47 protein-coding genes (1 of these 47 only partly in view) are annotated in these 57671 nt (G+C 71.1%); 30 read left to right on the top strand and 17 right to left on the bottom strand.

Features of this window, described 5'->3' with window-relative positions; translation table 11 throughout:
- From AB0K52_RS14905 to AB0K52_RS14890, 4 genes are all read left to right on the top strand, one after another.
- A protein-coding gene (locus AB0K52_RS14905; RefSeq protein WP_363531612.1) for a glycosyltransferase crosses the window boundary here: on the top strand, positions 1-1945 show its 3' portion. Its footprint begins 488 nt before the window's first position; 1945 of the gene's 2433 nt are visible here — the last part of the coding sequence; its start codon lies off the left edge, out of view; the stop codon is at positions 1943-1945.
- A gap of 67 nt (positions 1946-2012) precedes the next feature.
- Positions 2013-3554, top strand: a complete 1542-nt coding sequence (locus AB0K52_RS14900; RefSeq protein WP_363531609.1) for an asparagine synthase-related protein — start codon at positions 2013-2015, stop codon at positions 3552-3554.
- A gap of 42 nt (positions 3555-3596) precedes the next feature.
- A complete protein-coding gene (locus tag AB0K52_RS14895; RefSeq protein WP_363531607.1) occupies positions 3597-4067 on the top strand; it encodes a hypothetical protein in 471 nt (156 codons plus the stop codon).
- Between the two features lie 175 nt (positions 4068-4242).
- On the top strand, positions 4243-5193 hold the full coding sequence (locus tag AB0K52_RS14890; protein ID WP_363531604.1) for a glycosyltransferase: 951 nt from the start codon (positions 4243-4245) through the stop codon (positions 5191-5193).
- Between the two features lie 8 nt (positions 5194-5201).
- On the opposite strand, the gene AB0K52_RS14885 is transcribed toward AB0K52_RS14890, so the two are convergent.
- Entirely contained in the window at positions 5202-6749 is a 1548-nt protein-coding gene (locus AB0K52_RS14885; RefSeq protein WP_363531602.1) for a glycosyltransferase, read from the bottom strand.
- A 287-nt stretch (positions 6750-7036) separates the two neighbouring features.
- On the opposite strand from AB0K52_RS14885, the gene AB0K52_RS14880 reads away from it, so the two are divergent.
- Complete coding sequence (locus AB0K52_RS14880; RefSeq protein WP_363531599.1) at positions 7037-10222, top strand: glycosyltransferase; 3186 nt, start codon at positions 7037-7039, stop codon at positions 10220-10222.
- Between the two features lie 5 nt (positions 10223-10227).
- Complete coding sequence (locus AB0K52_RS14875) at positions 10228-11532, top strand: glycosyltransferase (protein WP_363532098.1); 1305 nt, start codon at positions 10228-10230, stop codon at positions 11530-11532.
- 70 nt (positions 11533-11602) lie between these two features.
- Here the strand turns inward: AB0K52_RS14875 and glnII are convergent, their stop codons facing one another.
- Positions 11603-12616: a glutamine synthetase gene (gene glnII, locus AB0K52_RS14870; protein WP_208498888.1), complete on the bottom strand. Its 1014-nt coding sequence runs from the start codon at positions 12614-12616 to the stop codon at positions 11603-11605.
- Positions 12617-12898: 282 nt separating this feature from the next.
- Here glnII and AB0K52_RS14865 point away from each other — a divergent pair, with 282 nt between their 5' ends.
- The 5 genes from AB0K52_RS14865 (at position 12899) to AB0K52_RS14845 (ending at position 15971) form a co-directional block, all read left to right on the top strand.
- Entirely contained in the window at positions 12899-13906 is a 1008-nt protein-coding gene (locus tag AB0K52_RS14865; RefSeq protein ID WP_363531596.1) for a hypothetical protein, read from the top strand.
- A 206-nt stretch (positions 13907-14112) separates the two neighbouring features.
- Complete coding sequence (locus tag AB0K52_RS14860; protein ID WP_363531593.1) at positions 14113-14487, top strand: hypothetical protein; 375 nt, start codon at positions 14113-14115, stop codon at positions 14485-14487.
- Between the two features lie 84 nt (positions 14488-14571).
- Complete coding sequence (locus tag AB0K52_RS14855) at positions 14572-14949, top strand: hypothetical protein (protein ID WP_208498885.1); 378 nt, start codon at positions 14572-14574, stop codon at positions 14947-14949.
- Between the two features lie 60 nt (positions 14950-15009).
- Complete coding sequence (locus AB0K52_RS14850; RefSeq protein ID WP_363531590.1) at positions 15010-15420, top strand: hypothetical protein; 411 nt, start codon at positions 15010-15012, stop codon at positions 15418-15420.
- Positions 15421-15467: 47 nt separating this feature from the next.
- Complete coding sequence (locus AB0K52_RS14845) at positions 15468-15971, top strand: hypothetical protein (RefSeq protein ID WP_363531587.1); 504 nt, start codon at positions 15468-15470, stop codon at positions 15969-15971.
- Positions 15972-16066: 95 nt separating this feature from the next.
- Here AB0K52_RS14845 and AB0K52_RS14840 read toward each other — a convergent pair whose 3' ends face one another.
- Positions 16067-18319, bottom strand: coding sequence for a glycoside hydrolase N-terminal domain-containing protein (locus AB0K52_RS14840; protein WP_363531584.1), 2253 nt, complete (start codon positions 18317-18319; stop codon positions 16067-16069).
- Between the two features lie 165 nt (positions 18320-18484).
- Between AB0K52_RS14840 and AB0K52_RS14835 the strand changes: the two genes are divergently transcribed.
- The 4 genes from AB0K52_RS14835 (at position 18485) to AB0K52_RS14820 (ending at position 22845) form a co-directional block, all read left to right on the top strand.
- Positions 18485-18859: a hypothetical protein gene (locus tag AB0K52_RS14835; RefSeq protein ID WP_363531581.1), complete on the top strand. Its 375-nt coding sequence runs from the start codon at positions 18485-18487 to the stop codon at positions 18857-18859.
- 386 nt (positions 18860-19245) lie between these two features.
- Positions 19246-19944: a hypothetical protein gene (locus AB0K52_RS14830; RefSeq protein ID WP_363531578.1), complete on the top strand. Its 699-nt coding sequence runs from the start codon at positions 19246-19248 to the stop codon at positions 19942-19944.
- A 247-nt stretch (positions 19945-20191) separates the two neighbouring features.
- Positions 20192-21085, top strand: coding sequence for a hypothetical protein (locus AB0K52_RS14825; RefSeq protein ID WP_363531575.1), 894 nt, complete (start codon positions 20192-20194; stop codon positions 21083-21085).
- Positions 21086-21474: 389 nt separating this feature from the next.
- A complete protein-coding gene (locus AB0K52_RS14820) occupies positions 21475-22845 on the top strand; it encodes an NCS2 family permease (RefSeq protein WP_363531572.1) in 1371 nt (456 codons plus the stop codon).
- 52 nt (positions 22846-22897) lie between these two features.
- On the opposite strand, the gene AB0K52_RS14815 is transcribed toward AB0K52_RS14820, so the two are convergent.
- From AB0K52_RS14815 to AB0K52_RS14805, 3 genes are read right to left on the bottom strand one after another with little or no spacing between them, the layout of a single operon-like run.
- Complete coding sequence (locus AB0K52_RS14815) at positions 22898-24082, bottom strand: ABC transporter permease (RefSeq protein ID WP_363531569.1); 1185 nt, start codon at positions 24080-24082, stop codon at positions 22898-22900.
- The gene (locus AB0K52_RS14810) at positions 24079-24948 is read right to left on the bottom strand and encodes an ATP-binding cassette domain-containing protein (protein ID WP_363531566.1); all 870 of its coding nucleotides are present in this window, start codon (positions 24946-24948) and stop codon (positions 24079-24081) included. Before AB0K52_RS14810 ends, AB0K52_RS14815 begins: the two co-directional genes overlap by 4 nt.
- A gap of 9 nt (positions 24949-24957) precedes the next feature.
- Positions 24958-26244 (bottom strand): MFS transporter, encoded by a 1287-nt coding sequence (locus tag AB0K52_RS14805; protein WP_363531563.1) that lies wholly within the window; start codon positions 26242-26244, stop codon positions 24958-24960.
- Positions 26245-26418: 174 nt separating this feature from the next.
- On the opposite strand from AB0K52_RS14805, the gene AB0K52_RS14800 reads away from it, so the two are divergent.
- The 5 genes from AB0K52_RS14800 to AB0K52_RS14780 all read left to right on the top strand — a co-directional run bounded on the left by AB0K52_RS14800 (position 26419) and on the right by AB0K52_RS14780 (position 34855).
- Positions 26419-30108, top strand: coding sequence for a nitrate reductase subunit alpha (locus AB0K52_RS14800; protein ID WP_363531560.1), 3690 nt, complete (start codon positions 26419-26421; stop codon positions 30106-30108).
- The gene (gene narH, locus AB0K52_RS14795; RefSeq protein ID WP_363531557.1) at positions 30108-31853 is read left to right on the top strand and encodes a nitrate reductase subunit beta; all 1746 of its coding nucleotides are present in this window, start codon (positions 30108-30110) and stop codon (positions 31851-31853) included. The genes AB0K52_RS14800 and narH overlap by 1 nt, the downstream gene beginning before the upstream one ends.
- A complete protein-coding gene (gene narJ, locus AB0K52_RS14790; protein WP_363531554.1) occupies positions 31850-32473 on the top strand; it encodes a nitrate reductase molybdenum cofactor assembly chaperone in 624 nt (207 codons plus the stop codon). Before narH ends, narJ begins: the two co-directional genes overlap by 4 nt.
- Positions 32470-33213, top strand: a complete 744-nt coding sequence (gene narI / locus AB0K52_RS14785; RefSeq protein ID WP_363531551.1) for a respiratory nitrate reductase subunit gamma — start codon at positions 32470-32472, stop codon at positions 33211-33213. The genes narJ and narI overlap by 4 nt, the downstream gene beginning before the upstream one ends.
- A gap of 988 nt (positions 33214-34201) precedes the next feature.
- On the top strand, positions 34202-34855 hold the full coding sequence (locus AB0K52_RS14780) for a hypothetical protein (protein WP_363531548.1): 654 nt from the start codon (positions 34202-34204) through the stop codon (positions 34853-34855).
- Between the two features lie 21 nt (positions 34856-34876).
- On the opposite strand, the gene AB0K52_RS14775 is transcribed toward AB0K52_RS14780, so the two are convergent.
- Positions 34877-35686, bottom strand: coding sequence for a nucleotidyltransferase domain-containing protein (locus AB0K52_RS14775; protein WP_363531545.1), 810 nt, complete (start codon positions 35684-35686; stop codon positions 34877-34879).
- A 170-nt stretch (positions 35687-35856) separates the two neighbouring features.
- Between AB0K52_RS14775 and AB0K52_RS14770 the strand changes: the two genes are divergently transcribed.
- Positions 35857-37104 carry an FAD-dependent oxidoreductase gene (locus AB0K52_RS14770; protein WP_363531543.1) on the top strand — a complete coding sequence of 416 codons (1248 nt, stop codon included), beginning with the start codon at positions 35857-35859 and terminating at the stop codon, positions 37102-37104.
- 191 nt (positions 37105-37295) lie between these two features.
- A complete protein-coding gene (locus tag AB0K52_RS14765; protein WP_363531540.1) occupies positions 37296-37688 on the top strand; it encodes an Hsp20/alpha crystallin family protein in 393 nt (130 codons plus the stop codon).
- A gap of 51 nt (positions 37689-37739) precedes the next feature.
- Here the strand turns inward: AB0K52_RS14765 and mgrA are convergent, their stop codons facing one another.
- The 4 genes from mgrA to AB0K52_RS14745 all read right to left on the bottom strand — a co-directional run bounded on the left by mgrA (position 37740) and on the right by AB0K52_RS14745 (position 41647).
- Positions 37740-38735: an L-glyceraldehyde 3-phosphate reductase gene (gene mgrA / locus AB0K52_RS14760; protein WP_363531537.1), complete on the bottom strand. Its 996-nt coding sequence runs from the start codon at positions 38733-38735 to the stop codon at positions 37740-37742.
- A gap of 116 nt (positions 38736-38851) precedes the next feature.
- Positions 38852-39538, bottom strand: a complete 687-nt coding sequence (locus AB0K52_RS14755) for a response regulator transcription factor (RefSeq protein WP_208499429.1) — start codon at positions 39536-39538, stop codon at positions 38852-38854.
- A 32-nt stretch (positions 39539-39570) separates the two neighbouring features.
- Complete coding sequence (locus AB0K52_RS14750; protein WP_363531533.1) at positions 39571-40797, bottom strand: ATP-binding protein; 1227 nt, start codon at positions 40795-40797, stop codon at positions 39571-39573.
- A 100-nt stretch (positions 40798-40897) separates the two neighbouring features.
- Complete coding sequence (locus tag AB0K52_RS14745) at positions 40898-41647, bottom strand: phosphoglyceromutase (RefSeq protein ID WP_363531530.1); 750 nt, start codon at positions 41645-41647, stop codon at positions 40898-40900.
- A 321-nt stretch (positions 41648-41968) separates the two neighbouring features.
- Between AB0K52_RS14745 and AB0K52_RS14740 the strand changes: the two genes are divergently transcribed.
- Positions 41969-42388 (top strand): hypothetical protein, encoded by a 420-nt coding sequence (locus tag AB0K52_RS14740; protein ID WP_363531527.1) that lies wholly within the window; start codon positions 41969-41971, stop codon positions 42386-42388.
- Here AB0K52_RS14740 and AB0K52_RS14735 read toward each other — a convergent pair.
- The 3 genes from AB0K52_RS14735 to mshA all read right to left on the bottom strand — a co-directional run bounded on the left by AB0K52_RS14735 (position 42300) and on the right by mshA (position 45082).
- On the bottom strand, positions 42300-43220 hold the full coding sequence (locus AB0K52_RS14735; RefSeq protein ID WP_363531524.1) for a hypothetical protein: 921 nt from the start codon (positions 43218-43220) through the stop codon (positions 42300-42302). The two genes, AB0K52_RS14740 and AB0K52_RS14735, sit on opposite strands and share 89 nt — an antisense overlap.
- A 153-nt stretch (positions 43221-43373) precedes the next feature.
- Positions 43374-43850: a YbjN domain-containing protein gene (locus AB0K52_RS14730; RefSeq protein ID WP_363531521.1), complete on the bottom strand. Its 477-nt coding sequence runs from the start codon at positions 43848-43850 to the stop codon at positions 43374-43376.
- Positions 43847-45082, bottom strand: a complete 1236-nt coding sequence (gene mshA / locus AB0K52_RS14725) for a D-inositol-3-phosphate glycosyltransferase (protein WP_363531518.1) — start codon at positions 45080-45082, stop codon at positions 43847-43849. Before mshA ends, AB0K52_RS14730 begins: the two co-directional genes overlap by 4 nt.
- Positions 45083-45460: 378 nt before the next feature.
- Between mshA and AB0K52_RS14720 the strand changes: the two genes are divergently transcribed.
- The 5 genes from AB0K52_RS14720 to AB0K52_RS14700 all read left to right on the top strand — a co-directional run bounded on the left by AB0K52_RS14720 (position 45461) and on the right by AB0K52_RS14700 (position 52041).
- Positions 45461-46129, top strand: a complete 669-nt coding sequence (locus AB0K52_RS14720; RefSeq protein WP_363531516.1) for a TetR/AcrR family transcriptional regulator — start codon at positions 45461-45463, stop codon at positions 46127-46129.
- A 106-nt stretch (positions 46130-46235) separates the two neighbouring features.
- The gene (gene tmk, locus AB0K52_RS14715) at positions 46236-48410 is read left to right on the top strand and encodes a dTMP kinase (RefSeq protein WP_363531513.1); all 2175 of its coding nucleotides are present in this window, start codon (positions 46236-46238) and stop codon (positions 48408-48410) included.
- A gap of 2 nt (positions 48411-48412) precedes the next feature.
- Positions 48413-49555 carry a DNA polymerase III subunit delta' gene (locus AB0K52_RS14710; RefSeq protein WP_363532095.1) on the top strand — a complete coding sequence of 381 codons (1143 nt, stop codon included), beginning with the start codon at positions 48413-48415 and terminating at the stop codon, positions 49553-49555.
- A 352-nt stretch (positions 49556-49907) separates the two neighbouring features.
- Entirely contained in the window at positions 49908-51419 is a 1512-nt protein-coding gene (locus tag AB0K52_RS14705; RefSeq protein ID WP_363531510.1) for an alkaline phosphatase D family protein, read from the top strand.
- Positions 51420-51480: 61 nt separating this feature from the next.
- Complete coding sequence (locus AB0K52_RS14700) at positions 51481-52041, top strand: hypothetical protein (protein ID WP_363531507.1); 561 nt, start codon at positions 51481-51483, stop codon at positions 52039-52041.
- Between the two features lie 76 nt (positions 52042-52117).
- Here the strand turns inward: AB0K52_RS14700 and AB0K52_RS14695 are convergent, their stop codons facing one another.
- Positions 52118-52702, bottom strand: a complete 585-nt coding sequence (locus AB0K52_RS14695) for a hypothetical protein (protein WP_363531504.1) — start codon at positions 52700-52702, stop codon at positions 52118-52120.
- A gap of 159 nt (positions 52703-52861) precedes the next feature.
- On the opposite strand from AB0K52_RS14695, the gene AB0K52_RS14690 reads away from it, so the two are divergent.
- Entirely contained in the window at positions 52862-53527 is a 666-nt protein-coding gene (locus tag AB0K52_RS14690) for a hypothetical protein (RefSeq protein WP_363531501.1), read from the top strand.
- Between the two features lie 114 nt (positions 53528-53641).
- Here the strand turns inward: AB0K52_RS14690 and folE are convergent, their stop codons facing one another.
- The gene (gene folE / locus AB0K52_RS14685) at positions 53642-54283 is read right to left on the bottom strand and encodes a GTP cyclohydrolase I FolE (RefSeq protein ID WP_363531498.1); all 642 of its coding nucleotides are present in this window, start codon (positions 54281-54283) and stop codon (positions 53642-53644) included.
- A gap of 117 nt (positions 54284-54400) precedes the next feature.
- Entirely contained in the window at positions 54401-56380 is a 1980-nt protein-coding gene (ftsH, locus tag AB0K52_RS14680) for an ATP-dependent zinc metalloprotease FtsH (RefSeq protein ID WP_363531495.1), read from the bottom strand.
- 276 nt (positions 56381-56656) lie between these two features.
- On the opposite strand from ftsH, the gene hpt reads away from it, so the two are divergent.
- The gene (gene hpt / locus AB0K52_RS14675) at positions 56657-57292 is read left to right on the top strand and encodes a hypoxanthine phosphoribosyltransferase (RefSeq protein ID WP_363531492.1); all 636 of its coding nucleotides are present in this window, start codon (positions 56657-56659) and stop codon (positions 57290-57292) included.
- Positions 57293-57671: the final 379 nt, after the last annotated feature.

The following is a 57671-nucleotide window of genomic DNA, read 5'->3' as shown; positions in this document are numbered from 1 at the left end:
CGGAGTCGTCCCGGCGCCGCTGCCGGACCTCGCCCCCGGCAGCGCCGAAACGGTGTTCGACAGCCTGCACGTCAAGGAGGCGCCCGCGCCTGTGCCGGCGCCCGAGTTGGTCTCGGTCATCGTCACCAACTACCAGCGGGGCCTCCCGTTGCTCGCCGCCGTGCAGTCCGTGCTCGAGCAGACCTGGGCGAACCTCGAAGTCCTCGTCGTCGACGACGCCTCGGGGCCTGCGTACGGGGAGATCCTCGACAAGGTCGCGGCCCTGGACGAGCGCGTGCGGGTGATCAGGCTCGCCGAGAACGGCGGCACCTACCGGGCCCGCAACGCCGGGCTGGCCGCGGCACGCGGCGCGTTCGTCGCCGTGCAGGACTCGGACGACTGGTGGCACCCCCGCCACCTCGAACTGCACCTGCGGCCGTTCACGACCGACCCGGAACTCGTCGGCACGATCTCGCGCAGCATCATGCTCACCGAGGACCTGCGGGTCACCCGCCTGCGCCGCGCGCCGGTGCTGCCGTGCGCCAGCTCGCTGCTGTTCCGGCGCGAAGCGGTCCTCGAGCGGATCGGCTACTGGGACGACGTCCGCAAGGCCGCCGACAACGAGTACCTCGGCCGCATCAAGGCCGCGTTCGGCAGGCGCTCGGTGCGGCAGATGGCCGAGGTGCTGACCCTGGTGCGTACCGGGACCGAGTCGCTGTCCTCCAGCGACTTCGGCTCGGGCTGGCGCCACCCCGCCCGGTCCGCGTACCGCTCCGGCTACCAGCTGTGGCACCAGCGCATCAGCGAAGGGAGCGCCGACCCGCACGTGGGACTCGGGCGGCGCGCCCCCGTGTTTCAGCCCTACCGGTTCCGCGTCTCGAGCTCCGCGCAGCGGTACGACGTGGTGTACGCGGGGGACTGGGTCTCCTTCGGAGGGCCGCAGAAGTCGATGATCAACGAGATCCACGCGGCCCGCCGGGCCGGACTGCGCGTCGGGATCATGAACTTCACGCCGTTCCGCTTCGTCCGCGCCGTCGACCGCGACCTCACCCCGCACATCCAGCAGCTCGTCAACGACGGCCTGGTCGACCACGTGACCGCCACCGACGACGCCGAAGTGCGGCTGCTCGTCCTGCGGTACCCGCCCATCCTCCAGTTCCCGCCCGGCGGCCCCTTCTCCCTGAAGGTCGACCGGCTGGTGATCCTCGCCAACCAGGCGCCGTCCGAACGCGACGGCAGCGACCGCCGCTACCTGCCGGCGGCCTGCGAGCAGCACGCCTACGAGCTGTTCGGGGTGTGGCCCGAATGGGCGCCGCAGGGGCCGCAGGTGCGGCACGCGATCGAGCCGCTGCTCACCGAGCGTTCCGTCCTGCACCCCTTCGACGTCCCCGGCATCATCGACACCGACGAATGGTGCCTGCCGCGCACCCACTTCCGCGGCCCGGTGGCGGTGATCGGCCGCCACTCGCGCGACAACGAGATGAAATGGCCCGACGACCCCGCGGTGCTCCTGCAGGCGTACCCCGCCTCCCCCGAGTTCGACGTCCGGATCATGGGCGGCGCGGAGGTCCCCGCCCAGGTGCTCAAGCGCCGCCGCCCGCCGCGGAACTGGCTCGTCTACCGCTACGACGAGGTCGGCATCCGGGAGTTCCTGCACCAGATCGACTTCTACGTCTACTTCGCGCACCCGCAGTTGGTGGAGGCCTTCGGCCGCAGCATCCTGGAGGCCATGGCCGCCGGCTGCGTGACCGTCCTGCCCCCGCACTTCGAAGAGGTCTTCGGCGAAGGCGCCGTGTACTGTGAACCGCACGACGTCGCGGCCCTGGTCACCAGGCTCCGCTCCGACCCGGACGAGTACTTCGCGCTGAGCGCCGGCGCCCAGCGCCACGTCCGCCGGAACTTCAGCTACGAGTCGTACCTCCACAGGCTCGCACAGCTGGGAGTCGCCGCTCAGGGTCGGCGATGAACGAACGGCCGGTGCTCTCCGCGCGCCGCCCGGCGCTGTCGAGAGGGCACAGAAAGGCATTCCCGCCATGTCCACCCCTTGGATCCGCCGACGGCCGGTCCGCGACCTGATGCCCCCCTTCCCGAACGCCTCCGCGCACTCGGCCACGCCCGCGGTGCCCGAGGCCGAAGTCCCGTCGGCCGGCGACGCCGCCGAGCTGCTGTACGCCCGCGGCTTCCTGCTCGCACCGCACGAGCACGAGGCGCCCGTCTTGCATTGGCGGCAAGTCCGGATCGACGGACTGTGGCTCTCCTACGACCCCCGCTGCGCATTCGCGGTGGCCCGGTCCGGGCGCTCCTGGGTGGCGCTGCTCGGCCGGGCGATCGACCTCGGGACCTGGGATGAGGACCTGTCCACGATCGCGGCGGGACTGCTGCGCGCCAAGGCGGCCGGGCGGGAGGTCCTCTTCGACGGGATCGACCGGCTCAGCGGCCGGTTCGCGGTCTTCTACGAGCACCGCGGCGAGACCTACGTGCAATCCGACGCGGCGGCCATGCGGTCGGTCTTCTACGGCCGCCGGGACGGGCGCACGTACGCCGCCTCGCACGCGCACCTCGTGGCCGACCGGGTCGGCACCGCTCCGTCGGCGTTCCCCGACCCGCAGGCGATCCGCCAGGAGCACAACGCGTACGCCCTCCCCGGGCGCATCACGCCCTTCGCGCGGGTCTTCGCGCTGACGCCGAACACTGAACTCGAATTCGCGGCCGCCGAGCCCCGCCGGTGCTTCCCGCGCGAGGACCCCGAGCCCCGCACTGTCGCCGAGGCCGTCGACGACGTGCTCCCGCTGCTGCAGCGCCAGGTCGAACTGCTCGCCGCGCGCGACCCGCTCGTGGTCTCCCTCACCGGCGGCCTCGACAGCCGGACCACCCTCGCCCTGACCCGGCCGGTCGCGGACCGGGTCGACTACTTCACCTATGACGCCGACAGCGGCGAAGGCGAGTCCAAGCGGGCGATGCGGGCCGACGCGGCCGCCGCCCGCGAGATCACCGCGGCGCTCGGCCTGCGCCACCACAGCATCATGCCGCTGTTCGACGCGCCCCCCGCACCGCTGGCCGCGGTCATGGACCGCAACTCGAAGCGCGTCAGCGCACCCGAGCTGTACGCCACCCACCGGCAGTACGAAGGCGGCTGCCGGGGCCTCCACATCAGGTCGAACCTGTACGAGATCGCGCGCGCGTTCTACCGCGGGAAGCGCGAGCAGCCCGACGTGCTCACCGCCGAGGACATGGCCCGACTCCTGACCGGCCGCGAGTCCACGCCGGACGCGTTCACCGCCGCGTTCGCGGAGTTCATCGACGCTGTGGACTTCGACCGCGCCCAGCGGCGGTACGACCCGCTCGACCTCTACTACTGGGAGCACCGCTGCGGGGTGTGGCTGGCCGCACACCACATCGAATCCGATGTTGCGTTCGACACATTCACCGTCTTCAACTCGCGGCGGATCCTCGGGCCGCTGCTCGCGATCCCGTTGGAGGACCGGATCTCCGGAGCCGCCTTCGTCCAGATCATCCGCCGCACCTGGCCCGAGCTTTTGAAATTCCCGGTCAACGGCGCGATCATCGAAGCCTGACGCCGCGCCCCACCCGCACGACACACAGAAGGAACCATCTCGATGCTCGACCTCGCCCGCCGCCTCCGCCGGTCGCCCAAGCGCACCCAGGCCGCCGCGGCACTCGCCGCCGCACTCGTCGCGGGCGCGGTGGCCGCCGCGCTGCTCGAGGCCCACGGTCCAGCGCTCGCGGCCGTGGTCCTCCTGCTCGCCGGGACGGCGCTGTCGCTGATGCGCGAGAACGCGCGGCTGCACCGGAAACTGGACGAGCAGCAGCGGGAACTGCGGGACCAGCACCGCGACGCGATGCGGTATGCGGCCAAGGCCGACAAGCGGCTGCGCACCCTCGACGCCCGCCTCAGCCTGGTCACCCGCAACTTCGACAGCCGCCTGCGCGAGGCGTCCGCCGACACCGAGGCGGCCACCCGCCGCGTCCTCGGCGCGATCGAGACCGAGCGCTTCGCCGCGGCAGAACGGCACCACGAGATCGCGACCGCCCTCGGCAAGGGCGTCGACGGCGCCGACCGGGCCTGACCCTCGCCCGCGACCTGCACCGACCGCATCCGGTCGATACGATGTGGACCCCTCTAGTTCCAAATCCCCTTGAGAAGAGTCCATCGTGGGCATCCGCACCCTCTTTTCGCGACCGCGGGGCGCCGCCGGTCGCGGCAGCGTCCGTTCTGGTGGTTCGAGCGCGTTCCTGCACGTCGTGGGCACCCGGTTGGAGATCGGGGTGTTCAACGAGCAATGGCTCGAATACCGTTGGCAGCTGTTCGAGACGCTGGCGCTTGCGTCCGTGGACTCCCAGTCCGAGAAGGACTTCGTGTGGGTGCTCGGCATCGACCGGGACATGCCGCAGTCGTTCCGGAAGCGTCTCGACGAGCTGGTCTCGACCCGCCCGTATTTGCGGCTGCTCGAACTCGAACTGCTCGACGACTTCGAGCCGGAGTTCAAGCGGTGGTGCATCGAGGAGGCGAAGGCGAACGGCCGCCCGCCGGTCCTGACCACCAGGATCGACGACGACGACGCCGTGCACCGGGACCTGTTCGGCGAGATCCAGCGGGCCGCCCGGGAGCTGCTGGCGGACCGGGGCGCGCTGCCCGCCGCGATCACCGCGACCACCGGCTACCAGTGGGTGCCCGCGACCGGCCAGGGCTTCCGCGCCTACCACTACAGCCACTCGATCGGCACGTCCCTGCTCGAGTCGTTCGACGCGTTCACCTCCGTCTACGGCAAGAACCACCGGCGTGTCCCCGACTGGGTCGTCGAACGGGACGGCTCGGTCCAGCACATCGGCGGCGACACCCGCTGGTGGCTGTACGCGACCACGGCCACGTCGCTCGAGCTGCTGCGCACCGGGAAGAGCCTGCGTGACGGCACCACCGCGAACCCCGGCGCGCACGAGATCGACCGCAGGACCCTGCGGGCCTTCGGCATCGCCGAGGCCGGACGGCTGCGCGAGGTCCGGGAGCCGGTGATGGCCGAACAGCACGTCGACCTCGTCGAGCAGGGCAAGAGCGTCGACCGCGGCATCAAGCGCGTGCGCAACGAGATGCGCAAGCGGCGGCAGGCCGGCGAACCCGCCGACCCTGAGCTGCAGGCGAAGCGCAGCGAACTGCACGAGCGGCGCAAGGAGCTCGCCCGGGCCTGGGTCGCCTAGCCGCCGCCTCAGCCGCGGAGGCGGCGCAGCCTGCCGAGCACGCGGCGCGGCAGCGACCGCCGCACGGGCGCAGCTCCTTCGAGGCGGGCCAAGGCGGCCTTGAGCTCCTCGATCTCGCGGCGGTGCGCGTCGGCCTTCGACTCGTCGTTGAGGAACCAGAGGCCCGGTTCGGCGGAGCCGATGCCCCACACGGCCTCCAGGACCGCGTCGAGGTCCTCGCCGGGTTCGCGCAGCCGCTCGGCCCGGGCCAGCGCGGCGGTCCGGTCAAGCCGCACCCGCAACGGGCCCACGCGGCTCGGGACGGCGGTCTCGAGCCGGCCCAGGCGGTGCTCGTCGGCGTGCGCGACCAGGCGCTCGAGGCCGTCGCGGCGGGGCACCGCGCCCGGGGCGATCGAGAGCTGGAACGGCACGGGCGCGACCGCTTCGGGCACCTTCTCCAGGAACCGCACGCGGGCGTCGCCGCGGAAGGTCTCGCGGATGAGCCGCAGGTTCAGCAGCGGGTCCTCCAGCGGCGCGACCCGGTCGGCGCCGAGCGAGCCCCACGGCCCGGTCAGCACCACCTCGACGTCGGCCAGCGTGCCGGCCAGCACCGCGTTCACCGTGGCCCGCACCGGTTCCAGGCGCGCCCCGTCGGCGTCGACCAGGACCCTGACGTAGGGCACCTCCCACGCCCGGCCGGCGTCGGTGCGCAGGTGCCGCAGCGAAGGGATGCGGTTGGCCGCGAAAGGCCGGCGGTACCGCTTGCCGTCCTCCCGTCGCGACTTCATCTGCGACAGCCCCAGGTGCCAGGCCAGCGCCTCCGCGTCGGCCGCGAACAGCGCGCCGCGCTGCGCCATGCGGTAGCCCAGGTCGGTGTCGCTGCCCAGTGGCATCGTCGCGTCCGTGCCGCCGCAGTCGTCGTACATCGCGCGCGTGAAGGAGATGGTCGCCCCGTTGGCGATCGTGAACGCCCGCACCGGGTCCTCGACGAGCCCGCCGGACTCCTTCACGAGCGCGACCTCCCACTCGTCGCCCACCTGGCGGTCCGCGAACAGCGCCGCGGCCTCCCCGCCCGCGACCGCGTCGCGCACCCGCCCGGGCTCGAGCGGGTCGGCCGCGAGGTCGACGTCGACGAACGCGAGCTTGCCGATCACCGCAAAGTAGTCGCCGGCCTCGTGCCAACGCGCGTGCGCCTCCACATGGCGCGCATCGGCCACCACGTCCGAGTCCAGCCGCACGACGACCTCCCCGGTGGACGCGGCTATCCCCGCGTCCACGGCGGCGGCGATGCCCCACCGGCCCGGCCGGTTCGGCACGATCCTCGTCGCAGCGGGCAGCACCTCCGGCAGCCGCAGGGGCGGCTCGGAGCCGTCGTCGACGACGACCACTTCGAGCAGGTCCGCCGGGTACGTCTGGGCCGCGAGCGAGGCGAGCACGAGATCGAGCTTGTCCTGGCCGCCGAAGGCGGGGACGACGACGGAGACCCGCTTCACCGGGTTCCATTCGCCGAGGCGGGCGGGGGCGAGGGAGCCGCTGTCGTTCCGGGCGACGCGCAGCGGCGGGGTCGGTTTCTCCATGGTGAACCGAGCTTACTTCCCGTTCTGGCCGTTCCGTGTGCGCGAGGGTACGCCCGCGCGAACCCGCGGCAGTCGCTTGCTGACCTCGGCTATGGTCTTCTGCGGGGGCGATGCGCGGCACCCCCGGTGCCACCGCGACCGCCCCCGGCGCGTGTAGACGTTTGCGACAATGAACACGGTCGCCGACGATCCGCCGGCCGGGCCTCAGACCCCGCCTCCGCGCCCCCAGCGCCGCCGCCGACCGCCACCAGACCCAACGGTGGGACCGTCCCCCCTGCATAGGAACGATGACCACGAACTCCCGCACCCGGCCCTCCGTCCAGCCCCCCGCGCACCGCTTCGGTCCGTCGCTGGCGGGCGCGGCCCTGCCCGCGATCGCCGGCAGCGCCATCCGAGGCGGTTCGCGCCTGGGGCGGTCGATCCTCGCCTCCCGCGCCGCGGAGGGCGCCGCCGAACCCGCCGAGGCGATCACGGGCACCCGTCCCGAAGCGCTCCGCGAACTCGCCCGCGCCCTCGCGCAGCGGCCGCTCGCCGAACGCGATGCGGACCTGGCCCTGGGCCTGTACGACCGGGCGCGCGAGTTCGATCCGAGCGGCGGCCCCGAGCAGCACCGGGCACTGCACTTCCGGCTCGCGGTCGCGCAGCTCGGCGCCGACGGCGCGGCCGAGCGGATCGAGCGGCTCCTCGCCACGGCGCCTGACGACCACGCGGCCGCGTACGCCGCCGAAGCCGCGCACCCCGCGCGCGGCGGCGACGAGCAGGCCTGGTTCGCGGCGTTCCGCCGGTTCGCGGACTGGGAGGACGTCGAACTCACCGGGGAGCCCGGGCTGCCGCTGCTCGACCGGCTCCGCGCCGCCCCGGGCGTCGCCGGCACGGTCGACGGCCCGCTCGTCTCGATCATCATGACCTCGTACCGGCCCGGCCCGGAACTCCTCACCGCCGTCCGCTCCCTCGTCGACCAGTCCTGGCGCAACTGGGAGCTGCTGCTCGTCGACGACGCCTCCGGCCCCGAGCACGAGCAGGTCCTCCAGGAGGCGGCCGCGCTCGACGCGCGTGTCACCCGCTACACCCAGAGCGTCAACGGCGGCACCTACCGCGCCCGCAACAGCGCCCTCGCAAAGGCGAAGGGCGAGTTCACGGCCGGCCTCGACTCCGACGACTGGGCCCACCCACGCTGGCTCGAAGCGCTCGCGGCACCGCTCCTGGCTGACGACGCCGCCGTCATGTCGGCGGGCCACAGCATCCGCGCGACGGCGGACCTCCACCTGTTCACCGGCCCGGCGCAGAGCCTCGCGAAGATCTTCTCCACGCCGATCCTGTTCCGCACCCGCCCCGTGCGCGAGAAGCTCGGCTACTACGACGTCACCCGCAAGGGCGCCGACACCGAGTTCCGGCTGCGGCTGCAGAAGACGTTCGGCTCGCGCCGCTGGGTCCGCTCCGAGGCCCGGCACACCGTGGTGCGCCAGAGCCCGACCTCCTTGTCGGGCGGTGAGGTCGGCGAGGGCTGGATGCACCCGCTGCGCGCCGCCTACGAGGCCGGGTTCCACCGCTGGCACAAGGACATCCAGGCCAAGCGCGCCAAGCCGTACCTGCCTGACGCCGCGCCGCAGCGGCCCTTCCCCGCGCCCGCCCCGCTCCTGGGAGCGAAGCGCACCACCGCGGTCGAGCGTGTCTTCATCGGCGACTGGCGCGAACACGGCCCGCAGCAGCGGGCGATGCTCGCCGAGCTCGAACGGGACGCGGCCGCCGGGGTGAAGGTCGCCATCGCCCACTACGAGAGCTGGGCCGCCGTCGCCGACGGGTACGTGCCGGTGGGCCGCGAGGCGGTCCGCCGGGCCGCCGCCGCGGGGGCCGAATGGGTCGACCTGCACGAGATCCGATCCGACCGGGCGCTCGCGGCGGACGAAGCCATCGCCGCCGCCGTCGCGTTCGACTTCCCCGACGCAGGGATAGGCCCGGTCGAGGTCATGCCTCCCGCTCCGGAGGAGCCGCAGCGGCCCGCCGAGCGCACGTCGCTCGACGGCGGGGCCGCCGGTCGCGCCCGCGCGCTCGCCGGCCGCCTGAAGCGCCTGCCGCGCCGCCTCCTGCGCGGCAAGAAGGCCGCGCTGCGGCGCGGCCTCGGCAAGGCCGCCGGGAAGCTGCGCGTCCTGCGCGCCAAGGTGCGCCCGACCGAGCGGGACCTCCTCGGCGTGCCCACGGACGAGCAGCGCCGGTCGCTGGCGCTGTGGACCGACCGGCTCCACGTCGGCTGGTCCGTGGAGGCCCGCGCCCACCTCGGCGGGCTCGCCCGGTCGGAGGCCGAGATCCCCGCGCTGCGCATCGCGGCGCTGGAGGCCCTGACCGACTGGCACGACGCCGACGACCGCGCCGAGCGCCGCGATCTCGAGCTCGACGTCGTGATCGTCTCCAACTTCCACCTCCCCGGCGGCTCCTCCTCGTCCAACGCCGAGGAGATCCAGGCGTTCCGCCGGGCCGGGCTGCGGGTGGGCCTGCTGCACTACCCGGTCTATGACTGGCCGCTGGTGCGGCCGGTCAACGACAAGATTCAGCGGCTGCTCGAGGACGACGGCGTCGAGTGGATCACCGCGCACGACCGCGTCGACTGCGACCTGGCGATCGTCCGCTTCCCGCGGATCATGATGCGGCCCATGGACGACCTGCCGGACCTGCGGCCCCGCCGCACCGTCCTGGTGGTCAACCAGACCCCGTGGCACTACTACGGCCCCAAGCAGGGCCGCCAGTTGACCTGGGACGTGCGCACCGTCCACCGCAACCTCACCGACTGGCTCGGCGAGCACACCTGGTACCCGCAGGGGCCGGTGGTCCGCGAGGCCCTGCTCGCCGACCACGCCGACGAGATCGACGGCATCGACCTCTCGCCCGAGTACTGGTACGCGGTGCTCGACGCCGGGCAGTGGCGCCGCGACGGCCGCCGCCCCGGCGCCGGACCGATCCGCATCGGCCGTCACACCCGCGACCACGCCCACAAGTGGCCCGAGACGCCCGAGCAGATCCTCGCCTGCTACCCGACCTCGGACGACTTCGAGATCCACGTGCTCGGCGGCGCGAACGCCGCCAAGGCCCTCCTGCGCCGCCTCCCCGAGAACTGGACGGTGCTGCCCTTCGGGTCGGTCCCGCCCCGGGACTTCCTGCACCGCATGGACGTCCTGGTCTTCTTCATCGCCGACTCCAGCGAGGAGGCGTTCGGCCGCACCCCGCTCGAGGCCATGGCCGTGGGGCTGCCGTGCGTCCTGCCGCGCAGCTTCGAGCCGCTGTTCGGCGACGGCGCGGTCTACTGCGAACCGGCCGAAGTGGAGGCCCGCGTGAGGGAGCTCATGAACGACCCGGACCGGTACGCCGCCCAGTCCGCGCGCGCCGTCGCGCGCGTCGAGCGGCACTACTCGTACGACGCGCTCCTGGAGCGGGTCGCCTCGCTCGGCGTCCGCCTCCCCGCCCCGGCGGAGGCCCGGTGACCGCCATGGGAGAGCACCGCGTCCCGCCGCTCGGCAACGTCCCGGGCAGCCGCCGCCGCGCCCTGCGCAAGCTCACCGGCCGCCTGGAGTACGGTTTCTCGACCGAGGCGGTGCCGGAGCTGCGCCGCCTGCTCGGCGCCGCCGACGAGACCGCCGCGACCCGGCTCGAGGCCGGCGCGGCCCTCCTCGACTGGCAGGAGCGCCGCCGCGGCGGCCGTGCCGCGGCCACCCGTCTCGACCTCGACATCGTCATCGTGTCGCACTTCGCGCTCCCGGGCGGGAACTCGACGGCCAACGCCGAGGAGATCAAGGCCTACCGGGCCGCGGGCCTCAAGGTGGGCCTGCTGCACCACCCGGTGTTCCACTGGGACGTCTCGCGCCCGCTGAACGACAAGATCGCCGCCCTGGTCGACGGCGAGTCGGTGCGGCTGCTCAACGCCTGGGACCCGGTCTCGTGCGCGCTCCTGATCGTGCGCCTGCCGACGATCGCGCTGCGCCTGCGCGACGACCTCCCCGCGATCGACGCCGGCCGGACCGTCCTCATCGTCAACCAGACGCCGTTCAAGTTCTACGGCCCCGAAGGCGGCGTCGAGGAGGCCTGGGACGCCGAGCGGGTCCTCGCGAACCTCGACGCCTGGGTCGGCCCGCACACCTGGTACCCGGTGGGGCCCATGGTCCGCCGCGCCCTGGTGGACCACCACGCCGCCGTCGTCGCCGGAACTGACCTCGCCGCCGAGGACTGGACCGAATGCCTCGACCCGGCCCTGTGGTGCCGTGAGGCCGCGCGGCCGTCCGACGGGCGCATCCGCATCGGCCGCCACTCCCGCGACCACCCGCTCAAATGGCCCGAGTCCCCTGAGCGCCTGCGCGAATGCCATCCGGCCGACGAGGACTTCGAGGTCCACGTGCTCGGCGGGGCCGCCACGGTCGCCGAACGCCTCGGCCGCGTCCCGGCGAACTGGACGGTCCACGAGTTCGGCGCGATGGACGCCCGCGAGTTCCTGCACGGGCTCGACGTCTTCGTGTACTTCATCGCAGAAGAAGGGCGCGAGGCCTTCGGCCTGGCTCCCCTCGAGGCGATGGCGGCCGGCGTGCCGGTGGTCATGGACCCGCGCTTCGAGCCGCTGTTCGGCGCGGCCGCGGTCTACTGCGAGCCCGGCGAGGTCGCCGCGACCGTGCGCGCGCTCGCGGCCGACCCCGAGGCCTATGCCGCCCAAGCGGAACGCGCGCGGCTCATCGTCGAGGAGCGGTTCTCCCACGACGCCCTGCTGCGGCGCGTCGCCGCACTGGGCGTCGCGACCGGCCGCTGACGACAGGGACGACGAGAGGGGCGCCGCGCTTCCGCGCGGCGCCCCTCTCGGTTCGTTCGGGGGCTCGTGGTTAGACGAGGCCCTTCTTCTCCAGGGCGGAGCAGACGGTGTCGACGATCTTGCCGGTCACCAGGTAGGGGTCCATGTTGGCGTTGGGGCGGCGGTCCTCGAGGTAGCCCTTCTTGTCCTTCTCGACCTGCCACGGGATGCGGATCGAGGCGCCGCGGTTGGAGACGCCGTAGGAGAACTGGGTGTAGTGGGCGGTCTCGTGGGCGCCGGTGAGGCGGTCCGCGATGCCGTCGCCGTAGACGGCGATGTGCTCGGCGGCCTTCTCGCCCAGGGCCTCGCACGCGGCGATGATGGGCTCGTAGTCCTCGCGCATGGCCTTGGTGGAGAAGTTGGTGTGGCAGCCGGCGCCGTTCCAGTCGCCCTTGGCGGGCTTGGGGTCGATCGTGGCCGACACGCCGAAGTCCTCGGCGGTGCGGTAGAGCAGCCAGCGCGCGATCCACAGCGAGTCGGAGACCTCGAGGGCCGACGCGGGGCCGACCTGGAACTCCCACTGGCCGGGCATGACCTCGGCGTTGATGCCGGAGATCGGCAGGCCCGCGGCGAGGCAGTTGTCGAGGTGCTTCTCGACGATCTCGCGGCCGAAGATCTCGTCGGCGCCGACGCCGCAGTAGTAGCCGCCCTGCGGGGCCGGGTAACCGCCCTCGGGGAAGCCGAGCGGGCGCGAGCCCACCATGAAGGTGTACTCCTGCTCGATGCCGAACCAGGACTCCTGGCCGGCGTACTGCTCGGCGACCTCGGCGGTCTTGGCGCGGGTGTTGGTGGGGTGCGGGGTGAAGTCGATGTCCAGGACCTCGCACAGAACCAGGATCGAGTCGCCGCCGCGGATGGGGTCCGGAACGACCTTGACGGGGCGCAGCACGCAGTCGGAGGTGTGGCCCTCGGCCTGGTTGGTGCTGGAGCCGTCGAAGCCCCAGATCGGGGGCTCCTGGCCCTCGTCGAGGATCTTGGTCTTGGAACGCAGCTTGGCCGTCGGCTCGGTGCCGTCGATCCAGATGTACTCGGCCTTGATAGCCATCAGGTAGGAGCCCTTCTTGCAGTGACGCGGTCCAGCCGGGGCTCGACCGAGCCGTGGGCTGTTCCGCCACGCTCCCAAAAAGCAATTTCTCGTTCGTTGAAGTCATGTAAACAGTCTGTTAACCGCTGCTGTGCGTGAGCAATGAGGAGCTGTGAGTCCGTCTCACCCTATTTTCGGGAATAAAATCTGATTCGCCCCGTATCCCCGATCAGTCCCGTTTCGTTCTTACAGTTGCGAGCGGCGAGAACGCTCGCGCTCAGGTTCGGGACGACGGGGGAGACGATGGGACGCACCGCCGGGGGCAGCGAGGTCACTCGCCGCTTCAGCGTGCTCCGGGTCTTCCTCGGCGCCGCGCTCACCGCATTCGGCTCCCTGCTTCTGGGGGCCTTCGCGTTGGCCGCTTCCGCTTGGGCATCAGACGATTCCGCAGCATCGCAGGGCCTTGCCGCGATGACCGACCCCCTCTCCGCAGAGGTGTCCGACATGTCGCGCCTGGCCGCGCGACTGGTCCCGCAGTACCAGCAGGGACATCGGGCGGCAGCGGTGCAGGAGGAGGTCTCGGGGCTGGTGTCGGGCCTGGACGAGCCGGTGGACTCGCTGGTGGACGAGACGGACGGGGTCGTGCGCACTGCGCTGCAGGGCGACGCCTTGCCTGGCCTACTCGACTTGGATGACGAGTCTGTCGGAGACCGCACTGCCGGAGTAGTGGCACCGCTGTTGGGAAACCTCGTGAAGGGAACGGCCTCCATTGCGGACGGCCCGGCCCCCGCGGTGCCCGGTGTCTACGAGACTGTCGCGCCCTCGACCGATCCGGTCGACGCACTGGCGCGACTGGTGACCGATGGCCTGCGCTTCGGCGACGGGACGACGCCCGGGAGCGTCCCCGCCGCAGGGGCAGGACAACCGAGCTTCACCGCGCTCACAGTGCAGGCCTCCAACGAGGTGGCGGCGTCGCTCCACGGAGCGAACGACGGCCGGCCGGCCGCCGCCGCCGAGTGCCCCGCCGCAATCGTGCGGGGGACCGACCGATCCGTGGTCGAGGACGTGCGCGGCGTGCCGCGCACTTCGGCCAGACCGTGGCTGTACGACGGCCCCGGACTGCCTGACCTGAAGATCATCCCCGGTGGAGCCACCGGCTCGACCGCAGGTATAAGCGTCGACAGCGGCCACACCGCTGTCTGCGTCTCCCCGTCCGCCGCGGGGGAAGAGGTGTCACTCTCCCGCACGGTGATCGGGGAATTGGGGCGGCCGTTGGACCGCGCCGCCGAGCTGTCCGTCGCCCCAGACTAGGGCCTCCGCGCGTCGGTGCGCGGGGAACTTGAAGTCCGCCTTCAAACTCTCCCTCCGGTTGCAGTGCATGGGATCTGATCCCACGCCCCTCCGGCGTGCCGACGCGCGGAAGCCGATCGCAGCACCGCCCCTGAACGGGGCGGGGAAGACGAAGTCAAGCCGCCCGGGACCTCCGGGCGCACAACCCAAGAAGGAAAACGCAACTCATGCGCAAGGTTCTCACCGTTGCCGCCGTCGCCGCCGGCGCCGCCGCTCTCTCCGCCGCCCCCGCGATGGCCGGCAACAACTCCGGCGTCAACGCCGGTCCGGTCAGCCTGGTGAACATCGACGCCTCGAGCGCCGCCCACTGGCAGATCTGCGGCCAGAACGTTCTCGCCCAGTCCTTCGGCCAGGACTGCGACAACCGCGACCACATCGGCGAAGGCCCGCAGTCCGGCGTGAACGCCGGCGACACGTCCCTGGGCAACCTCGACATCTCGAGCGCCGCCCACTGGCAGATCTGCGGCCAGAACGTCGGCGTCTCGCCGTCGCTCGACCAGATGTGCAAGAACTACGACCACATGTCGGACTCGGCCCAGTAGCCGAAACGGCGTGAGCAAGCCCCGTCGGGCCGGCCGCAACCCGGCCCGACGGTTCCGGAAAGCATTTCGAATCGGGGGAATTTCATGCGCAAGTCCACCTACGTCCTCGCCGCCGCCGCCGGCATCGCCGCGATCGGTGCCGCCGCCTCGCCGGCGATGGCCGAGAACTCCGGTGTGAACGCGGGTCCGGTCAGCCTGGTGAACATCGACGCCTCGAGCGCGGCCCACTGGCAGATCTGCGGCCAGAACGTGCTGACTCAGTCCTTCGGGCAGGTCTGCGACAACCGCGACCACATCGGCGAGGGCCCGCAGTCCAGCGTCAACGCCGGCGACGTGTCCGCCGCGAACCTGGACATCTCGGACGCCGCCCACTGGCAGATCTGCGGCCAGAACGTCGGCGTCGCGCCGTCGCTCGACCAGCAGTGCCTGAACTACGACCACATGCCCAACACGGCGCAGTAGGTCGATTGAGGGGCGGGCCCGCCGGGCCCGCCCCATCCAACTCGAAAGGAAACACAGCTAATGCGCAAGACCACCGCTACCGCGGCCTTCGCCGTCGCCGCCGCCGGTGTCGCCGTCCTCGGTGCCGCTTCGCCCGCGATGGCCCAGAACTCGGGCGTCTGGGCCGGCCCGGTCAGCCTCGTGAACGTCGACGCCTCGAGCGCCGCGCACTGGCAGATCTGCGGCCAGAACGTGCTCACCACGTCGTACAACCAGAACTGCGACAACCGCGACCACATCGGCGAGGGCCCGCAGTCCGGCGTGAACGCCGGCGACGTCTCGGGCGCGAACGTCGACGCCTCGAGCGCGGCCCACTGGCAGATCTGCGGCCAGAACGTGCTGACCCAGTCCTTCTGGCAGGACTGCGACAACGCCGACCACATCTCGGACGGCGGCATGCCTGACAAGGGCGACGACCAGGGCGACTACTAGGTCCTGGGGCAACCTCGGGCCTGGTCGAGAAGTGTTAGGTAGAAGCGATGCGCAACACCACCATGGTCGCGGCCTCGGCCGTCGCCGCCGCTGCGGCGGCGGCCCTCACGGGCGGCGCCGCCACCGCGGCCACGCCCGACTGGCTGACGGTCGCCTCCGTGGACGACGAGCACCGGTCGATGCTGCCGGCGGTGTGCGAGACCGGCGAGACCGGCCCGCTCACCGACACCGCATGCGAGAGCCTGTTCAGCTCCGATGTCGAGGACGAGGCCGTGGCCTACGGCCGGGAGCTGCCCGAGTCCCCTGAGGGGCAGGGCATGCCCTCGCTCGTGAACATCGACCTGCGGGACTTCGCCAAATGGCAGGTCTGCGGCATCACCGTGGCGGCAGACGTCGAGTCGGCGGAGTGCGACAACTCGATACCGGGCCCGAAGGAGCCGGTGAGTCCCCAGGGCGGGATCTCGCTGGTGAACGCGGATACCACCGGAGCGTTCCACTGGTCGGTCTGCGGCATCGCCGTCGGCCAGACCGGTGAGGCCACCGACTGCTAGCGCAGCCGCGGGCCTTCATACCCAAGCGGCCGGAGCCTCATGGCTCCGGCCGCTCCCCTGTGCACCCCAGTGCACTCCTTAATCCGTTGCGCTGTTTAGAACTTCGCGGTCCAGAGCTCGCCTTCGGCGAGGCGGACCGCTTCGCCGTCGACGACGACGGTCGTGTCGCAGGCGGCCACCAGGGTCAGCTCGGTCGCCCGCCCGCCGCTCCAGGCGAGCCGCTCGAGGGTGACGCCGCCGCGGGCGCGCAGGCCGCGCACCTCCCCTTCGGGCCAGGCGCTGGGCAGGGCGGGCAGCAGGTCGAGCACGGGCGCGCCGTCGGCGGTGCGGTGGGACTGGACGAGCATCTCGGCGATCGCGGCGGTCGTGCCGAAGTTCCCGTCGATCTGGAAGGGCGGGTGGGCGCACAGCAGCGAGGCGTAGACGCCGCCGTCGGCGTACTCGCCTTCGCCGCGGAAGCCCACGGGCGTCAGGAACTCGCCGAGCAGCTGGTGCGCCCGGTCGCCGTCGCCGAGGCGGGCCCACAGGGCGGTCTTCCACGCGAGGGACCAGCCGGTGCCCGCGTCGCCGCGCGCTTCGAGGCTCTTGCGGGCGGCGTCGAGCAGTTCGGGCGCGTCCGCGAACGAGGCGCCGGGGTAGACCCCGTACAGGTGCGAGACGTGCCGGTGGTGCGGTTCGGACTCTTCGCGCTCGTCGGCCCATTCGAGGAGCCGCCCGTCCGCGCCGATCTTCGCCCCGGCCAGGCGCGGCATGACCTCTTTGATGCCTTCGACGAGCTGGAGGTCGTCGCCGTGCAGGGTCTCGGCGACCACGTCGGCGGCTTCGAGGACGAACGCGAACAGCTCGCGCACGAGGGCCGCGTCCATGCCGGTGGACTCGTCGACCGCCGAGTTCCCCTCGGGGGTGACGAATTCGTTCTCGGGGCTGGTGGCCGGGCTGGTGACGAGCGTGCCGTCCTTGCCCTCGGAGAGGCGGTCGAACGCGAACCGGGCCGCGCCCAGGGCGATCGGCAGGCGGTCGGCCAGGAACTCCTCGTCGCGCGAGAAGCGCCAGCGCTCGGCGAGGTGCATCGAGAGCCACAGGCCGGCCATGGGCCAGTTCTGCCAGCACGCGCGCCCCTGCACCGGGACCGTGGTGCGCCAGTAGTCGGTGTTGTGGTGGCAGCACCAGCCGCCCGCACCGTAGAGGCGCCGCGCGGTCTCGACGCCGGTGCGCGAGAGGTCGCCGACGAGGTCGAACAGCGGCTCGTGGAACTCGGGGAGCGCGCAGGTCTCAGCGGGCCAGTAGTTCATCTCCACGTTGATGTTCGTGGTGTAGTCGCTGTTCCACGGCGGGGTGACATGGTGGTTCCAGATGCCCTGGAGGTTCGCGGGCTGGGTGCCGGGCCTGGAGGAGCCGATGAGGAGGTAGCGGCCGAACTGGAACGCGAGCACTGCGAGGTCTTCGTCCTGGCCGCCGGCGGCGCGGCGGTGCAGCCGCTCGGCCGTGGTGGCGTCGTCGTCCACAGGCTCCTGTGGATTGAGGTCGAGCGAGACGCGCTCCATGACCTCGCGGTGCGCGGCGATGTGGGTGTCGAAGAGGGTCTGCCAGCCCGCGGCGGCGGCCTGTCCGGCCTCGGCGCGGGCGGCGTCGAGCGCGGTCGCCTCGTCGGTGTCGGAGCGCAGGGCGAGGTAGACCTCGACGCTGCGGCAGCCGGTGAAGCGGTGGCCGCCTTCGGTTCCGGCGATGTCGCCGTCGCAGCGCAGCTGGGCGCTGAGGCCGAGCCGCCGCACGCCTTCGGTGCGGGAGTAGTCGGGGACGCCGCCGACGACGCTCACGGGCGCGCGGCCGGTGACGTCGAGTTCGGCGGCGCCGACGGTGATCGTGCCGCCTTCGTGCGGCCATTCGAAGCGCAGGTCGAGGTCGAAGGGCGTCTCGGCGGTCCAGCGCAGGGCGATGACCTGGTGGACGGCGGAGGCGAAGGCCTCTTGGCGGACGCGGCCGCGCTCGATCGTGGCGACGCCGTCGCGCAGATCGAGTTCGCGCCGCTCGGCACCGGCGTCGTCGGAGTGGGTCGCGACGAAGGCGCCGGCGGGCTGGTAGGCGTCGCACTCCTGGCCGGTCATGCCGGTCACGAGCCGATCGGCGGCGACGTAGTCGCCGCGGCGGACCGCCTCGGCGGCCTGGGCCGCGAGGCCTTCGGCGCCTTCGGGGACGCTCCATGAGCCGTCGCCCGCCCAGAAGCCGTCCTCGTTGAGTTCGATCCGGGGGCCCCAGAGCATCGCGCCGATGCGGCCCTCCCCGATCGGGAGGCCTTCGTGCCAGGCGTCGGGGGCGGTGTCATAGGTGAGCTTCAATGCTGCTGCCATGCGCAAGATCCTATAGGATCTCCGGCCTTTGTCCAGTCCGGGTGTCCAGGCCGGCGGGGGTGATCGGCGGCGCTACAGCGTTCTTATCGTCCATTTCGGACCGAAGAACCCCTGGGCATCGGTACATTCCCCTCTGCAATCGACCGACAACGGAAGGTAGTCGATATGCGACACACGGTCAAATCCATCACTACGGGCGTCGTCGTCTCCGCGGGGGTGCTCGGGGCCTTCGTGCTCCCTTCGCCCGCCCTCGCCGCGGTCGAGACGATCTTCCTCAACCCCGGCAACGTGCCCACCACCGCCGCCGGGTTCGAGAAGCAGTCCTGCGACAACATCCCGCCCGACGACATCGCCAAGACCGAGGACGGCTGGGTGTTCGTCCTCCCCGAATCCGCCGGGGCCGAGGGCAACTTCATCTCGGTGACCGCGCTCTTCGAGGACGGCGACGGCGACCCGCACGTCCTCGGCACCGCGACCGACGGCGGCATCGTCGACGGCTCCGGCGACAACAAGGCCTACATCGTCTCGCCCCCGGGCTAGACCCTCATCGACGCCGAAGCCGAGGTGGAGGACCCCGACGACGGCGCGTTCTTCAACCTGACGCACGCCTGCCCGGGCAAGCCGCGCGGCGGCTTCCCGCGCTAGCGCTCCGCGGCGCCGGAGCCTGATCGCCTCCGTCGCGCCGATCACGGCAGCGAGTGCCCCCGCGGCCCCCCGCGGGGGCACTGCCATGTCCGCGCTGCTTCACCTGCGGCGCAGCCACCTCGACGCCCCGACTCCGCGACGCGCTGCCACACCGCCGCACGGCCCTGCTCCGTTACCTGAATGTGCTGCAACCTCATGTTCTCCACAGGCGTGATGGGAGTGCCCATCACGAATCCGGCACATTCGCTTCCTCTGGCAGATGAAAAACGGAGCGTCCCCAAGTGGAACTCAAGCAATCCTTCAAGCAGGCCGGCCGCTTCGGCCTCGTCGCGGCCGCGGGCCTGGTCGGCTCCCTCGCCGTCGCCTCGGCCGCGCAGGCCGCGATCGTCACCATCCCCATCAACCCCGGGAATGTGCCCACGACCGCCGGGGAGTTCGAGAACTCCTGTGAGAACCTGCCCGCCGACATCGCGGCGGACGTCGACGGCTGGGTCTTCGTGCTCCCCGCCGCCGCCGGAGCCGAAGGCAACTTCATCTCCGTGACCGCCACGTTCGAGGACGCCGAGGGCGACGAGCACGTCCTCAGCACCGACGGCGACGGCGCGATCGTCGACGGCTCCGGCGACAACAAGGCCTACATCCTGGCCCCCGCCGGCTGGACCCTGGTGGACGCCGAGGCCGAGGTCGAGGACCCGGACGAGGGCGCCCAGTTCAACCTGACCCACACCTGCCCCGGCGAGCCGGGCGAGGAAGAGCCCAGCAGCCCCGGCGAGGAGCCGTCCTCCCCCGGCGAGGAGCCCTCGAGCCCGGGCGAGGAGTCCTCGACCCCCGGTGAGGCCTCGACCAGCCCCGTCGGCTCGACCCTGCCGACCACCGGCACCCCGCTGACCATCGCCCTCGTCTCCGCCGCGGCCCTCGCCGCGGGCGGCGCCGCGATCTACATGGTCATGCGCCGCCGCCGCGAGGCCCAGGACTGGTAGCCCGCGAAGCGCACTGACGCCGCCCCCGGGAACCTCCCCGGGGGCGGTGTCGTTTCTGCGGCGGTTCGAGACGTTAACGCAGGTCAGCCGTTCGGGTGAGCTCAGAGTCGGCCGAAAGCGGCGCAACGCGCCCGCACCGCCCGGCGTTAAAGGAGTGCCCATCCTCGAATGCGGTTCCACCGCAGACGAAACGGTTGAAATCCGGCGCTTTCGACCGCTCCGCTCCATACCCATCACGGAGACCGCCTTGCGAATCACACGTCGCCACACGACCCTCGCCGCCGCTGCCGGCGCGGGCCTCACCGGAGCCCTCGCGCTCGCCTTCGCCGTTCCCGCGCTCGCGGACGGCTACGACACCATCTCGATCAACCCCGGCAATGTGCCCACCACCGCCGCGGGCTTCTCGGACCGCAGCTGCGACCAGATCCCGGGCGACACCGCCGACTGGCTCGACGGCTGGGTCTTCGTCCTGCCGAACTCCGTTCCGGCGGAAGGGAACTTCAAGTACATCGAGGCCGTGTTCCAGGACGAGGACGGCAACGTCCTGCGCTACGACACGAACGCGGACGGCGGCATCGTCAGCGGCAGCGGCGACAACAAGGCGTACATCATCACGCCCGCCGGCCTGACCCTCATCGACGCCGACGCCGAAGTGGACCTCGTCGAGGACGACAAGGGCAAGGGCGGCAAGGAACCGCAGTTCAATCTCACCCACACCTGCCCGGCCACCGAGGACGAGCCGGACGAGGAGACCCCGTCCGAAGAGCCCACCACGGAGGACGAGCCGTCCAGTCCCGACGAGCCCTCCAGTCCCGGTGAGGAGCCCACCACGGAAGAGGAGCCCTCCAGCCCGGGCGAAGAGCCCACCACGGAGGACGAGCCGACCAGCCCCGGCGAGGAGCCGACCACCGAGGACGAGCCGACCAGCCCGGGGGAGCAGTCCTCGAGCCCCGGCGAGCAGTCCTCCAGCCCGGCCGCCACGACCTCGGTGCCGCAGCAGTCCACGACCAAGCCGGGCTCGTCGCTGCCCGTCACCGGTTCGCCGCTCGCATGGGTGCTCGCCGCCGCCGGCGTGCTCCTGGTGGCCGGCGCGGTGATCCTCGTGTTCATGAGCCGCCGCCGCGGCGCCGAAGAGGCGTAGCGGCCGTTACCCAACTGTTATGCAACCGGCCGAGTCGCCGTCGCGTTTAGCAGTTGTCTCAAGGCAGGAAGCCCGATTCGTCGGGTAGAGGCACGCGACTACCGCCCGCTGCTTGACGGTGCGGTCCTTGTCGAGCCCCCGGAATCCTGCCACCGGGGGCTCGACCCTAAGTCGACGCCCCGGAGCCGTCCCCCCCTTGGCTCCGGGGCGTCGCTTGTTTTCCTCGTCATATCGGGTGCGTAAAACTCACATTCGCAAGACCCGAGCACTTTCCTCTCCGCGGCGGACCCGGTACATTACCCGCAGGTTCAGTACCTGCCCCGTTACCCTGTTTTCCGAGGTGCCAGCTGCCCGGCATCGCCTCACGCCCGCACAGGAGTGCCCGCCACATGGCCACCGACGCCACAGAAGAGAAGCAGGACGCGCCGCAGACCGGCCGCGTCGACCGGTTCTTCGGGATGACCGAGAACAAGACCAACTGGAAGCGCGAGGTCCTCGCCGGGACCACGACCTTCCTCGCGATGGCGTACATCCTCGCCGTCAACCCCGGCATCCTCAGCTTCGGCCTCTCCGCCGCCGGCGTCGACGCGCCGAACCCCGGCGCGGTCTTCACCGCGACCGCGCTGGCCTCGGCCCTCGGCTGCCTCATCATGGGCCTGTGGGCCAGGTACCCGATCGCCACCGCGCCGGGCATGGGCCTCAACGCGTTCTTCGCGTTCACCGTGGTCCTCACCCTCGGCATCCCGTGGCAGACGGCGCTGACCGGCACGTTCGTGTCGGGCGTGCTGTTCTTCATCCTCGCCGTCACCGGTGCGCGCGAGGCGATCGTGAACGCGATCCCGGCGCAGCTGAAGCTCGCGGTCGGGGCGGGCATCGGCCTGTTCATCGCGTTCATCGGCCTCAAAGGCGGCGAGGTCGTGGTCGCCTCCGAGGCCACCTTCGTCACCATCGGCGACTTCACCGACGGCACGGTGCTGCTGACGGTCTTCGGCCTGCTCGTGACGGCCGTGTTCATGGTCCTCGGCTGGAAGGGCGGCGTCTTCTACGGGATGCTCGCCACGCTCGTCGTCGGCGTCGTCACCGGCGTCATCGACCTGCGGCTCGCCGAGGGCTTCACCCCGAACCTCGACTCGTTCGGCGCGGCGTTCACCGGTTTCGAGGACGCGTTCACCGTCCACATGATCGCGGTCATCCTGACCATGCTGTTCGTGGACTTCTTCGACACCGCCGGGACGCTGTTCGCCGTCGCCGGGCAGGCCGGGCTCGTCAAGGACGGCAAGCTGCCGCGCGCGGGCCGCGCCCTCGCCACCGACTCGATCGCCACGTCGGCGGGCGCGGTGCTCGGCACGTCGACGACGACCGCGTACATCGAGTCCACCGCGGGCGTCTCGGTCGGCGGCCGCACCGGCCTCACCGCGGTGACGACCGGCTTCTGGTTCATCGTGTCGCTCGTGGCCTTCCCGGTGTTCGGCCTGGTCGCCAACAACCCGGCGGTCACCGCGCCCGCGCTCATCGTCGTGGGCGTGCTCATGGCGAAGGCGCTCGGCGAGATCGAATGGGCGAAGCTCGAGTACGCGATCCCGGCGTTCCTCATCGTCGCCGCGATGCCGCTGACCTACTCGATCTCGAACGGCATCGCCCTGGGCCTGGTGTTCTTCCCGATCATGATGGCCGCCAAGGGCCGCTGGCGCGATGTGCACCCGATCGCGTGGGTGCTCATGCTCGCCTCGGCCGGGTACTTCCTCTTCCTGACCGAGTAAGCGGACAAGCCGAAAGGGCCCGGGATTCGATCCCGGGCCCTTCTCCGTGCGCTTACGCGGCGCGGCGCAGCGCCTCCGAGAGCTTGAGGCGCGAGCCGGTGAAGAGCACGCTGCGCTTGTACAGCTGCGCGCCGAGCGCGAGCGCCCCGGCGGCCGCGAGGGCGAGGAGCCCGGCGGAGAGGCCGATCTGCCAGGCGGGGACCTCGGCGATCGCCATGCGGGTGGGCATCGCGATGGCCGAGAACGGCGGCACGAGCGAGAGGATCTCGGCGAAGGTGCTGGTGGGCGCGTTCAGCAGGAAGATCGCGCCGATGTAGCTGACGGTGAGCGACATGATGAGCGGGGTCAGGACCGACCCGGACTCCTCCTGGCGCGACACGAGCGAGCCGACGCCGCCGGCGAGGGTCCCGAAGAGCGCGAAGGCGATGAGCCACCAGCCGACCGTGGAGACGGCCGCCGAGGCGGTGCCCGGCGGCAGGTCCGAGAGCATCCCGGTGGCGGCGGAGACGCCGAGGCCGACCGCGACCATGGCGACGAGGTTGACCAGGGAGATCACGCCGAGGCCGATGACCTTGCCGCCCAGGAGCTGCCAGGGCTTGAGGCTGGTCAGGAGGATCTCGACGATGCGGCTGGACTTCTCCTCGACGACGCCCATGGCGATGTACTGCACCGGGGTCATGAGCATCATGAACATGATGATGGAGATGATGAGCCCGGTGAAGTAGTCGAGCGGGCCGGTGACGCCGCCCGACTCGAGGGTCACGAACTCGAGGGGCTCGACGCTGAGCGCCCCGGCGATCTCCTGGTCGGAGAGGCCGGCGTTCGCGAGGTTCGTCTGGACGCTGGCGGCCTGCCAGGCGGCGTCGAGCCGGGTCTCGAGCTCGTTGCCGACGCCGTCGCGGCTGTAGAGGGACCCGTCGGCGACGGCGGCCTCGACGGCTTCGTCCTCGACGGCCTGCTCGGCTTCGGCGGCGGTGCCGTAGACGGTGATGTCGAAGCCGCCCATGGCGTCGAGCTGGGCCTGCATCGCGGCGGCGTTGGCGCCGGCGAGGCCGATCTTCTCGTCGCCCTCGTCCCCGCCGATGAGGGTGGGGAGCGCGGCGAGGGCGCCGACGATGACGACGGTGATGATGAGGCTGACGATGTTGGCCTTGGACAGGCCGCGCACGCGGATCTCGCGCCCGGCGACGAGGAGGAGGCCCCGCAGGCGGGAGGGCTCGGGGTTCGGGGCGCTCATCGGGTCACGGCCTCTCTGAAGATCTCGGCGATGGTCGGCTGGTCGTAGGCGAAGTGGGTGACGCGCCCGGCGGCGGCGGCGATGCGCAGCACCTCCTGGTCGTCGGCGTCCTCCACGAGGTAGTCGTCGCCGTCGCGGGTGACGGCGCCCGGCAGCGCGGCGGTGAGGTCCTCGCCGGTCTGGACGCTGACGCGCAGCTGCTTGACCTCCTTGGCCTTCAGCTCGTCCACGCCTCCGGCGGCGATGATCCGGCCGTTGCCGATGATGACCACGGAGTCGCAGAGGCGTTCGATGAGGTCGAGCTGGTGGCTGGAGAAGATGACGGGCGCGCCGGCGGCGGCGCGGTCCTTGAGGGCGGTGCCCATGACGTCAACGGCGAGCGGGTCGAGGCCGGAGAACGGCTCGTCGAGGATGAGCGCCTCGGGGTCGTGCACGAGCGAGACCGCGAGCTGGACGCGCTGCTGGTTGCCCAGGGAGAGGTCCTGCACGAAGTCGCCCGCGCGGGCGGTGAGGTTGAGCTGGTCGAGGAGGTCGGCGGCGGAGCGCCGGGCCTCGGCGCGGCTCATGCCGTGCAGCTCGCCGAAGTACGCGATCTGCTCGCCGGTCTTCATCTTCGGGTAGAGGCCGCGCTCGGAGGGCATGTACCCGAAGCGGCGGCGGTGCTCGACCCCGAGCGGCGAGCCGTTATAGACGATCTGGCCGGAGTCGGCGGCGAGCACGCCCATGGCGATGCGCATGGTGGTGGTCTTCCCGGCGCCGTTCGCGCCGACGAACCCGACCACTTCGCCGGGGGCGGCGGTGAGCGACACGCCGTCGAGGGCAATGGTGTCGCCGAACCGCTTGTGCAGGTCCTTGATTTCGAGCATGGCTTCACCCTAGGGCGCGCGGCGGGCCGGATCCTCCGCCTTGAGGGGGATTCCGGCCCGGCCGCGTTCATTCGCGAGGAGTAATCGAGTCCGCTTCGGGAGCATCCCGAACGCCTTGAGCGTGAACAGCCCGACCAGGAGCGCGGTGACCGACAGCAGCAGCAGGCCGATCGTGTAGTCGCCGTTCGCCTGGTAGTTCGCGCCCATGATGAGCGGCGGGAAGTACCCGCCGAGGCCGCCCGCCGCGCCCACGACCCCGGTGACGCCGCCGACGCGGGCGGGATCGACGAGCTCGGCGACGAGCGCGAACACGCCGCCGGCGCCGAGGCCGAGGAACAGGGCCATGAGGACGAACGAGGTCCCGGCCGGGATCTCCAGCGGCGGCTCGAACGCCAGGATGACGGCCATGACCGCGGCGCCGAAGAACGAGGTGAGGCAGACCTTGAGCGGCCCGACCCGGTCCGAGAGGACGCCGCCCGCCGGGCGCGCGACCACGGCGGCCAGGCTGAACCCGGCGGTGCGCAGGCCCGCGTCGGTCTGCGAGAGGCCGTACTCGGCGACCAGCATCGTCGGCAGGTAGGTCGAGAACGCCACGAAGCCGCCGAACGCGATGGCGTACAGCAGCGACATCTGCCAGGTGACCTTGAGACTCATGACGCCTTTGAGGCGCGGCAGCGCCGGCTCGGTCGAGGCCCGCCACTGCGGGGCGTCGCGCGCGCACATCCAGACCACGACGCCCATGACGGCGAGCGCGCCGCACATGACCAGGTGCGTCGGCAAGAGCCCCAAGGCGTCCACGAGGCGCGGGGTGAGGAACGCCGAGAGCGCGGTGCCGCCCATGCCCGCGCCGAAGACCCCGGTCGCGAAGCCGCGCCTGGAGGGCGGGTACCAGGCGTTGACGAACGGGATGCCGACCGCGAACGAGGTCCCCGCGATGCCGAGGAGGAACCCCGAGACCAGCAGGGCCGCATAGGAGTCGCCGGAGAGGCCGACGAGGAGCACCGGGACGATCGCGGCGAAGCACGACGCGGTGAGCATGGCACGTCCGCCGAACCGGTCGGTGAGGATGCCCGCCGGGATGCGCCCGACCGCGCCCACGAGCACGGGGAACGCGACCAGGATCGACGTCTGCGCGGCGTCGAGGTCGAGCCGGTCGGCGTAGGTCTTCGAGAGGGGGCCGATGAGGTTCCACGCCCAGAACGTGAGCGCGAACGCGGCGGTGGCGAGGGCCAGGTTCGACCCGGCCCCGCGCTGCACGGCGGTCTCGGCGGCCGCGGTCCGTCCGGCGGTGCTCATCTGCAGGGCCTCCTCGCGGGGCGGAACGAGCGCGCCGCCGCTGACCGGAGCGGCGGCATCGGCCCCGAGCACAGTATGCCGATTAGTCCTCTTTGCTGGGTCGAAAGAACCTAATCTGGGCACCGGCTCCCGCACCAGGGGGCCGCCCGCCGCCGCGCGAAGGGAGCCAGGCGCATGCCGCGAACCGACCAGGCCGCCTCCGGCGCCGCGGACCTGCTCCTGCGCACGGGCGTCTTCCTCACCCGCAGCGAGTCCACAGAGGACATGTGGGCGGTGTTCAAGGAGGGCGGCCGCGAAGGGGACGTGTTCTACCGCGACCGCTGGAGCCACGACAAGGTCGTGCGCTCCACCCACGGCGTCAACTGCACCGGCTCGTGCTCCTGGAACGTCTACGTCAAGGACGGCATCATCACCTGGGAGACCCAGGCGACCGACTACCCCTCGGTCGGACCCGACCGGCCCGAGTACGAGCCGCGCGGCTGCCCGCGGGGCGCCGCGTTCTCCTGGTACACCTACTCGCCCACGCGCGTGCGCTACCCGTACGGGCGCGGCGTCCTCGTCGAGATGTACGGCGAAGCGAAAGCGCGCCTGGGCGACCCGGTCGCCGCCTGGGCCGAGATCACCACCGACCCCCAGAAGCGCCGCCGGTACCAGTCCGCGCGCGGCAAGGGCGGGCTCGTGCGCATCACCTGGGACGAGGCGGTCGAGATCGCCGCCGCCGCGCATGTGCACACCATCGGCGCGTACGGCCCCGACCGGATCGCCGGATTCAGCCCGATCCCCGCGATGTCGCAGGTCTCGCACGGCGTCGGCGCGCGGTTCGTGAACCTGCTCGGCGGCTCGATGCTCTCGTTCTACGACTGGTACGCCGACCTTCCGGTCGCGTCCCCGCAGGTCTTCGGCGACCAGACCGACGTGCCCGAGTCGGGCGACTGGTGGGACGCCGCGTACCTCATGCTGTGGGGCTCGAACGTGCCCGTCACCCGCACCCCGGACGCGCACTGGATGGCCGAGGCCCGCTACCGCGGCCAGAAGGTCGTCACCGTCGCGCCCGACTACAACGACGCCGCCAAGTTCGCCGACGAATGGCTCGCCCCGCACCCGGGCACCGACGGCGCGCTGGCGATGGCGATGGGCCACGTGATCCTCAAGGAGCACTTCGTGGAGGCGCGGACGGAGGCCTTCGACGCCTACGTGCGCAAATACACCGACCTGCCGTTCCTGGTCGAGCTCGTCGAGCGCCGCGGCCGCCTCGTGCCGGGCAAGTTCCTGCGCCGCGACGCCCTTCCGGGCCAGGAGCCGTACGCGGAGTGGAAGCCGGTCTTCATCGACGAGCGCACCGGCGAGCCGGTCGCCCCGCACGGGACGCTCGGCCACCGCTGGGACGAGGAGCACCCGGGCAACTGGAACCTCGACCTGCAGGGCGCGCAGCCGCTGCTCAGCTTCCACGAGGACGGGTGCGAGCGCGAGACGGTGGCACTGCCGCGCTTCGACGGCGCCGCTGCGCTCGAAGACGGCGAAGGCGTGATGCTCCGGGGCGTCCCGGTCCGCCGCGTCGAAGGCCGCCTCGTGACCACGGTGTTCGACCTCCTCCTCGCCCAGTACGGGGTGGCCCGCCCAGGCCTGCCCGGCCAATGGCCCACCGGCTACGACGACGCGTCGCAGCCGTGCACACCCGCGTGGTCCGAGTCGATCACCTCGGTCAAAGCCGACCGCACCGTCCGCATCGCCCGCGAGTTCGCCGCCACCGCAAGGGATTCGGGCGGCCGGGCGATGATCGTGCTCGGCGCGGGCACGAACCAGTGGTTCCACGGCGACACCATGTACCGCGCGTTCCTCACCCTCCTGCTGCTCACCGGCTGCCAGGGCAGGAACGGCGGCGGCTGGGCCCACTACGTCGGCCAGGAGAAGTGCCGCACCCAGACCGGCTGGGCCGCATACGCCTCCGCGATGGACTGGACGCGCCCGGCGCGGTTCATGGCCGCCACACCCTACTGGTACCTGCACACCGACCAGTGGCGGTACGACACCTACAAATCCGACGCCCTCGCCTCGGCCACCGGCCCGGGCCGCCTGGGCGCCGCCCACACCGCCGACCTCGTGGCGGCCTCGGCCCGCATGGGCTGGATGCCCTCCTACCCGACCTTCGACCGCAACCCGCTGCTCATCGCCCGGGACGCCCGCGAAGCCGGGCTCGCACCGGCCGACTACGTCGCCCGCGAACTCGCCACCGGCGACCTGCGGTTCGCGTGCGAGGACCCGGACGCGCCCGAGAACTGGCCGCGCGTGCTCACCGTCTGGCGCGCGAACCTATTCGGCTCCAGCGCGAAAGGCGACGAGTACTTCCTCAGGCACCTCCTCGGCACCCAGCACTCGGTCCAAGGCGAGGAAGCGAAACCGGCCCACCGCCCCGCCGGCGTCGTCTGGCACGGCCGAGCGCCCCAAGGGAAGCTCGACCTGCTCCTCTCCCTCGACTTCCGCATGACCAGCACGACCCTGCTCTCCGACATCGTGCTGCCCGCCGCCACCTGGTACGAGAAGCACGACCTGTCCACAACGGACATGCACCCGTTCGTGCACGCCTTCTCGCCCGCGATCGACCCGCCCTGGCAGGCCCGCACCGACTTCGAGGCCTTCCACGCCCTCGCACAGCGCTTCTCCGAACTCGCCGAAGACCACCTCGGCACCGCCACCGACCTCGTCGCCGCACCCCACCAGCACGACACCCCAGGCGAGCTCGCCCAACCCGGCGGCATCGCCCCCGACTGGAAGGCCGCCGGCATACCGCCCGTGCCGGGGAAGACCGCGCCCGCGATCATCGCCGTCGAACGCGACTACCCGGCCGTCGCCGCGAAGATGCGCGCCCTCGGCCCCCTCGCCGAGACCCAGGGCCTGCCCGTCAAAGGCGTCTCGTTCACCCCCGACCTCGAGATCGACTGGCTCAAGACCCGCAACGGCGTCGAGGTCCAAGGCCCCGCCGCGGGCCGGCCGCTCATCGACACCGACGTCAAGGCCTGCGAGACGATCCTCGCCCTCTCCGGCACCAGCAACGGGCGCCTCGCCGCCCAAGGCTTCGAACGCCTCGCCGCTCGCGTCGGCACCGACTTCGCAGCGCTCATCCACGGCTCCGCCGAACGACGCGTCGTCTTCACCGACACCCAGCGCGGCCCCACGCCCGTCGGCGCCAGCCCCGAATGGTCCGGCAAAGAGGCCCACGACCGCCGGTACTCGCCGTTCACCATCAACCTCGAGCACGACAAGCCCTGGCACACCCTCACCGGCCGCCAGCACTGCTTCCTCGACCACGACTGGATGCACGAGTTCGGCGAGGCCCTGCCCGTCTACCGGCCCCCGCTCGACATGCACCGCCTCTTCGCAGAGCCCGAGATCGGCCCCACCGGCGAGAAGGCCGTCGCCGTCCGATACCTCACCCCGCACTCCAAGTGGTCCATCCACTCCGAGTACCAGGACAACCTGCTCATGCTCACCCTCTCGCGCGGCGGCCCCAACATCTGGATGAGCCCCCGCGACGCCGCCGCCATCGGCGCCGAGGACAACGACTGGGTCGAAGCGGTCAACCGCAACGGCGTCGTCGCCGCCCGCCTCGTCGTCTCCCACCGCATCCCGCAAGGGACCGTGTACATGTACCACGCCCAGGAGCGCGTGGTCGACGTGCCGAAGACCGAGACCACCGGCAAACGCGGCGGCATCCACAACTCCCTCACCCGCCTCCTCGTCAAACCCACCCACCTCATCGGCGGCTACGCCCAGTTCTCCTACGCGTTCAACTACATCGGCCCCACCGGCAACCAGCGCGACGAGGTCACCGTCGTCCGCAAACGCACCACGGAGGTCCAGTACTGATGGCGGACAAGCGCATCGGCAAGGTCATGGCGCAGGTCGCCATGGTCATGAACCTCGACAAGTGCATCGGCTGCCACACCTGCTCCGTCACCTGCAAGCAGGCGTGGACCAACCGCTCCGGCGTCGAATACGCGTGGTTCAACAACGTCGAGACCCGTCCCGGCCAGGGCTACCCGCGCCGACACGAGGACCAGGACCGCTGGCAGGGCGGCTGGAAGCGCACGACCGCAGGCCGGTTGAAGCCCCGCGCCGGCGGCCGCCTCAAGAAGCTCGCCACGATCTTCGCCAACCCCAAGATGCCGTCCCTCCAGGACTACTACGAGCCCTGGACGTACGACTACGAGCACCTCGTCACCGCCCCCCTCGGCGACGACATCCCCGGCGCCCGGCCCCGGTCCCTCATCACCGGCGACCCCATGCCGATCACCTGGAGCGCCAACTGGGACGACGACCTCGCCGGCGGCGAGCAGCTCGGCTCCCAGGACCCGATCGTGCAGAAGCTCGGCGACAAGGTCAAGTTCGAGTACGAGCAGAGCTTCATGTTCTACCTGCCGCGCATCTGCGAGCACTGCCTCAACCCCAGCTGCGTCGCCTCCTGCCCCTCGGGCGCCATGTACAAGCGCGCCGAGGACGGCATCGTCCTGGTCGACCAGGACCAGTGCCGCGGCTGGCGCATGTGCGTCACCGGCTGCCCCTACAAGAAGGTGTACTTCAACCACAAGACCGGCAAGGCCGAGAAGTGCACGCTCTGCTACCCGCGCGTCGAGGTCGGCATGCCCACCGTCTGCTCCGAGACCTGCGTCGGCCGCCTCCGCTACCTCGGCGTCGTCCTCTACGACGTCGAACGCGTCGGCAGGGCCGCCGCCGTCAAGGACGAACGCGACCTCTACGAAGCCCAGCTCGACCTCTTCCTCGACCCCGACGACCCCGACGTCCAGGCCGCCGCCGCCCGCGACGGCATCCCCGAGCGCTGGATCGAATCCGCCCGGCGCTCACCGGTCCTCATGCTCGCCAAGCGGTTCCGCGTCGCCCTCCCGCTCCACCCGGAATACCGGACCATGCCCATGGTCTGGTACATCCCGCCGCTCTCGCCCGTCGTCGACGCCCTGAGCGAGACCGGCCACGACGGCGAGGACGCCGCCAACCTCTTCGCCGCCGTCGACACCCTGCGCATCCCGGTCGAATACCTCGCCGAGCTCTTCACCGCGGGCGACACCGCCCCGGTCACGGCCGTCCTCAACAAGCTCGCCGCGATGCGCGCCCACATGCGCCGCATCAACCTCGGCGACACTCCCGACGAGGCCATCGCCGCAGCGGTCGGCCTCACGGGCGGGGACATCGAGCAGATGTACCGCCTGCTCGCCCTCGCCAAGTACGACGACCGGTATGTCATCCCCACCGCCTACGGCGTCGATGAGGCCGACCGCGGCGTCATCGACGAGATCGGCTGCTCCCTCGACTTCGAAGGCGGCCCCGGCATGGGCGGCATGGGCGGCGCCGTCCCGTTCGGCGAGGCCTCCGGCCGGCCCCAGGCCGCCAGCGTCGAGACGTTCCACGCCCTCCGCGACCGCCAGACCAGCGACGACCGCACCGCCCCTGGACGCCGCTTCAACCTCCTCAACTGGGACGGCAACGGCAGGCCGCCCGGCTTGTTCCCGGAACGGGACCGGAAGCACAGCGCGGAACGGGACCGGAAGCACCGCCCCGACCGCGACCGCCAGGACCGGAACGAGGAGGCGCGATGAACGAGCACGCAGTGACCCGCCAAGCGGCGGCGATGCTCCTCTGCTACCCCGACGAGGCCTTCTACGAACGCCTCCCGCTCGTAGCGCAGGCCCTCACCGAGTCAGGCCATGCCGCACTGCAGGCGTTCTGCGCCTACGCCCGCGACACCGGCGAACTCGACCTCGGTGCCGAATACGTGCGCACCTTCGACCTCAAGCGCCGCCGGGCGCTCCACCTCACCTACTACACCGACGGCGACACTCGACGACGCGGCCACGCGCTGGCCCGGATCAAGGAGATCTATGCGGCCTGCGGATGGCGGCTCGACCCCGGCGAACTCCCCGACCACCTGGCGGTGGTCCTCGAATTCGCGGCCAGAGGCGATGCCGCCCAAGGACTGCGGCTCCTGCGAGCCTTCCAGCCCGGCATCGAGCTGCTCCGCGCCGCCCTCCACGAATCACGCAGCGCCTACGCCGCTGTCCTGGACGCCGTGGCCGCAACCCTCCCGCCCTCCGACGAAGCCCGCCGCGAGGCCGCGCGCCTGGCCGCCGCCGGACCCCCGGCAGAGGACGTAGGACTCGACCCGTACGGCCGCACCGTGCCCTTGGGCATGCCGGTGGCGATGGGAGCCAGGCGATGAGCCCGACCACGGTCGACTACCTGCTCTGGGGCGCGCTGCCCTACGTCGTGCTCGCCGTCCTCATCGGAGGCACGATCTGGCGCTACCGCTACGACCGCTTCGGCTGGACCACCCGATCCTCCCAGCTCTACGAATCGAGACTCCTCCGCATCGCCAGCCCGATGTTCCACTTCGGGCTCCTCGTGGTGATCATCGGCCACGTTGTCGGCCTGCTGATCCCCGAGTCCTGGACCGACGCCGCAGGCATCACCGACGACCAGTACCACCTCACCGCCCTCACCCTGGGCGCGATCGCGGGCGCGACGACCCTCGGCGGCATCGCCCTCCTCATCTACCGCCGCCGCACCACCGGCCCGGTCTTCAGCGCCACCACCGTCAACGACAAGCTCATGTACCTCGTCCTCGTCGCCGCCATCCTCGCGGGCCTCACCACCACCCTCCTCTCCGCCGTCGCGGGCCTCACCGGCGCCCACGAGACCGACTACCGCGAGACCGTCTCCCCCTGGTTCCGCAGCATCTGGATCCTCCAACCCGACGTCACCGCCATGACCGCAGCCTCCGGATCCTTCAAACTCCACGCCCTCATCGGCCTCGCCCTCTTCGCCCTCTTCCCCTTCACCCGCCTCGTCCACGCCTTCAGCGCCCCCGTCTGGTACCTCTTCCGCCCTTACGTCGTCTACCGCACCCGCGACCCCGAGCCCACCCCGGCGACCCGTCCGACCCGCCGCGGCTGGACCTGAACGCCACTGCCGGGGGAACCGCGTCACTCATTCCTCGACGCCTCCGCATTCGTCCAACGCGATTTGCACGCGATGGGATGCGGGTGCACGAGCGCTACTTCAAGGGCCGCACGCGGTCCTGCGCAACCGCGACGATGGGCCGCTTTTCGGCGGGCTTGTGCGCGTGCGCAATCGGGGCCGCTACCTCTGGGCGCATCCCCGCTTCGAAGCCGAGCTCAACCCCGGCTTGCCCGAGATGGGCGATGCCGGCTGACTCATTCTCGGTCGGATCCGCACCTCCTTTCGCTGTTGCCGTTGCCAGGTCCGCAATCGAAGCGCCGAAGCGTCGATCTACCGGTCAACGGGGGTCGCCGGGGCACCGCGGTGCACCAGCCGGATAGGGGCGGCTCCTTAGCCTGCCAAGAAATTGCAGGCGGAGGAAGCCGAGCTACCGCGCTTCGGGCGTCGCGGTCAGCCGGGTCCTCACATGCCCGGCCTGGCGTTGCCGTTCGCGCCGGCGGCCTTGCTGTCTTGCCGTGTGTGCCTCGTTTCGGACACTGCCTCCGGTCGAGGTGATCCCGACCGGCGATCTCCCACCCAGCACGCCCCCGAGAGGCCGTGGTCCGCTGTGGATCCCGATAGCACCAAGAGACTGAGACCAGCCCGTTCGCAGGCGCTGGTCTCGGAGAACCGTCCGGTTTGCGTTTCGGCCAGAGGCTTGGCTCAGTCTGCTTGCACCTACTCGACACCTGTACGTTTTCCGTATCCCTGTGCGTATATCAAGTGTCCCGCAGTCAATGCCCAGTGTCATCACCCGCAGGGGCGCAAAGCTCTCACATTCGCCCAATCCACTGCGGCCCAAGAGAAAACAGCCGACCGTCGTCCAAGCGACCTTGTCGCCGCCTGCTTGAACCTGAACCGAATCCGACCCGGCCCAGCAGTGCCGGGCGTGCGTCGGAGAAAGGCATCATGAACCCGTCACTCACCGATACGGCAGGAGGAGTCCGGGATGTCGAGCGATGAAGACCTCCGAAACCGGCTGCGGCACGTCTACTGGATCGGAGGCGGCAGCGGGGCCGGGAAGTCCACGGTCGCAAGGCGGTTGGCGGACCGGTTCGGGCTTCGGTACTGCGGCACCGACGAATCGATGCAGGACCACGCCCGGCGGACCACCGCCGTCGAAGCACCCCTGCTCCACGAATTCATGGGGATGGGCATGGACGAGCGCTGGGTGGACCGGTCGCCCGAGACCATGTACGAGACCTTCCACTGGTTTCAAGGGGAAGGCTTCCACCTGATCGTCGAAGACCTGCTCGCGATGCCGCCCGGCGAGGGGATCGTGGTCGAAGGGTTCCGGCTCCTGCCGTCGCTCGTCGCGCCGCTGCTCGCCGATCGGAGGCGGGCCGTGTGGCTGCTGCCGACCCCGGACTTCCGGGCGTTCGCGATCGAGGACCGGGCCAAGCAGGCCGGGCCGCCCGGGTTCGTGCACCGCACGAGCGATCCCGAACGCGCGGGCCGCAACATCGCCGAGCGCGACCGGTACTTCGTCGAGCGTCTGCGCAGCGAGACCCGTGAACTCGGGCTGCAGGCGATCACCGTCGATGCGGCGGTTGGCGAGAGCGAATCCGTCGACCGCGTGGCCGAGCGCTTCGCTCTCGCCTGACCCCTCGAGAGATCGCCCGGGCTAGAAGCCGTCGCGCTCGCGCCAGTGGCGGCGGTGTGCGTCGACCGACCAGGCGGAGATGCGGTCGGCGTCGGCCTCGGCGGGCAGTGGCGTCGCGCCGGATTCGAGCAGCCCGACGATGCGCGTCCGCACGGCGTCGATCTCGGCGAGCACGTCGCCGACGTCCTTGACACCGCCCGATTTCACGTGGAGGACCCGTTCGCGGTCGGCCTCGGGCATGGGCAGCGTGAGCCGCCCGTGCTCGGCGATCTCGAGGCCCTGCAGGCCGAGGCGGAGCGCGTGGGAGGCGTACTTGACGTCGTACCCGTAGCGCTCGACGAGTTCGGGCCGATTCGGCACCGAGCTCTGGCGGCCGCGGCCGAGCAGGCGGTCGGTCTGGCCGTCGAGGTAGCCGATGAAGCGCTGGACGGCGTACCGCGAGAGGAACGCGGGCGCGAGCGCGCGCAGTTCCGCGCCGAGGTCGGTGACCGTGTAGACCGAGGCCGCAGGGGCGAAGAGCGGGAGCAGGATCGTGGGGTTGCCGGCGATGGCGAGCTTGAGGAACTTCCGCAGCGAGTACATGACGAGGTCGGTGTCGCCGTGCCCCGAGCGGTGCCCTTCGGGCTGGGTCCGCCACACGTAGTGGTCCATGGCGCCGCGCACGCCGATGACGCGTTCGGGCGGTTCGACGAAGACGCCCATCTCGTCGTGGTCGTCGGTGCCGGCGATGGCGATGCCGTGGAGGCCCGAGCCGACCTCGGTGCGCAGGATCTCGCCGGCGCGGGCGATCGCCGCGTCGCCGTGTTCGGTGTGGAGGAGTGTCTCGGTCATGCGGCCAGCTTGCCAAGTGCGGGCCTGTGGCGCGAGTGAGATTCGCGCCCGCCGGGGGATTGCGCGGCCGGGAGGCGGGAATCCGCTGAACGGTCCCGGTCGCCCTCGATCGCGGGAACAATGGGCCGGGCCGGGCGTGACCAGCCTCGTCGACGCGTGGGGAGACGCAGATGAACAGCGCACCGTACAAGGAGTCGTCGAGCCGGGCGCCCTTGGTGATCGTCGGGGGCGGCCTGGCCGCCTCGAAGGCCGCGCAGACGTTGCGCGAAGAGGGGTTCGAGGGCGACCTGGTGGTCGTCACGGGGGAAGCGCACCGGCCGTACGAGCGGCCGCCGCTGTCGAAGGACTATCTGCGCGGCGAGGTCGACCGGTCGAAGGTGTTCACGGTCGAGGAGGACTGGTACGAGCACAATGTGGAGCTGCGCACGGGCGAGCCGGCGACCGGACTCGATCCGGCGCGGCGGCGGCTGACGCTGGCCGACGGCTCCTCGCTCGACTACAAGAAGCTCCTCATCGCCACGGGTTCGAGCCCGCGGCCGCTGCCGATCCCCGGCGCGGACCTGCAGGGCGTGCACCTGCTGCGGACGGTCGAGCAGTCGGATCTGCTGCACGCCGCGATCGAGAAGGCCGAGCATGTGGCGATCGTCGGCGACGGCTGGATCGGCATGGAGGTCGCCGCCTCGGCTAGGCAGCTCGGCCGGGAGGTCACGGTGTTCGGGCTCGGCGCGCAGCCGCTCGAGCGGGTGCTCGGCCCCGAGATGGGCCTGGTCTTCGGCCGCCTGCACACCGACCGCGGCGTGGAGCTGCTGCGGCGCACCCAGGTCGCGAAGATCATCGGCGAGGACGACCGCGCGGTCGCGGTCGAGACCGAGGACGGGCGCAGGGTCGACGCCGACGTGGTGCTCCTCGCGGTCGGGGCCACGCCGAACACGGGCCTGGCCGTGGAAGCCGGGATCAACTTGCGCTCCAAGGAGTTCGGAGGCGGGATCGCGGTGGACGGGACGCTGCGCACGAGCGGCCCGGACGTGTGGGCCGCCGGCGACGTGGCGAGCATCCCGTCCGTCCGGTACGGACGTCCGATCCGGGTCGAGCACTGGCAGACCGCGCTCGACACGGGCCCGCACGCGGCGAGGGCGATGCTCGGGGACGAGACGCCGTACGACAAGCTGCCGTACTTCTTCACCGACCAGTACGACCTCGGCATGGAGTACCTCGGCTTCGTCGCCGGGCCGGACGCCTACGACGAGGTCGTGGTCTCGGGCTCGGTCGAGTCGCTCGAGTTCGCGGCGTTCTGGACGAAGGCCGGGCGGGTGCTCGCGGGCATGACCGTGAACACCTGGGACCGGATGGCCGAGGTCGAAGTGCTCATCCGAGCGGCTGAGCCGCCGAGCACGGAGGCGCTGCAGTCGTTCCGCTGAGCGGTCCGAGTCTCGCGATCCGCGTCGAAAGGCAACTGAATGTGAGGACTCGTTGACGTGCAGTTTCAGCGGCCTGTCTCCCGGGCATCCCCGGCGAGCGCGGCGCCGAGTGGTGCGCGCCGCTCCACGAGGGGAGACCAGCGATGACACATCTGCCCGTGCGGCGGGGCCTGTCGGATCCGATGCATCTGATGGACGACTTCACCGCCTACATGAACCAGGTGATGGGCCCGTACTTCGCGCCGCTCGAGTCAGCGGAGGGCGCGTGGGCGCCGTCGGCGGACGTGAGCGAGAACGACGAGGCCTACCACGTCGACATCGACCTGCCCGGTGTCGAGAAAGAGGACATCACGGTCGGTCTCGAGGGCCAGGAGCTCACGGTGACCGGCGAGTCCAAGAAGCTCGAGCACATGGAGGGTTCGACCCGTCGGGCTGCTCGGAGCGTCGGGAAGTTCGAGTTCGCCGTCCGGCTGCCGCACGCGGTCGACTCGGCAGCGTGCACGGCCGAGTTCAGCAACGGCGTGCTGTGCATGACCCTCCCGAAGACGGCGACCGGGGACCACAAGACGATCGAGGTCAAATAGGCGGCGGCCGCCCCGCGCCGCGCGCGGGGCGGCCCGCTTGAACCGGTGGCGCTAGCCGACCGCGTAGGTGTCGATCGCGGCGAGTTCGTCGGCGGTGAAGTCGAGGTTGCCGAGGGCGCCGACGTTGTCTTCGAGCTGCTTGACGCTTGAGGCGCCGATGATGACGCTGGTCATGCGCTCGTCGCGGAGCGCCCAGGCGAGGGCCGTCTGGGCCAGGGTCTGGCCGCGCCCGGCGGCGATGTCGTTGAGGGCGCGCACGCGCGCCATCTTCTCCTCTTCGAGCGCGTCCTCGTTGAGGAAGACGCTGGTGCGCACGCGCGAGTCCTCGGGGATGCCCTCGAGGTACCGGTCGGTGAGCAGCCCCTGCGCGAGCGGGCTGAAGACGATGCAGCCCGCGCCGACCTCGTCGAGGGCGTCGAGGAGGCCGTCGCGCTCGGTCCAGCGGTTGAACATCGAGTAGGACGGCTGGTTGATCAGCAGCGGCGTGCCGAGGTCCTTGAGGATAGCGGCGGCCCGGCGCACCTGCTCCGAGTTGTAGTTCGAGACGCCGACGTAGAGCGCCTTGCCCGAGCGCACGATCGCGTCGAGCGCGCCCATGGTCTCCTCGAGCGGGGTCTCGGGGTCGGGGCGGTGGTGGTAGAAGATGTCGACGTAGTCCAGGCCCATGCGGGCGAGCGACTGGTCGAGCGAGGAGACGAGGTACTTGCGCGAGCCCCAGTCGCCGTACGGGCCGTTCCACATGTGGTACCCGGCCTTGGACGAGATGACGAGCTCGTCGCGGTAGGGCCGCAGGTCGTCGGCGAGGATGCGCCCGAAGTTCTCCTCGGCGCTGCCGGCGGGCGGGCCGTAGTTGTTGGCGAGGTCGAAGTGGGTGACGCCGAGGTCGAACGCGCGGCGGACGATCGCCCGCTGGGTCTCCAGGGGCCGGGTGTGGCCGAAGTTCTGCCACAGGCCGAGGGAGATGGCGGGGAGCTTGAGGCCGCTGCGGCCGGAGCGGCGGTACTGCATGGTCGTCTCGTAGCGGTCGCCCGCGGGAAGGTAAGTCACGTCCTGCAGCCTATCCGGTCCGGCAAGCGTTGTATCCGCTCTGGTCGGCGCTCGCGGGCCGCGCATCGGGAAGGTGAACGCCAGGTTGACGGCCCCGAAGGTGGCCGTCAGGTGAACTAGGCGTGCGGGTCGAACTTGTAGCCGAGGCCGCGCACGGTCACGAGGTGGCGGGGCTTGCCCGGCTCGGGCTCGATCTTGGAGCGCAGGCGCTTGACGTGGACGTCGAGGGTCTTGGTGTCGCCCACGTAGTTCGCGCCCCAGACGCGGTCGATGAGCTGGCCGCGGGTGAGCACGCGCCCGGCGTTGCGCAGCAGCATCTCGAGCAGCTCGAACTCCTTGAGCGGCAGCTGCACGTCGGCGCTGTTCACGGTGACGGTGTGGCGGTCGACGTCCATGCGCACCGGCCCGGCCTCGAGGACGGTGACGATCGGGTCGTCGGGCTCGGCCGAGCGGCGCAGCACCGCGCGGATGCGGGCCACGAGCTCGCGCGAGGAGTAGGGCTTGGTGATGTAGTCGTCCGCGCCCAGCTCCAGGCCCACCACCTTGTCCACTTCGGAGTCACGGGCGGTGACCATGATGATCGGCACGTTCGAGTGGGCCCGCAGCTCGCGGCACACTTCGGTGCCCGACTTCTCGGGCAGCATCAGGTCGAGCAGGACCACGTCGGCACCGGCGCGCTCGTACTCCTTGATGGCGGCGTCGCCATCGGCGGCCACGGCCACCTCGAAGCCCTCCTTGCGGAGCATGTAGGAGAGGGCATCGGAGAACGATTCCTCGTCTTCAACTACGAGCACGCGGGTCACGAGTGAACCTTTCTAGAAGGCCGGCTTGCTGACTATGTTCCGATTGCATCCGAGTCCGGTGCCGTGGCGTCGGACGGAAGGGAACGAGCAGGCAACATCAAGGTAAACACTGATCCGGCTTCGGGCATACTGGACACTTCGACCCTACCCCCGTGATTGACCGCGACGTGCTTGACGATCGCCAGGCCGAGGCCGGTGCCGCCGGTCGAGCGCGACCGCGCCGCGTCCACCCGGTAGAACCGCTCGAAGATCCGGTCGAGTTCTTCGGCGGGGATGCCGATCCCCTGGTCGCGCACGGCGATGCACACCATCTGGACGCCCGCGAGGTGCCCGGACGGGGAGGCGATCGAGGTCGAGACCTCGACCGACGTGTCCTCGGGTGAATAGGAGATGGCGTTCCCCACGAGGTTCTTCACCGCGGTCACCAGCTGCGACTCGGAGCCGAGCACTTCCGCGCCCCGCACGCCCGAGTACTTGAGCTCGATGCCCTTCTCCTCGGCGGAGATGCGGGTCTGGTCGAACGCCTCGGCCACGATCCGGTCGACCTCGACCGGCTCGGGGTCGGGCAGCTTCTCCGCGCCCTGCAGCCGCGACAGCTCCAGCAGGTCGGTGACCAGGTGGTTCATGCGCTTGGACTCGGACTGGATGCGGGTGGCGAACCGCGCCGACGCGTCCGGGTCCTCGGCCGCGTCCTTGAGCGCCTCGGCGAGGATCTGCATCGCGCCGACCGGGGTCTTGAGCTCGTGGCTGATGTTCGCGACGAAGTCGCGGCGCACGCGCTCGACGCGGTGCAGCTCGGAGATGTCCTGGAACTCGGCCACGGACACGCCGTCGGGCAGCGGCGTGATCCGCACGCTCACCGCGCTCGGCTCGCCCATGACCTGCTTGGGGACCTCGATCTCGGCGTCCCGGTAGCGACCGGAGCGGCGCGCCTGCGCGAGCAGCGCCCGCAGGGTGAGCGAGACGATCTCGTGGTCGTCCACCAGGCCCAGGTCGCGGGCGGCCCGGTTGGTGTAGAGGACGCGGTTGTGGTCGTCGACCAGGCACACGCCGGTGCGCAGCAGGTCGGTCGCGGCCTCCCAGGGACGGGAGTCGGCGACGGGGGCGGTGCGGACTTCGGGGCGGGGGGCGCCGCGGTGCCGGGTGCGCAGGAGCGCGGCGGCGGCGGCGCCGAAAGCGGCGCCCGCGGCCAGACCGGTGAGGACGCGGCCCGCGCTTCTGCGCAGGCCCTCCAGCGGCGGCGTTTCGTTGTGGGCCACGACCCCAGATTAAGACCGAAACGGCCCGGCGTCGAACGCCGGGCCGTAACGGATGTCACCTTCTGTTAACACAGAGTGCGCATTCGGGTCGATATCCCGCCTACTTCTTACCCTGCGCGGCCACCGCGGCGGCCGCTTCGGCGGCGGCCTCGGGGTCGAGGTACTCGCCGCCGGCCTTGAGCGGCTTCAGGTCGTCGCCCAGCTCGTAGCGCAGCGGCATCCCGGTGGGGATGTTGAGCTTGACGACAGCCTCGTCGGTCATGCCGTCGAGGTGCTTGACGAGGGCGCGCAGCGAGTTGCCGTGCGCGGCCACGAGCACGGTCTTCCCGGCCTTGAGGTCGGGCACGATGCCGTCGTACCAGTACGGCAGCATCCGCTCGAGGACGTCCTTGAGGCACTCGGTCGCCGGGAGGATCTCGGGGGCGAGCTCGGTGTAGCGGGCGTCGCCGTCCTGCGCGAACTCGGAGCCGGCCTCGATCGCGGGCGGCGGCACGTCGTACGAGCGGCGCCAGGTCATGAACTGCTCCTCGCCGTACTCGGCGAGCGTCGCGGCCTTGTCCTTGCCCTGCAGCGCGCCGTAGTGGCGCTCGTTCAGGCGCCAGGAGCGCTTGACGGGGATCCAGGAGCGGCCGGCCTCGGCGAGCGCCAGCTCGGAGGTGTTGATGGCGCGGCGCAGCAGCGAGGTGTGCACGACGTCCGGCAGCAGGCCGGCCTCGGCGAGCAGGCGGCCGCCGCGGCGGGCCTCGTCCTCGCCCGACGCCGACAGCTTCACGTCGACCCAGCCGGTGAACAGGTTCTTGGCGTTCCATTCGCTTTCGCCGTGGCGAAGCAGCACGAGAGTAGCGGTCATGCCCCTATCCTGCCGTGCCGTTCCCCGTCCTGCCGCCCGGTCGGCGCACAGGTGTGGCGGGCGTCGCCCTGCACGTCCACGCCTTGGGAAGTGCGGCAAGACGCCGGCGGCGACACCGCCGGCACGACCCCTGCTCCGGCACCACGCGCCCCGCTCGTGACGGTTCATGACGGATAGTCCACGTCGTGGGACGGTGTGCCAATCCGTGATCAGGACCTTGTGGACGGCCGAAGCGGCCGATAGCGTCTGGTCAGCGCGCGGTCACAGGCGCCAACCGAGAGACCGCGCGCCGTGAATCACCCTGCACTGGAAGGAGTCCGAATGACCAGGGGACCTCGGTCCACTCTAGCCTCCGCCGCGCGCCGCCTCGGCGCGGCGGCCGCGCTCGCCGTGCTCGTCGCGGGCGGCACGGTCGCCGTCCCGCAGGCCGCCCACGCCGGCGGCGTCACCTACACGATGAGCTGCGACGACTGGTGGTCGGGCACCTCCACCCTCGTCGGCGACGACTACGGCGAGACCACCCGGTTCCGCTCCCGCGCCACCTCCTGCGGCTCCCACTACGCCTGGGTCAACGTCTACTACGCCAACTCCAGCGGCAGCGGCAGCACCGGCAAACGCCAGTCTTCCAGCCAAGCCCAGGTCGGCGACCCCGTCACCCTCCGCTACTACCGCAACGGCGTCTACAAGTCCTGGCACTCCGGCTGCGGCTCAGGCTGCTACAGCGCCTGGTCCAATGCCTGACCGCGCCCGGGGCCGGGCCGCGCTCGCCGTCCCGGCCCTGCTCGCGGCCGCCCTCCTGACCGCCTGCGCCGAGCCCCCCGAACCGATCGACCGCGCCACCGCCGAAGCCGTCCTCGCCGACAACATGGCCGCCGCAGACCAGGTCCAGGCGGCCCTCGAACGCGTCGCCCGCCTCTGCGTCGAACTCCAGGGCTTCACCGTCCACCCCGTCCCCGACGAGTACGCCGAGCACCCCGGCCTCGACGACCTCCTCGGCTTCTGGGTCTACTCCGCACCCGACCTCACCCTGCCCCCCATGGAGATCTACGGCATCGAAGTCGACGACCCCAGCATCACCCTCGTCGTGGAGGGCGACGGCGGCGAGGACGTGCGCACCGAACCCGACCCCTTCACCGCCCTGCCCCGAGCGGACCAGGACGCCTACTTCGCGGCCTACTTCGGCTCGCCCGGCATGGAGGCCGAGACCGTGCTCCTGACCGACGTCGGCGAGGCCGAGCGCGCCGGAGGCGGCTGCATGCGCGAAGCCGAGGACGCCCTCGCCGACGGCGCCTACCCCGACTACCTCAACCACGCCGGCCTCGCGGGCGCCCGCGGCGGCACCGACTGGGAGGGCGACGACCGCGTCGTCGAGGCCCGCGCCGCCTGGGCCGACTGCATGCGCGAGTCCGGCCGCGACCACGAGGAGCCCGCCCACCTGCGCGGCGCCCTCCAGTCCCGGGCCGCGGACTTCAAGGCCGCCTGGCAGATCGAGGGCTCGATGACCCTCGCCGAGGCCGAGGCGGCGTTCGCGCGGGAGGCGCTGGCGGCGGCGGAGGCCGACGCGGCGTGCCACGCCGCGTCAGGTCTGGAGGAGATGCAGGTCGAGGTGTTCTGGGAGTACCTGATCGCGTACGTGAGCGGCCACGAGGAGGCGTTCTACTCGTTCCACAAGCGCGCCGCCGAGATGCGGGCGCGCGCCCAGGAGATCCTGGCGGACGGGACCCTCTTACTCGGCGGGCCTGAGGTGCTCGAACGCGGCGAGGTTCTTCGTGGACTCGCCGCGGGCGAGCCGCCAGCGCCATTCCTCCTCGATGGAGGAGCGGAAGCCGAGTTCGAGGATGGCGTTGAAGGTCTCGTCGGCGGCCTCGAGGACTTGGCCGAGGACGCGGTCGAGCTCGTCGGGGGTGATCGCGGTGAACGGGAGGCGGCCGACGAGGTGGATGTCCTCCTCCTCGTCGACCGCGAACGCGACGGCGTACAGCTTCCCGTTGCGGCGCAGCAGTTCCGCCCAGACCTGCTCGCGCTGCTCCTCGGGCTTGCGGGCGACGAAGGCTTCGACGCGGAGGGCGTGGTCTTCGACGACGAGCCCGCAGGCGATGTTGAGCTTGCGCCGGCCGGGGAGGTTGACGACGACCGAGCGGGGGGTGTCGGCGCGGTAGTCGGCGCCGATCGCGTCGAGCGCGGCCTGGAGCTGTTCGATCACCGGTCCAGGGTAATCGCCTGGGAGCGGGCGAGGAGGGCGCGGCGGTAGGCGCCGCTGAGGCCTTCGGCGGTGGCCTGCCAGGAGAAGCGGGCGGCGTGGGTGCGGGCGCCGGCGGCGAGGCGTTCGCGCAGGGCGCCGTCGCCGAGGAGGCGGGTGAGGGCGGCGGCCCAGTCGTCGGCGGCGTGGGAGTCGACGAGGAGCCCGGAGGTCCCGTCGTCGACGGCGGTGGTGAGGCCGCCGACTTTCGCGGCGATGACCGGGGTCCCGGCGGCCTGAGCTTCGAGGGCGACGAGCCCGAAGGACTCGTTGTAGGAGGGGACGGCGACGGCGTCGGCGGCCCGGTAGACCTGGGCGAGCGCTTCGCCGGAGCGGGGGGTGCGCCATTGGACGCGGTCGCCGAGGCCGAGTTCGCCGGCGAGTTTGGGCAGCCAGTACAGGTCGGTGTTGGAGGGGCCGCCGACGAAGACGGGCACGATGCGTTCGGCGAGTTCGGGGTTCGTCTCGCGGAGGCGGGCGAGGCCACGCAGGAGCACGTCGGGGGCTTTGGCGGGCTGGATGCGGCCGACGAAGGCGACGACGAGGGCGTTGTGGGGGAGGCCGAGGGCCTGCCGGGCGGCGTAACGGTCGCCGGGGCGGAACACGCCGAGGTCGACGCCGGGGTGGATGACTTCGACCCGGGCGCGGTCGGCGCCGTAGTACCGCTGGAGTTCGGCGGCTTCGGCGGCGGTGTTGGCGATGAGGAGGTCGGCTTCGGTGGTGATCTGCTCCTCGCCGACGACGCGGCCGATCGGCTCGGGCGAGTCGCCGGCGGCGAGCTGCGCGTTCTTGACCTTCGCGAGGGTGTGGAAGGTCTGGACGAGGGGGACGCCCCAGCGGTCGGCGGCGACCCAGGCGGCCTGGCCGGAGAGCCAGTAGTGGGCGTGGATGAGGTCGTAGTGGCCGGGCCGGTTGCGGGCCTCGGCGCGCAGGAGCCCGCCGGTGAAGGCGCACAGCTGGGTCGGGAGGTCGTTCTTGGAGAGGCCTTCGAAGGGCCCGGCGGGGAGGTGGTGGACGAGGACGCCGGGGGCGGCTTCGACGGTGGGGGGCTCTTCGGAGCTGGTGGCGCGGGTGAAGACCTCGACTTCGACGCCGGCGCGGGCGAGTTCGCGGGCGGTGTTGAGGACGTAGACGTTCATGCCGCCGGCGTCGCCCGTGCCCGGTTGGGCGAGGGGGGAGGTGTGGACGGAGACCATCGCTACGCGTCTGACGTGGAGCTTTCGGCATCGTGCCCTGAAGGCCGGCGTGCGCCGCTGCTGCATGTGGTGGTCCTCTCCCGCGGGGGCTCGGCGAAGCCTGCAGCCCGTGGTCGCCGCTGCTCGTCCCCTGAAGCAACGCGCAAAACCCTCGCAATACTTCCGTGTCCGGGTGTTCACGCACAACCGCCGCAACCGCGGAAGTGACGAACTCCGCATTTCGTCAAGCCGTTTCGCGACATGACGCTCCGGGCCGCGCCGTCGCATCGCCGGGGGTGAAGTTGGAAATTCCCTCGCGACACGACCGGGAATGAGCCTCAAATCCGGGCAAGTCGTCCATGATGGGGAGACTTGTCATCACAGGGGGGAGACAACACCATGAGCACTGCAACCGTGCCGGCCGCGAGGCAGCCCACGATGTCGCCGGTGTCCAAGTTCGGTGCGACGCACTCGCTGCGCCGCCTGCCGGTCCAGGAGCGTTCCGCCGCGCGCGTGCGCCGCATGCTCGACGCCGCCGCGGATCTGATCGAAGAGGTCGGCTACGACCGGCTCTCGACCACCGCCATCGCGCAGCGCGCCGATGTCGCCATCGGGTCGGTCTACCAGTTCTTCGGGGACAAGCGCTCGCTCGCCGAAGCGCTGAGCCAGCGCTACATCGACCTGTACTTCGAGCGCCTCGCCGCCCGTTTCGACGCCGAGCCGCCCGCCGACTGGCGCGCCGGGGTCGAGGCCGCCATCGACGAGTACGTCCAGATGTACCGGACCGCGCCGGGCTTCCGCGTCCTCCACCTGGCCGACGCCATCGACCCGGGCCGCGCCGACGCCGTCACCACCGGCGGCGACGTCATCGCCGACCAGATCCTCGCCGGGCTCGCCCAGCGCTTCGGCATCGGCGGCGACGACGAGCTCAACAAGACCGTCACCGTCGCCGTCGAGACCGGGCAGGCCCTGGTCCGCCTCGCGTTCCGCCGCGACCCGGAGGGCTGCGCCGCGTCGATCGCCGAGGCCGGCGACGTCGTCTGCGACTATCTCGCGCGCCGCCTCTGAGGGTTGGTCCCAGGCCACTCAAACGACCGCGCCGGGGCATGCGACCGCACTGGGCCGACTAGTCTCGTAGTCGACCCGGTGCGGTCTCTGACTTTCGAGGAGCAGCATGGCGAACACCCTTGGCGACATCCAGACGGTGCTGCGGATCCGCCCGTTCAGGCGCCTGTGGACCGTCCTGGGACTCGCGTCCTTCGGCGACTGGCTGGCCATCTTCGCCACCGCCGGGTTCGCGCAGTCCCTGTTCGACGACCCCGCCGCCAAGGGCGCCGCCTTCTCGGCCACGATCGTCCTGCGCCTCCTGCCGTCCCTCGTCCTCGGCCCGGTCGCGGGCGTCTTCGCCGACCGCTTCGACCGCCGCAAGACCATGGCCGCCTGCGACACCGCCCGCTTCGTCCTCATCGCCTCGGTCCCGACGGTCTACCTCATCACCAACAACACCGCGGTCACCGTCGCCTGGCTCGCCATCGCCCAGCTCTGCATCGAGGGCGCCGTCCTCATCTGGTCGCCCGCGAAGGAGGCGGCGGTCCCGAACCTCCTGCCGCCCGAGAAGTACGAGGCCGCGAACCAGCTCAGCCTCGCCACCACGTACGGCATCGCCCCGCCGCTCGCGTTCGCCGTCCTCGCGGTCCTCGAGCGCGGCTCCGCGGTCTGGTCGAACCTCGGCGCGTGGGCCGAGCCGATGGTCATCGCGCTCTACCTCACCGCCGCGATGTTCGCGATCCTCGCGGTCACCGTCTACTTCTTCATCCCGCAGATCTCGGGCCGCATCGGCGAGGTCGCCGCCAAGACCTCGAGCGTCTGGCACGACTTCGTCGAAGGCTGGTCCTACCTGCGCACGTCCGAGCGGGTGCGCGGCCTGATCGTCGGGATGCTCGGCGCGTTCAGCGGCGCGGGCATCCTCATCGGCGTCGGCACGGTCTACGCCACCACGCTCGACGCGGGCGAAGCCGCGTTCTACACCCTCGCGGTCTTCCTCTTCCTCGGCCTCGGGGGCGGGATCGCCTTCGGTCCCAAGCTCGTCGGCGAGCTCTCCCGCCTGCGCTGGTTCGGCATGAGCATCGTCCTGGCCGGCGCCGGTCTCGCCCTCGACGCGGTCGCCCCCCACATCGTGTTCTCCTTGTTCGGCTCCCTCATCATCGGCCTGGGCGCGGGCATGGCCTTCCTCGCCGGGATCACCCTCCTGCAGCGCGAGACCGAGGACGAGATCCGCGGCCGCATGTTCGCGTTCATCGCCGTCTCCGCGCGCGTCATCCTCATGGTCTCGATGACGGTCGCCGCGCCGCTCGCGGGCTGGCAGGCCGCCCGCAGCCTCGACCTCGGCTTCACCGAGGTCTCGCTCTCGATGAGCCGCATCCTGCTCTTCCTCGCCGCGGCCCTCGTGGTCTGGCTCGGCGTCACCGCCTTCCGCTCCATGGACGACAAGCCCGGCGTCCCGGTCTTCGCCGACCTCTGGTCCTCCCTGCGCGGCCGCCCCCTCTCCGCGGTCGACCCGGTCGCCGGCACCGGCTTCTTCGTGGTCTTCGAAGGCGGCGAAGGCGCCGGCAAGTCCACCCAGTCCGTGAAGCTCGCCGCCTGGCTCAAGCTCCGCGGCTACGAGGCCGTCCTCACCCGCGAGCCCGGCGCCACCGACATCGGCATGCGCATCCGCAGCCTCGTCCTGGACTCCGGCGGCGACGCCGCGCCCGCCCCCCGCGCCGAGGCGCTCCTGTACGCCGCCGACCGCGCCCAGCACGTCGACAAGGTCATCCGGCCCGCGCTCGAACGCGGCGCCGTCGTCGTCTCCGACCGCTACATCGACTCCTCGATCGCCTACCAGGGCTCCGGCCGGGCCCTCGGCAAGGACGAGATCGCCTGGGTCTCCGCGTGGGCCACCGGCGGCCTCAAGCCCGACCTCACCGTCCTCCTCGACGTCGACCCGGCCGACGGCCTCCACCGCGCCAAGGCCGGCGGCACCGGCGACCGCCTCGAGCAGGAGGCGCTCGACTTCCACCAGAAGGTCCGCGAGACCTTCCTCCAGCTCGCCGCCGCCGAACCCGCCCGCTACCTCGTGATCGAACCCGGCGGCACCCCCGACGACATCGCCGCCCGCGTCCGCGACGCCGTTGCCGCCCGCCTCGACATCCGCACCGACACCGCCCGCACCGAGTCGGGCTGGCCAGGCCTCGACGGCACCCGCACCGACAGCGCCGCCCGCGGCACCGCCGCCGACACCCCCGCGGCCCCCGAGTCCACCAAGGACTACGGCTGGGACACCCTCACCGAGGAGGCCGGCCGCCCGTGAGCGTGTTCGACGAGCTCGTAGGCCAGGACGAGGCGCAGCGGGTCCTCGCCGAGGCCGCCCGCGGCCTCGGCATGACCCACGCCTGGCTCTTCACCGGCCCGCCCGGCTCCGGCCGCTCCACCGCCGCGGTCGCCTTCGCCGCCGCCCTCCAATGCCCCGACGGCGGCTGCGGCGACTGCCACACCTGCCGCACCGTCCTCGGCGGCACGCACGCCGACGTCACCCGCGTCATCCCCGAAGGCCTCACCCTCGGCGTCGACCAGGTCCGCCGCCTCATCCTCGAAGCGAGCCGCGCGCCCACCTCGGGGCGGTGGCAGATCCTCATCATCGAGGACGCCGACCGCCTCACCGAGGCGGCCGCGAACGCGCTGCTGAAGGCGGTCGAGGAGCCGCCGGAGCGGACGGTGTTCCTGCTGTGCGCGCCGTCGACGAACCCGGCGGAGATCTCGGTGACCATCCGCTCCCGCTGCCGCGTGCTGGGCCTGCGCCAGCCGCCGGCCGGCGCTATCGCCGACCTGCTCGTCGCCCGCGACGGTCTGGACCGGCGCGAGGCCGAACTGTACGCGGCCGCGGCGCAAGGGCATGTGGGCCGGGCGCGGCGGCTGGCGACGGACGCGGAGGCGCGCGCGAAACGCCATGACGTGCTGCAGATCCCGCGCCGCCTCACGGGCCTGGGCGCGTGCTTCACGGCCGCGGTCGAGCTGATCGAGGCCGCGGAAGCCGAAGCGTCGGGCGTGTACACCGACCGGTCGGCGGCCGAGAAGGAAGCGCTCGAGACCGCACTCGGCAAGGGCGGCACCGGGAAGGGCGCGTCGAAGGCCGCGCGCGGCTCGGCGGCGGCCTTGAAGGAGCTGGAGAAGCGCCAGAAGACGCGCGACACGCGCGCCCAGCGCGACTCCCTGGACCGGGCGCTCGTGGATCTCGCGGCGTTCTACCGCGACGCCCTCGCGGCCGGTTTCGGCGCCCGCGTCGACCCGATCCACATCGACATGGCCGACACGACCCGGGCGGCCGCCGCGAAGCTCAGCGCCGAGTCCCTGCTCCGCCGCATCGACGCGATCCTCGAGTGCCGCAAGGCGATCGAAGCGAACGTCCGCCCCCGCATCGCGGTCGAGGCGATGATGACCCGCCTCTGGCAGAGCTAGCGCCCCGTACTCCGGCGAGCCCCGCCGCGGCGCAATGCCGCTGCCGCGCAACGTGATGGAGACGCCCTTTCGCGAGCGGTGACGCCCCGGGCCGTTCCGGCGCCGCCGCGAGGACTGATACGGTTCGAATCATCCGTTCGGATACCGATACCCGACCGTTCGGACGATGCGCGCCGGACCGCGGTGCCGCGTCTTGATGGAGTCGACCCCTATGCGCCCCAAGCGATAGCGAGCCGAACGGTTACCCCGCGGCAGGTGAGCGGCAGGGACCGGTCGAGCGGACGGGTCGGCGCATTGACAGCAGGCGAGCGCTGCGTGCCGCTGCAGCGGGCGCGCAGTCGAAATGGAGATGATGGTGCAGATGAACCGACGTCGGCTGCTGGCCGCCGGAGCCGGGGGCGCGGTCGCGCTCGGACTGCCGGGGATCTCGTTCGCGGCCTCGCGGCCGCAACTGACCCACGGCGTCCAATCAGGGGACGTGAGCGACCGCGGCGCCGTCGTATGGACGCGGGCCGACCGGGCCTCGCAGATGCGCGTCGAGATCGCGACGCGCCCGGACTTCAAGCGGGCCAGGACGATCACCGGACCGGCGCTGACCGAGGCCACCGACTTCACCGGGAAGCTCCGACTCCAGGGCCTCGCGCCCGGGACCACGTACCACTACCGGATCAGCGCCCTCGCCGACCACTGCTCGGCGCCGCTCAAGGGCTCCTTCACCACCGCGTCGGACGCTCCGGCCGACATCCGCTTCCAATGGTCGGGCGACCTCGCCGGGCAGGGCTGGGGCATCAACCCCGACCTCGGCGGCTACCGGATCTTCGACACCATGGCCGCCTCCGACCCGGACTTCTTCCTCTGCTCGGGCGACTTCATCTACGCCGACAACCCCGTCGCCGCCGAGGTCGTCCAGCCCGACGGGACCGTCTGGCGCAACGTCACCACCGAAGGCAAGTCCAAAGTGGCCGAAACCCTGCCGGAGTTCCGGGCCCAGTTCCAGTACAACCTCATCGACGACAACCTCCGCGACTACCTCGCGAAGGTGCCGATGGTGAACCAGTGGGACGACCACGAAGTGGTCAACAACTGGTACCCCGGCGAGATCCTCGACCTCCCCCAGTACACCGAGAAGAACGTCGACGTCCTCGCCGCGCGGGCCCGCCAGGCGTTCGCCGAGTACACGCCCGGCGCCGTCGGGCTACCCGGCAGCGACCGGATCTACCGCAAGATCGCCTACGGTCCCCTCATGGACCTGTTCGTGCTCGACATGCGCACCTACAAGGACGCCAACGGCCCCAACAACGCCCCCGAAGGCGGCCGCCTCCTCGGCGACGAGCAGCGCGCCTGGCTCAAGGCCGAGCTCTCGGCCTCGACCGCGACATGGAAGATCATCGCCGCCGACCTGCCGATCGGCCTGATCATCGGCGACGGCACCAACATCTACGAAGGCATCGCGCAGCGCGACAACGGCGCGCCCCTGGGCCGCGAGTTCGACATCGCCGACGTGCTCGCCCACTGCCGCCGCGACGGCGTGCGGAACCTGGTCTTCCTGACCGCGGACGTCCACTACACCGCCGCCCACCACTACAGCCCCGACCGGGCCGCGTTCCAGGACTTCGACCCGTTCTGGGAGTTCGTCTCCGGGCCGCTCAACGCCGGCTCCTTCGGCCCCGGCCGCCTCGACGCCACCTTCGGCCCCCAAGTGGTCTTCCAGAAGCCGCCGCCGGCCGCGAACACGAACCCCGCCGTCGGCTACCAGTTCTTCGGCGAGGTCTACATCGACGCCGAGACCGAGGTCTGCGAAGTGACCCTCAAGGACCTCGACGGCAACGACCTGTTCACCCAGGCCATCGAACCGGCGGCCTAGCCCGGCCCGAAACGCCGCGCGCACTTCGCCGGCCCGAACGCAAACGGAAGGTCAGACACCAATGGCGGCAATCGAAGCCGGAGACGAACGCGCGGGCGACCGCCTGGAGACCGCCGCGCGCTGGCTCCGCGGTCTGATGGCCCTCGCCCTCGCCAACCTCGTCGCCAACAGCGCGTACTTCCTGGTCGCGCTGTACCGGGACATCGAGGTCTTCCCCGACAACGAGGGCGGGCTCGCCGTCTTCTCCTGGTACGACTACTCGCTGTTCGTCGTGCCGCCGGCGCTGGCTGTCGCGGCGCACTGGCTGCTGCTCCGCGCGGGTTCGAAGCGGCTGGCGGGGCTGCGGGACGGCGACGACCGCGCGCGGCGGGCAGTGCACCGGCTCGCGTACGTCAGCGCCGCCGGCCTGGTCCTGTACGCCTGGGCGACCGTCCAGTACCTCGACATCGGGAACCACGCGGACGGCGTTCCCGTGCTCCATCCGGACCTGGCGATGCCGCAGCTGGCCTCGGGCGGCGTCAACGTGCTCGGCTGGACCGGGCTGCTCTCGCTCCTCGCGATCGTCGTCCTGTTCACGGGGGCGCTCGCGGTCGCCGTCCTGACCCGCCGCGGCCGCGGCTAGGACCGTCCGGTGCGGCGCGCGGCCCCGGGGCCGCGCGCCGCTGCTTTCTGCCGGCGCACGGTTCCGCCCGGTCGGTTCACTGCGTCCACAGGTGCTGGATGAACGCGTCGCGCGCTTTGGGGAGCGTGCCGGTGCGCTGCCAGCGGTACCAGGCGCGCTCTTCGACCACACGCACGCAGAAGTCGCCGTCGATCTCGAATGCCTCTGAGACGCAGCGGAAGTCGTCTCTGAATTCCCGGCCGGTCCAGTACCAGACCCGCCGTCCGATGAGGCCGGGGACGTCCGATGCCGGGTAGGGGCGGCGGATCGGGGGCGCGTCGGGGTCGCAGAGGCGTTCGATGAGGTAGCCCGGGCGCGGCGATCCGGTGCCCGGTTCGGGCTGCTGCACCCACACGTCCTCGGCGGGGACGAGGCTCGCGTACGCGTCGCCGTCGCCGTCGACCGCCCGGTAGTAGTCGGCCTCGGATATCAAGGGCACCAGCAGCATCCCGTCCCTCGTCAGGGGGTCGTCGGCCCGCAGGTCGAACTGCCACCCGCAGCCGGCGCCGCCCGCGATCACCCGCGAGGAGTGGAGGTCGAACGCCCGCGTCGCGGGTACCGGCACCAGGGCCGGAGGGGGCTCGGGAACGGCGAAGGCACTGCTGGATGCGTTGTCGGGCATGCCCAAAGGGATCTCCAGACCTGGTGTGACGAGCGGGTGCCAGGGTGACCGGAAGAAAGCATAGGGGGTTGGCACACTCTGGGGATTCACGCCCCTCAGGGCAGCCGTAAAGTTCTTCTCACAAGCACGGAACACTTCTCAACTAAGGATGGAAGAGCTATGAGCGAGTACGACGAGACCGCGGTCGAAGAAGACGTCGCCGCCGAGGACTACACCGCCGAGGAGGAGACCTACACCGAGGACACCACCGCCTACGACGACACGTACGCGGAGGAGGAGACCTACGACGGCAGCTCGGTCTCCACGGTCACCGAGACCTTCGACGTCGACGGCGACGGCTACGCCGACGAGACGATCTCCTCCGACGGCGTCACCCTGATCGACTCCGACGGCGACGGCGACGCCGAGGGCATGGCCGTCGACTACGACGGCGACGGCATCTCGGACGAGCTGTCGGTCGACGCCGACGGCGACGGCACCATCGAGTCCTTCGCCTCGGACACCGACGGCGACGGCCTCATCGACACCTACGAGTCGGACACCGACGGCGACGGCTTCACCGACCAGGTCTCGGTCGACACGAACGCCGACGGCTACGTCGACTCGGTCGCCACCGACTCGAACGGCGACGGCTTCGCCGACACCGTGGCCACCGACTACAACGCCGACGGCCTGGTGGACGAGATCTCCGTCGACTCGAACGCGGACGGCACCGCCGACACCGTGCTCAGCGACACCGACGAGGACGGCTTCCTCGACACCGCCTACACCGAGGCCGTGCCGGAGGGCGACTCCTTCCAGTCGCAGACCGGTCAGGTCATCTAACAACCGAGCGTTCCGATGCCTGGACACCCCTAGGCTCGCTCGCCCTCATAGCGAAGGCCGGATGCACCGCATCCGGCCTCTTCGCGTTCCCGGGGCGGACAGGGCGCCGCTCGGTCAGCTGGTGGTGCCGCGCAGGAGCGCCATCGCCTCGGCGCGGGTGCGCGCGTCGGACTGCATGATCCCGCGCACCGCGGACGTGATGGTCTTGGCGCCCTGCTTCCTGATGCCGCGCATGGACATGCAGGTGTGCTCGCATTCGACGACGACGATGACGCCGCTCGCTTCGAGCGAGGCGTACAGCTGGTCGGCTATCTGGCTCGTGAACCGCTCCTGCACCTGGGGGCGTTTCGCGTACACCTCGACGAGGCGGGCGAGTTTGGAGAGGCCGACGATCTTCCCGGCGGGGCCGGGGATGTAGCCGACGTGGGCGACGCCGGTGAACGGCAGCAGGTGGTGCTCGCAGAAGGACTGCACGTCGATCTCGCGCACGAGGATGAACTCGTCGTGGTTCTCGTCGAAGGAGGTCTTGAGCACTTCGGCGGGGTCGACGCGGAGGCCGGCGAAGAGTTCGGCGTACGCGCGGGCGACGCGGCGCGGGGTCTCCTGGAGGCCCTGGCGGTCGGGGTCCTCGCCGATCGCCGTGAGGATCTCCCGGACGGCGGCTTCGATCCGCTCGAGGTCAACCGCGTCTTCGACGGGGCTGCCGTTGATGCGGCCGTCGATGAGGCGCGCGGCCAGGTTGTCGAGTTCAGCCATCGCACAAGCTTACGACGTATCACTGACAACACCAGTGGCCTCGGCCATCAGGTGGACGCGCAGCGGCCCCTCCACCTGCAGGTGGAGGGGCCGCTGCGTGAATGTCGTCACTGCCGGTCAGGGCTGCGGGGTCTGGCCTTCGGTGGAGGGCCCGACCTCGATGCCCTCTTCGGGGCCTTCGGCGGGCTTGGAGCCGTTCGGGGTGGAGACGGGCGGTTCGCCGAGCTTGCGTTTGGCGGTGCCGTTGAACGGGGACATGGGCGGGCGCTTGACCACGCGGGTCGCGATCCGCTCGAGGTCCTCGGTGTTCAGCGTCTCCTTCTCGAGGAGCTCGGTGACCATCTGGTCGAGGACGTCGCGGTATTCGGTGACGATCGCGTACGCCTCGTCGTGGGCGATCTCGATGAGGGCCCTGACCTCGGCGTCGATGTCGGCGGCGACGTCGTCGGAGTAGTCCTTCTGGTGCCCGTACTCGCGGCCGAGGAACGGCTCGGAGCCGCCGGAGCCGTACTTGACGGCGCCGAGCTTGGCGGACATGCCGTACTCGGTGACCATCGCGCGGGCGACCTTGGTGGCCTTCTCGATGTCGTTGGAAGCGCCGGTGGTCGGGTCGTGGTAGACCAGCTCTTCGGCGGCGCGGCCGCCGAGCGCGTACGCGAGCGTGTCGATCATCTCTGAGCGCGTTTGCGTGTACTTGTCCTCGGTGGGCAGCACGAGCGTGTGGCCGAGGGAGCGGCCGCGCGGGAGGATCGTGAGCTTGTGGACGGGCGCGGCGTGCGGGAGCGCGTGGGCGACGAGCGCGTGCCCGGCCTCGTGGTAGGCGGTCATCTTCTTCTCGGCGTCGCCCATGACGCGGCCCTTGCGCTCGGGTCCGGCGATGACGCGGTCGATGGCCTCTTCGAGGGACGCGGCCGAGATCGCCTTCTCGTTGTGGCGGGCGGTCAGGAGCGCGGCCTCGTTGATGACGTTCTCGAGGTCGGCGCCGGAGAAGCCCGGCGTGCGGCGCGCGATGGTCTCGAACTCGACGTTCGGGACGAACGGCTTGCCCTTGGCGTGGACGGCCAGGATCGCCTGGCGCCCTTCCTTGTCGGGGGCGTCGACGGGGATCTGGCGGTCGAAGCGGCCGGGGCGCAGCAGGGCCGGGTCGAGGATGTCGGGGCGGTTGGTGGCGGCGATGAGGATGACGCCGCCGCGCGTGTCGAAGCCGTCCATCTCGACGAGGAGCTGGTTGAGGGTCTGCTCGCGCTCGTCGTGGCCGCCGCCCATGCCGGCGCCGCGGTGGCGGCCGACGGCGTCGATCTCGTCGACGAACACGATCGCGGGGGCGTTCTCCTTGGCCTGGGTGAACAGGTCGCGGACGCGGCTGGCGCCGACGCCGACGAACATCTCGACGAAGTCGGAGCCGGAGATGGAGTAGAAGGGGACCCCGGCCTCGCCGGCGACGGCGCGCGCGAGGAGGGTCTTGCCGGTGCCGGGAGGGCCGAACAGGAGGACGCCCTTGGGGATCTTGGCGCCGAGCTCCTGGTACTTCTTCGGGTCCTCGAGGAAGTCCTTGATCTCGCGGAGCTCCTCGACGGCCTCGTCCGCGCCGGCCACGTCGTCGAACGTGGTCTTCGGGGTGTCCTTGGACACCATCTTGGCCTTGGACTTGCCGAAGTTGAGGACCCGCGAGCCGCCGCCCTGCATCTGCGACATGAAGAACAGCAGCAGGAGGACGATGAGCACGATCGGGAGGAGGCTCAGCAGGAACGACACGAACACGGAGGTCTCGTTGACCTCGGTGTCGAACTTGACGCCCGCGTCCTCGAGCTCGGTGGCGACGGTCTCCATCATCCCGGCCGGGAGGTAGGCCTCGACCTGGCTGCCGTCGCTCTTGGTGAGCTGGACCAGCTGCTCCTTGTCGAGGAGGTTGGCCTCCTTGACGTTCCCGTCGTTGATGTCCTTGAGGACTTCGGAGGTCGTGGCCTCCTCGTAGTCGGAGCCGCCGGACCAGAAACTGCCGATCAGGACCGCGATGAGGGCGATGAGCACGATCCAGACGAGCGGCCTGCGGAAGAACCGCTTCCGCTCAGGTGTGGGTCTCCCGGCGTCGACCACTCGTTTCCTCCTGCGTAATTCGCGTTCTCGAGAGCGATGCTGTCTCGTTCGCGGCTCGCTTCACCGCGGCCCCACAGGGTTTCCTGGGCTGCAGGGCTGGACAACTCGAACGTACACGGTGCGGAGGTCCGACGTCCCGCAGCGTCAGCACCCCTGGCCCTTCGCGACGGATACCGCCTTACCCCGCCCGCTGATAGACCGTAATTAGTACCACGGGCGGGTTGAGTTCGCCCACCCAAGCCAGCGCCGCGGACGATCGGGTGGCACCCTTGTTACATGACGTCGGAGCTAGCCAGCCCAGCATCCGTCCCGTCCGCTGCAGCGCGGGACGCGGTGTTCGATCCTGATTCGTGGTACGCCGAGGAGATCGAGCGCACCATCATCACCGAAGACGAGATCCGAGCGAAGGTCGCCGAACTCGGCGCCCGCGTCTCGGCCGACTACGCCGACGGCGTGCTCGAGGACGGCGACGAGCTGCTGCTCGTGGGCGTGTTCAAGGGGGCGGTCATGTTCATGGCCGACTTCGCGAGGTCGCTGAGCGTGCCGGTGAAGATGGAGTTCATGGCGCTGTCCTCGTACGGGAGCTCGACGACCTCGTCGGGGACCGTGCGCATCCTCAAGGACATCGACTCCGATGTGACCGGCAGGCACATCCTGGTGGTCGAGGACATCATCGACTCGGGGCTCACCTTGGACTGGCTGCTGAAGTACCTGGAGGGCCTGCAGCCCGCCTCGGTCTCGGTGGTCTCGATGCTCCGCAAGCCGGGGGTCCAGCGGGTCGACATCCCCGTCAGGTACCTGGGCTTCGACATCCCGAACGAGTTCGTCGTCGGCTACGGCCTCGACTACGCCGAGCGCTACCGCGAGCTTCCCTTCATCGGCGTCCTCAACCCGGCGGTCTACCAGAAGTAGCCACGAGGACGCGCCCCAGCGCCCTCCCACTCCCGTCCCCGACGGCCCGCGCCCGGCGCGGGCCGTCCTTATTTATTTCGCTACAAGCAGAACCCCGCCGCCCGGGCCCCCGAATCGTCAGACCCGGATGTCAGGGTTTCGTCCGGGGGCGCCGAGAACGTGGGCGCCTGAGGCTCCGTGGTGCCCGCCGTCCAGCCCGAACGCGAGTGCCCCGCGCGGCCTGTTCGAAGCCGCGGTTGTCGCACCCGGATGTCAGGGTTTTGCCCGGGGGCGCCGAGAACGCGGGCGCCTGAGGCTCCGTGGTGCCCGCCGTCCAGCCCGAACGCGAGTGCCCCGCGCGGCCTGTTCGAAGCCGCGGTTGTCGCACCCGGATGTCAGT

The organism is Glycomyces sp. NPDC049804, from assembly GCF_040674615.1.
Classification (GTDB): Bacteria; Actinomycetota; Actinomycetes; order Mycobacteriales; family Micromonosporaceae; genus Glycomyces; species Glycomyces niveus.
The sequence above is the reverse complement of the archived record's forward strand: the minus strand, read 5'-3'. Positions and strand labels throughout refer to the sequence as shown.

Excerpts from the sequence above, each read along its gene's own strand:
- AB0K52_RS14700 (WP_363531507.1), top strand. The coding sequence starts at position 51,481 with ATGGCGGCAATCGAAGCCGGAGACGAACGCGCGGGCGACCGCCTGGAG.
- AB0K52_RS14695 (WP_363531504.1), bottom strand. The coding sequence starts at position 52,702 with ATGCCCGACAACGCATCCAGCAGTGCCTTCGCCGTTCCCGAGCCCCCT.
- AB0K52_RS14900 (WP_363531609.1), top strand. The coding sequence starts at position 2,013 with ATGTCCACCCCTTGGATCCGCCGACGGCCGGTCCGCGACCTGATGCCC.
- AB0K52_RS14770 (WP_363531543.1), top strand. The coding sequence starts at position 35,857 with ATGAACAGCGCACCGTACAAGGAGTCGTCGAGCCGGGCGCCCTTGGTG.
- AB0K52_RS14805 (WP_363531563.1), bottom strand. The coding sequence starts at position 26,244 with ATGAGCACCGCCGGACGGACCGCGGCCGCCGAGACCGCCGTGCAGCGC.
- AB0K52_RS14740 (WP_363531527.1), top strand. The coding sequence starts at position 41,969 with ATGACCAGGGGACCTCGGTCCACTCTAGCCTCCGCCGCGCGCCGCCTC.
- AB0K52_RS14880 (WP_363531599.1), top strand. The coding sequence starts at position 7,037 with ATGACCACGAACTCCCGCACCCGGCCCTCCGTCCAGCCCCCCGCGCAC.
- tmk (WP_363531513.1), top strand. The coding sequence starts at position 46,236 with ATGGCGAACACCCTTGGCGACATCCAGACGGTGCTGCGGATCCGCCCG.
- AB0K52_RS14720 (WP_363531516.1), top strand. The coding sequence starts at position 45,461 with ATGAGCACTGCAACCGTGCCGGCCGCGAGGCAGCCCACGATGTCGCCG.
- AB0K52_RS14745 (WP_363531530.1), bottom strand. The coding sequence starts at position 41,647 with ATGACCGCTACTCTCGTGCTGCTTCGCCACGGCGAAAGCGAATGGAAC.
- narI (WP_363531551.1), top strand. The coding sequence starts at position 32,470 with ATGAGCCCGACCACGGTCGACTACCTGCTCTGGGGCGCGCTGCCCTAC.
- AB0K52_RS14690 (WP_363531501.1), top strand. The coding sequence starts at position 52,862 with ATGAGCGAGTACGACGAGACCGCGGTCGAAGAAGACGTCGCCGCCGAG.
- AB0K52_RS14820 (WP_363531572.1), top strand. The coding sequence starts at position 21,475 with ATGGCCACCGACGCCACAGAAGAGAAGCAGGACGCGCCGCAGACCGGC.
- AB0K52_RS14705 (WP_363531510.1), top strand. The coding sequence starts at position 49,908 with ATGGTGCAGATGAACCGACGTCGGCTGCTGGCCGCCGGAGCCGGGGGC.
- AB0K52_RS14780 (WP_363531548.1), top strand. The coding sequence starts at position 34,202 with ATGTCGAGCGATGAAGACCTCCGAAACCGGCTGCGGCACGTCTACTGG.
- AB0K52_RS14765 (WP_363531540.1), top strand. The coding sequence starts at position 37,296 with ATGGACGACTTCACCGCCTACATGAACCAGGTGATGGGCCCGTACTTC.
- AB0K52_RS14835 (WP_363531581.1), top strand. The coding sequence starts at position 18,485 with ATGCGACACACGGTCAAATCCATCACTACGGGCGTCGTCGTCTCCGCG.
- AB0K52_RS14875 (WP_363532098.1), top strand. The coding sequence starts at position 10,228 with ATGGGAGAGCACCGCGTCCCGCCGCTCGGCAACGTCCCGGGCAGCCGC.
- folE (WP_363531498.1), bottom strand. The coding sequence starts at position 54,283 with ATGGCTGAACTCGACAACCTGGCCGCGCGCCTCATCGACGGCCGCATC.
- AB0K52_RS14775 (WP_363531545.1), bottom strand. The coding sequence starts at position 35,686 with ATGACCGAGACACTCCTCCACACCGAACACGGCGACGCGGCGATCGCC.
- AB0K52_RS14810 (WP_363531566.1), bottom strand. The coding sequence starts at position 24,948 with ATGCTCGAAATCAAGGACCTGCACAAGCGGTTCGGCGACACCATTGCC.
- glnII (WP_208498888.1), bottom strand. The coding sequence starts at position 12,616 with ATGGCTATCAAGGCCGAGTACATCTGGATCGACGGCACCGAGCCGACG.
- AB0K52_RS14885 (WP_363531602.1), bottom strand. The coding sequence starts at position 6,749 with ATGGAGAAACCGACCCCGCCGCTGCGCGTCGCCCGGAACGACAGCGGC.
- AB0K52_RS14855 (WP_208498885.1), top strand. The coding sequence starts at position 14,572 with ATGCGCAAGTCCACCTACGTCCTCGCCGCCGCCGCCGGCATCGCCGCG.
- mshA (WP_363531518.1), bottom strand. The coding sequence starts at position 45,082 with ATGGTCTCCGTCCACACCTCCCCCCTCGCCCAACCGGGCACGGGCGAC.
- AB0K52_RS14840 (WP_363531584.1), bottom strand. The coding sequence starts at position 18,319 with ATGGCAGCAGCATTGAAGCTCACCTATGACACCGCCCCCGACGCCTGG.
- AB0K52_RS14845 (WP_363531587.1), top strand. The coding sequence starts at position 15,468 with ATGCGCAACACCACCATGGTCGCGGCCTCGGCCGTCGCCGCCGCTGCG.
- narJ (WP_363531554.1), top strand. The coding sequence starts at position 31,850 with ATGAACGAGCACGCAGTGACCCGCCAAGCGGCGGCGATGCTCCTCTGC.
- AB0K52_RS14865 (WP_363531596.1), top strand. The coding sequence starts at position 12,899 with ATGGGACGCACCGCCGGGGGCAGCGAGGTCACTCGCCGCTTCAGCGTG.
- AB0K52_RS14850 (WP_363531590.1), top strand. The coding sequence starts at position 15,010 with ATGCGCAAGACCACCGCTACCGCGGCCTTCGCCGTCGCCGCCGCCGGT.
- AB0K52_RS14860 (WP_363531593.1), top strand. The coding sequence starts at position 14,113 with ATGCGCAAGGTTCTCACCGTTGCCGCCGTCGCCGCCGGCGCCGCCGCT.
- AB0K52_RS14895 (WP_363531607.1), top strand. The coding sequence starts at position 3,597 with ATGCTCGACCTCGCCCGCCGCCTCCGCCGGTCGCCCAAGCGCACCCAG.
- narH (WP_363531557.1), top strand. The coding sequence starts at position 30,108 with ATGGCGGACAAGCGCATCGGCAAGGTCATGGCGCAGGTCGCCATGGTC.
- hpt (WP_363531492.1), top strand. The coding sequence starts at position 56,657 with ATGACGTCGGAGCTAGCCAGCCCAGCATCCGTCCCGTCCGCTGCAGCG.
- AB0K52_RS14815 (WP_363531569.1), bottom strand. The coding sequence starts at position 24,082 with ATGAGCGCCCCGAACCCCGAGCCCTCCCGCCTGCGGGGCCTCCTCCTC.
- AB0K52_RS14800 (WP_363531560.1), top strand. The coding sequence starts at position 26,419 with ATGCCGCGAACCGACCAGGCCGCCTCCGGCGCCGCGGACCTGCTCCTG.